This is a genomic window from Levilactobacillus brevis ATCC 14869 = DSM 20054 (assembly GCF_001433855.1).
Lineage (GTDB): Bacteria > Bacillota > Bacilli > Lactobacillales > Lactobacillaceae > Levilactobacillus > Levilactobacillus brevis.
Genome location: NZ_AZCP01000001.1, coordinates 157,722 through 215,392 on the forward strand (window position 1 = coordinate 157,722; position 57,671 = coordinate 215,392).

Sequence of the window (57,671 nt, forward strand, 5' to 3'; positions counted from 1 at the left end):
CTTGGAAACGACGGATGGACAATCCTTTAAGTTAATTGACTGGAATGATACGAGTTTCTTAACGGCAACGGCCACGCCGACCGATACAATTTAAGGTGAGAAAATGACAGAAAAAAAGAGTGATCGTACAGCAGCAAAAAAGCGTTCGGAACAGGCCGTACATGAGTTGGTAACGCGGATTGATACCCATCCGGGGGATGCTGACGCCTACTATGAATTAGCCACTGTTCTAGTTGATTTGAAATCATTTGCCCAAGCAGAAGAATTGCTGATGAAGGCACTTGGGCTATTCCAAGCGCAGCCGGCAGTTGTCGATAAACTACATTATGGCCTAGGCAACGTTTACTATGCTGCCGAAGATTATCCTAAGGCCATTCAACAGTTTGACAGTTTAGGCGCGCAGTGGAAGGGGGCCGGTTATTTGATGTTGGCTCAGAGCTATATGGCCAATGGTGACCACAAACGAGCCCTAGCGTTTGCGTTGACGGCTCTTGCCAGTCAACCCGACGATGTTGCCCCACTGCAAGTGGTTGCCGAAAATCTGTTAGCATTGGGGAATATGGCCCAGGCGGCTCAGTATTATGACCAACTCTTGGCGATTGATCCTAAAAATGGACGGGCAACCTTTGATCGTGGGCTGGTGGCGATGGTGCAAGGAACACCTTACGCCGATTACTTTGAACGCGCCCAGGCGTTAGATCCCCAATACTTCGAGCAAGGCCAACAACGATTGGCTGATATTGAAAAATTCATGCAACAAAAACCTGATTCAGATCAGCAGTAAAGGAGACGACACAGATGGCAACCGAATCGCTAGACTTATTTGCAACCGATAACGCTGGGCAACCAGACTTTGTGGTCGGCACTGTCAGTGCGGTCTTTTTTGCCAGTAATGATAGTTTTTATAAGGTGATGCTGGTTAAGGTTTCTGAAACGAGTCTGGATTGGCACGAAGATGAGATTGTGGTGACGGGCAACTTTGCCGATGTTAAGGATGACGTGACGTACCGCTTTACGGGTAAACGTGTCGAACATCCCAAGTATGGCGTACAGTTTCAAGCCGATAACTATCAAAATGAAACACCGACCTCCCGTAGTGGGGTGATTGCTTATTTAAGTGGTGATGATTTCCCGGGATTGGGTAAGAAAACGGCAGAAAAAATTGTTGATGCGTTGGGCACCAACGCAATCGAAGAAATTCTAAATGACAGTGCAGTGTTAGCGCCATTGGGTTTGTCACCTAAAGTGACGGCTACATTGGTGAGCCAATTGCAGACCAATAATGGGATGGAGCAGATTATCATTGGCTTGAATGGATATGGATTTGGTAGCTCGCTCGCTGCAGCCATTTATAATCGATATCAAGAAAAAACTTTGGACGTCATTCACGAGAATCCTTATCAGTTAGCTGAGGATATTACGGGAGTCAGCTTCAAACGAGCCGACCAGATTGCCACGCAACTGGGTTATGCCGCGGATAAACCAGAGCGACTGCAGGCGGGACTCTTACAGACCTTGACAGATTTATCAGTTGCTAATGGGGATACCTACACAACGGCCAAACCACTGTTAAACCAAGCGCTGAGCTTGTTGGAAAATTCGCGCAATGTGCGATTAGAGCCAACTAAGCTGGCCGATCAACTCTTAGAATTGGCTAAACAGCAAAAAGTGGTGGGCGATGACCAACGGATTTACTTGAAAGCCCTATACGATGCTGAGTGGCAAGTGGCTGAACATTTGCAACGGTTGTTACAAGCGGATACCCAGCAAGCGACGTTCAGTGAAGAGGCGATTGCCAAACAACTGCGGATTGTTGAAAAGCAGGCCGATATTGTCTATGATGATTCGCAAACGGCGGCTTTAACGGCAGCCTTGCAAGCAAAAATAATGCTCCTAACCGGTGGCCCTGGTACCGGAAAAACGACGATTATTCGTGGACTGGTGAACTTATATGCCCGGCTGCATGAGGTCTCTTTGGATATTAATGAGTATAAAGATAAAACCTTTCCGATTCTGTTAGCGGCCCCCACTGGTCGAGCGGCTAAACGTATGAGTGAATCAACGGGATTGCCAGCGTCAACCATTCATCGGTTATTAGGGTTAACCGGTCGGGAAACAGATCTCGATGCGGCTACGACCAAAGATTTAGAAGGGGGACTGCTGATTATTGACGAAGTCTCCATGGTCGATGTCTATCTGATGAAGACGCTGTTGCGAGCAGTTCCGGTGGGGATGCAGGTCATCTTGGTAGGTGATAAGGATCAGCTGCCATCAGTCGGGCCTGGTCAGGTATTCCATGATTTACTGGCGAGTGATCAATTGGCAAAGATTCAACTGGATACGATCTATCGGCAGGGTGATGGGTCATCCATTATTCCGTTAGCACACGCTATCAAGGCGGGAAAGTTACCAGCCGATTTTACCCAGAACCACGCCGATCGCTCCTTTATCGCGTGCCATGCCAACCAAGTAGAAAGTGTCATTGATCAGATTGTCGCTAAGGCGCACGCTAAGGGATTCTCTGCCAGTGATATCCAAGTATTGGCGCCCATGTATCGGGGGTCAGCGGGGATTGATCGACTGAACGTGGTGTTACAGAATATTTTAAATCCGAAAAAAACGGCCCGGCAAAAGGAAGTCACTTTTCGCAATCAACAGTTTCGGATTGGAGATAAAGTCTTACACCTGGTCAACAGCCCAGAGAATAATGTTTTTAATGGTGATATTGGGACGATCACGGGGATTGATTTGGCGAGCGATAAAAATAGTAAAGTTAAAAGTGATCAATTAACAATTGCCTTTGAACAAACCGAGGTAACCTATGCACGTAATGATTGGATTCGGCTGACGCTAGCCTATTGTATGTCGATCCATAAGGCCCAAGGCTCAGAATTCAAACTGGTCATTTTGCCAATGGTGAGCCAGTATAATCGGATGCTCCAACGGAATCTATTGTATACGGCCGTAACGCGAGCTGCCGATATGTTAATTCTACTGGGAGAACCGCAGGCGTTTGAAACCTGTGTGACGAATTTATCCGTTAACCGGCATACAACCCTGACAACGCGGATTCAGACGGTCTTAGATCCAGATAAAATGGCAGCAGTATCGTCAAAGTCGGCTGATGACGCACAACCACAACCGGTGGCGGTAGCTGAACCGGCAGCAGTGGCCGATGCTTCGGTCCCAACGACCGATCATGACGTGGCGACTGCCACAGCTCAGGACTATCAATTGACACCGGCGCTAGTTCAGGCGCGACAGATTGATCCAATGATTGGCATGCAAGGCATTACCCCGCAACAATTTATGCCATCGTTATAAAATAGCGGTTGCAGGCGTTGCGTTTCTGAAAAAAGATTGCGATAATATAGAGAGACTAAAATTACGATTTGTGGAGATCCCACAGGGAGGCTGTCATGGCAGAACACGTTGAAGCTGGTAAAATGAAGGTATTTGCCTTAAACTCAAACCGGCCACTTGCTGAAAAGATTGCAAAAGCAGCGGGTGTGACGCTTGGAAAGTCCACCATTAAGCATTTTAGTGATGGTGAAATTCAAATAAGTATTGACGAAAGTATTCGGGGCGATGAATTATTTTTAATTCAGTCGGTTTCTGATCCAGTCAATACGAATTTGATGGAACTGTTGATCATGGTTGATGCGGCCCGACGCGCTAGTGCCGAAAAGATCAACGTGGTGGTGCCCTACTATGGCTACTCACGAGCTGACCGAAAAGCCCGTTCTCGTGAGCCAATTACGGCCAAGTTAATTGCCTCCATGATGCAGATGGATGGGGTTGACCGGGTCATTACGCTGGACTTACATGCGGCGCAATTACAAGGGTTCTTTGATATTCCCGTCGATCATTTACAAAGTGACCGGCTACTGACGAGTTATTTTGACCAGAATCCACGATTAGCAGATGAAGATATTGTGGTTGTCGCACCAGATCACGCGGGCGTGAGTCGTGCGCGGCGCTTAGCCGAATTATTGGGCGCCCCAATTGCTATTATCGACAATCGGTCAGAAACAGAAAATGCGGCTCATCCGGATGCGGTGATTGGAAATGTGACTGGAAAGCACGCGATCTTAGTGGATGACATCATTGATACGGCAATTCGGATTACGGTGTCAGCGGAAGCGTTGAAACGGGCAGGTGCGGCTGATGTTTTTGCTTGCGCGACGCACGCGGTTCTATCCGGCGATGCGACCCAACGAATTGATGATTCAGTGTTGGAAAAGGTCGTAATTACCGATTCGATTCAGTTGCCGGAGGACAAACAGAGCGATAAGTTTGAAATCTTATCTGTTGGTGAACTATTCGGTAAGGCGATTGATTTGATTTATCATGAGCAACCGGTGGATTCTTTATTCCACGGTTCATTGAAACGTCAAAAGCAATAAGTGTTGACCGTTACCGCTACTAGCTGGTGGCGGTTTTTATTTTGATGAAGAAAGTAGGTGGCGTAAATGCGACGTTACCAACAAGCCCAATTATTTCAACTACGCGAGATTGCTATGGGATTGACCTTTATTGGTGGTTTTATCGATGCGTATACGTTTGGTCAACGGGGTGGGGTTCTAGCGGCTGGTCAAACGGGTAACTTGATTTTTCTCAGTGTTGACATTGCCCAGCATAACTTGCCGGGTGTGCTCACAAAGTTATTGACGGTAGTATTCTTTATCCTCGGGGTTGTGACCGTGGGATTACTTAATTATCGATTGCGGCCGACCTCTCACTACTGGCGCTTACCCACGTTATTGGCAGAGTTTGTAGTTTGCCTGGTCGTTGGTGGGTTGCCAGAGACGGTTCCTAATTTGATTGTGACGCCGCCACTGGCGTTTGTGATGGCAATGCAGACGACGGCCTTTGGTCACATTGAAGGGCATGGGTACAATAATGTTTTTTCAACCGGTAATTTAAAAAAAGCAACATCGGCGTTGACGGATTATTTTATCTATCGACAGCCCGGAACACTGACAACCGGGATCATTTACGGCGGTTTAGTTGTCAGCTTTGCAGGCGGAGCGATTATTTCAGCGTTATTGCAAGGGTGGCTTTTAGGTCGAACGATTTGGTGTGCAGCCGGCCTCTTGCTGATCGTTGGTGGTTATTATATGTGGTTATTGTTTAAGCGCCAAGATGATGCGTTCGATCAATGAGCAAGTTAAAAAGGGAACTGAACCTGTGGTGAACAGGCCAGTTCCCTTTTTAACTGACAGATTAGAGTAGTTTCAAATGTGCTTTAGGACGATCAAAGTCCAACCACCGTTCTAATTGATTCTGTCCGGTGGTAATGACCACGCAACATAGCCAATATAAAATGGCAATGGTGATGTAAATAGTCATATAATCTTGATTAGCGCCAGCTACAATTTTAGCTTGCATAAATATGTCTGTCACGGTAATCATGGCAGCGAGCGACGTTCCCTTAAACATATCCAGCAAAATATTACCAAGTGCGGGAATACTGATACGAAAAGCCTGCGGAATAATGATAAAACGCATAACTTTCCGATAGGGTAGCCCAATCGAATAAGCCGCCTCATATTGCCCGTGATCGATTCCTAAGAAGGCGGAACGAAAGACTTCGGAGACGAAGGCTGCAGCCCCTAAAGTGAAGGAAATAATCGCCGCTGGAACGGCCGTTAAGCCAAAGCCAAAGTAGACAATAAACAAGACAACTAACATCGGCACGCCACGCATAAAGGAAATATAGGCGCGGGCTAATCCATGGAGCACCCGTACGTGACTCAATTGAGCCAGAGTGAGTAACATGCCCCAAATTGTGGCTAGTCCGAAAGCCATGACGGTTAGAAAGATGGTCATGGGTAACCCACTCAAAATTTGTGGAATTGATGACCACGCTAACGGCGCATTAAAGAATCCTGGGATTGACAAATATTTCAGCATCGCTGGTCACCTAGTTTTCTATTGGCCCGTATATTTAGACTTAATGGTAAAGTTCTTAGAGATATGGACAGTTGGTTTTTGCGTTACATCAGCGCCGTAATATTTTTCGGAAATCTTTTTGATTGTGCCATCTTTCAATAATTTCTGAATTTCACGATCAATTTCTTTTTTCAGTTTGGTATTACTCTTCTTCATCAAAATACCAACACCTTGGCCATCATCACTGGTGGTAAAGTACATGTTCTTAGCAATGTGTAGGCCATTATTCGGTACCGCTTTGAGAGCAAGCTTTTGGAGGTAGTAGTCATTCATGATCAAATCGGTCTTGCCATTTTTGACATCTTTTAAGTAGACGTCGTTAGAGACATTATCATAGTTGACCAGTTTGGCACCTAGCTGTTGCGCCAAGCGTTGATAACCAGTCCCCGCTTCGCCGGCAGCTTTTTTTCCCTTGATATCTGCCCAAGAGTGAATCCCGGAATCGTCTTTATCCCGGACCACCAAACTATTAAATGAGTGCTTGTACACGGTCGACAAAGCATATTGCTTTTTTCGAGCTGGCGACAAGCCAAAATCATTGGCGGCCAGATCAGCTTTGCCGGAGTTGACAGCCGTCAGTTGTCCGTCAACACTTAGTTCCTTGAACTGTACCTTCTTGTGCAAGCCCTTAGCAACCGCCCGGACGACTTCCACGTCAAAGCCAGTTAACTTACTATTATTTGACGTATGGAACGATGTGGGATATAACGTTCCCGACGTTGCGACAATTAAGGTCTTCTTATTAGCCACCTTAGTATTCGTTGACGTCTTTGAGGAGGTCCCGCAACCAACGAGAGCACCACTCAAAATAACACTTAACCCTAAACCTAAAACCAACCATTTTTTCGTCTTATTCATCCTTTTTCAGTCCTTTCAATTTATGACCTAAGACTTTTTCAGTATACCGATTTGAAACCGCTTTTACAACCGAATGGTGGTAAAATAAAGCTGGTAACTTACTAAAGATTAGAACAAAATCAATGGAGGCGGTTTGGATGGTCGTAACAGATTGGATTGGGACCCCAGCGTTAACTTGGGCCCGACGGATTAGAGCGGGAGAGGTTAGTCGCCAGGAGCTCATTGAAACGGCGTTAGCGGAGATTGATCGGCAAAATCCACAGCTAAATGCGGTCATCACAACTCGCCGCGAGAAGGCTTTAGCGGAAGCGGCAGCGCAGAAAGACACGGGCCAGCCCTTTCTCGGTGTCCCATTACTTTTGAAAGGGCTGGGCCAGCAACTGCAGGGCGAACCAAGCACTAGTGGATCAACACTATTAACAACCAATGTTGCCAGCCAAACAAGTTTTTTTGTGCGGGCCTTACAACACGCCGGATTTATTATCATTGGTCAAACCAATTTTCCTGAGTTTGGGTTCAAGAATATCACGGATGCGAAGCTCTACGGGCCGGCGCACAACCCCTGGAATTTAGACTATCAGCCCGGCGGTTCGTCTGGCGGCGCGGGCGCTGCGGTTGCGGCCGGATTGGTTCCCATTGCGGCCGGTAGCGACGGCGGTGGCTCTATTCGGATTCCATCATCGTGGTCGGGAACGATTGGGTTGAAGCCTACGCGCGGGCGGGTTCCCGTTGGGCCTAGCGATTGGCGATCATGGCAAGGTGCCGCCATTGATTTTGCGTTAACCCGGTCAATTGCAGATACAGCGGCGCTATTAGACAGCTTACAAACCCTGCAACCAGCTGCGGTCTTTCAAACCCCATTAGAACGATCCGGGTTCTTCGCCCAGCTCGATCAACCCGTGCACCCGGGGGTCATTGGCTTTACGACCGAATCACCAGTGGGGACGCCTGTCAGTCCCGAAGCGGTTCAAGCGGTTCAAGATGCGGTGACTTTCTTACGTGAGCAAGGGTTTGCCGTCGAGGAAATCCATAATCCGATTGATGGCGTGGCTTTAATGGAAAGTTACTACACCATGAATGCCGGTGAGACAGCAGCCTTCATGACGGAATTAGCGGCTAGTCTGGGTCGGACGCTAACAGCAGATGATATGGAATTACTGACGTGGGCGCTTTATCAAACGGGGAAACAAACCTCTGCCGCAGATTATAGTTTAGCTCTAAGCAAGTGGGATCAAGCGGCATGGCAAATGGCCCAGTTACATGCGACTTATCCGATTATTTTGACGCCAACAACGGCTTGGCCGGCTCCCAAAGTGGGCGATCCATTGGTATCAGCCAGTGACGCGGCCAAGATGGCAGAGATTACGACGATGCGACCAGCGGCACAAAAACAATTAATTTATGACCAATGGTTACCAGCCCTGACGCGGTCGCCATTTACGCAGCAGGCTAATCTGACGGGAGAACCAGCCATTAGTTTGCCAACAGCGGTTACCGCGGCCGGATTGCCATTAGGCATTCAATTTAATGCGGCTAAGGGGCAGGAATTAATATTGCTGAGGCTTGGTGCTTTATTTGAACGCGCGGGAAAGTTAAAATGGTTACATGCGACAAAATTAGATTGAGGAGCGAACGTTTTGAAAGGAAAGCATTTAGGCATTTTAGTTGGAGCAGCAGTTGTGATTGCGGGAGGATTAGCGGCTTGTGGAACCACATCCAAGTCAACGAACCAATCGGGACAACTAGCAGCTAAACAGGTCGTTAACTTATCGACCAAGTCTGAGGTCACGACTTTAGACGTTTCCAAAGCGGCGGATTCGGTCAGTTTAACGCAGCTGTATCATACCCAAGAAGGCCTATACCGGTTGGGGAAAAAGGAAAAGTTGATTAATGCGATGGCGACCAAGACCACCGTTTCTAAAGATGGTAAGCGATACGTCTTTAAATTACGTGGCAATAATCATTGGAACGATGGTAAACCAGTAACGGCTAAGGACTTTGTCTATTCATGGCGACGGACGGTGAATCCTAAGACAGCCTCTGAATATGCTTACCTGATGGCCGGAATTAAGAACTACAGTCAAGTTCAAAGTGGTAAGCTGGCACCTAGCCAGTTAGGGGTTAAAGCCCAAGGAACGAAGACGTTAGTGGTAACGTTAAGTAAGCCAGTTGCGTATTTTAAGTTGTTATTAGCGTTTCCGACTTTCTTCCCACAGGAACAAAGTGTGGTTGAAAAATACGGGAGCAGCTATGGTCATTCCAGCGCGCAGACGGCTTATGATGGGCCATTTGTGATGAAAAACTGGCAAGGGACCAACCAAAGTTGGAAGTTGGTTAAAAATACGAAATTCTGGGATAAATCAGCCATTACGTTAAAACAGCTGAATTTTCAAGTTGTAGCGGATGCCTCAACCGGACTTAATTTGTTCCAGAAGAAAGAATTGGATGCGACAACGTTAGACGGGACCCAAGTCGCTAATCTAAAGAATAACAGTGAGCTAAAAACTTTTGTTGGCGGGACGACCTATTATATGCAGATGAACCAAAAAAAGGTCAAAGCTTTGAAAAACTTAAAGGTTCGCCGGGCGTTGTCTCTAGCAATCGACAAGCAACAGTTGGCCAAGAGTGTCTTACGAGATGGTTCTAAGGCACCGCTAGGATTTGTTTCTCAAAATCTGACACAAAATCCCAAGACAAAAAAGGATTTTGCCACGGACGCCTACGTCAAGAGTGGCGTGACCTATGACTTACCACAGGCTAAGCAATTGATGAAGGCTGGATTAAAGGAAACGGGCACTAAGAAGTTGACGGTTACCTTAATGGCAGATGACACATCGGTAACCAAGACAGTGGCTCAGTATATTCAGGCGGAGCTACAGAAGTTACCTAATGTGAAGGTAACGATTAATAGCTTACCTTACAAGACGCGATTAAGTCGGTCTAATTCAGGAAACTTTGACTTGGTCTTGTCGAGTTGGGGAGCCGACTTCGCTGATCCAATTAATTTCTTGTCATTAATGAGTACGGGTAATACGAACAACAATGGTGGTTTTTCGGATGCCCAATACGATCGTGATGTAAAGAAGTCCGAAAACCAAGATGCTAACAATCCGACAGCTCGTTATCAGGATTTAGTCAATGCGGAAAAGCGGCTGATGACAAAGCAGGGGGTTATTCCGTTGTATCAACCGGCGACAGCCGAGATGTGGAACGCAAAAGTTTCTGGCTACGTTTGGAATCCAGCCGGGATGAGTCGTGGTTATCAATGGATGAAAGTTGAAAAGTAACTCATAGTTTTCTGAAAGCGACCAGCGTTAGCGGGTCGCTTTTTTTGACCACTCAAGTGAATGATGAAAAAGCTAAGGTGAAAGATTCGGAATTGAAATTAATTATGAAACATGTTATACCTAAGTTAGCAATCATGAAAGCGAATACATAATTGCGGAACTTATGGAGCAGGAGGCTGACACGATGCAGTTTGATGAGTTATTAACAGAACAACGGAATCACCGTTCAACCCACATTGACCGGGAATCCACGCTAGAGATGGTGGCAACGATCAACCGGGAAGATCATCGAGTCGCACGGGCTGTACAAAAGGAGCTTCCCCGAATTGCTGCCGCAATTGACGCAGCTTACCCGAAATTTGATCAAGGCGGTCGCCTGATTTATGTGGGAGCAGGGACATCGGGACGGTTGGGGGTTATGGATGCGACTGAAATTCAACCAACCTATGGTTTAACTGCTGAACAAACATTTGGACTAATCGCGGGTGGCGAACCGGCGTTAACTCATACGGTTAAGGCGGCTGAGGATTCCATTGAATTGGCACAGGCAGATTTGGCTGCCGTTCAATTGACGGCCCAAGATATTGTTGTGGCGAGTGCTGCATCTGGGCAGACACCCTATACCGTGGCGGCACTGCAATATGCGCAGGAAAAAGGGGCCCTAGGCATTGGCTTTTCGTGTGTTGAAGATAGTCCGTTGGCCCGATTAGCAGATTATCCAATTACGCCAGTCGTGGGGCCGGAGGTGATTACCGGGGCAACGTTATTGAAAGCAGGAACCGCTGAAAAGATGGTTCTCAACATGCTATCAACAGGGATCATGGTGAAGTCGGGTAAGGTTTATCAGAACCTCATGATTAATGTGGTACCGACCAATGGTAAGACCTTTGAACGGGCTAAAAAAATTATTGCTGAAGCCACGTAAACGTCACTGTTGGCCGCAGAACGTGCTTTGGAACGCGCAAATAATCACGTGCCGTTAGCGATCGTATTGATCGAAACCAAGGGCACGATTGCTGAGGCAAAGGCTTTGTTAGCAGCAACTAATGGGCATGTTTCACAGGCTGTAAAATTAAATGACAAGCAGCACTAAACCGGTGAGAAACTTGACTGGTCCACACCAATTCTTTATACTTTAACTTAGGTATAAGTGGAAAGGAATGTGACAGCATGTATCTTGCAGACGAACATCGTTACGAAAAAATGCCCATCAGACGCGCCGGGAATACGGGTTTCCAATTACCAGCTATTTCTTTTGGGATGTGGCACAGTTTTGGTGAAAATGCGAATTATGGTGATACTCGAGACATTATTCTAAAAGCTTTTGACGCCGGTATTTTTAGTTTTGATTTGGCCGCCAATTATGGGCCTGGTTCTTACGAAGCCGAACGACTCTTTGGCGAAGTCTTGGAACGTGAATTGAAGCCTTACCGTGATGAATTGGTCATCAGTAGTAAGGCCGGCTTTCATATGTGGCCAGGTCCTTATGGACAAATGAGCTCGCGTAAGGCGTTGATGGCGTCGTTGGACCGTTCCTTACAAACGATGGGCTTGGACTATGTGGACATTTTCTATAGTCACCGATTCGATCCAGAAACCTCTCCTGAAGAGACTGCTGTGGCTTTGGATGACATCGTTCGCCAAGGCAAAGCGTTGTATGTGGGAATTTCCAACTATACAGCACCGCAAGCAGAAGCTATGATTAAGATCTTCAAGGACTTACGGACGCCATTTGTGATTGATCAGGTGTCATACAACATGTTGAATCAAACGGCCAATGATGATGGCCTGTTTGACCTGTTGAAGCAAAATAATGCTGGTGCAATTGCCTATGGACCACTTTCGGAAGGTTTGCTGACGGATAAATACTTGAACGGTATTCCGGCTGACGTTGATATTCATTGGTCAAACCAATTTGTTTTGGATAACGGTCGTGATAAGATGTTGCAAAAGCTACAAGCTTTAAATAAAATTGCGCAGAGTCGGGGGCAAAAGTTGTCGCATATGGCACTCGCTTGGCTTTTGCACAATCCAGTGATTACGAGTGTGATTACTGGGGCCTCCAAGCCAGAGCATTTGATTGAAAATGTGAAAGCTGTTCAAAACCTGGCATTTGATGAAGAACAACTACAAGCGATTGATAAGATTTTAAAAGCATAATGTTATAGGGAGTGGACCTAAAGCTAATTGGGTCCGCTTTTTTAGTTGGGTGACGAATCGTGTTTAGTGGATGGGGGAAACCACAAATTGACCGCAAATTTTTGGAGGTCATGCGGTATAATGTGAGTAAGGATGAATTTTGATGGCGGAGGTTGCTATGACACGGAAAGTAACGATTCGAGATCTTGCGGAAGCGGCTGGCGTTTCGGTAACAACGGTTTCACAGATTTTAAATGGTAAGGGTGAGCGATTTAGCATAGAAACACGCCAACGGGTTCATCAATTACAAGAGGATCTGGGATACGTGCCAGATTTTAATGCGCGGAACTTAATTATGAAGTCAGCACAGACAATTGGCGTACTCGTCCCTAATTTGGGGAATCCCTTTTTTAGTATGTTTATTCGGGGGGTTCAACAAACCAGTCGAGAACGGCATTTCATCCCACTGATCTTTGGTGCGAATCATGATGAGCAACTTGAAAGCTATTATTTGCAGGAATTGATTAAACGAGCAGTGGATGGGTTAATTATTGCAAGTGCTTCGATTACCGGAGAAGCCATTGATAATATTTTGAAAAAGAATGGGATTCCGTATCTGTTAATCGATCAAAATGGCGGTCCTAGTGTTGATCGTATTCGGGTTGATGATGAACAAGGCGGCCAGCTAGCGGCGCGGCACCTATTGACCCTGGGTCTTCAGCGAATTGTTGTGGTGATGCCAGAGCACCCGACCCAAAATTTGCGGATTCGCTTAACGGGTTTCAAGGCACAATTGGTCGATCAGCAAATACCCTTGGCCGATAGTGCGGTCATCACATCGCCAATGACAAAGCTGGGGGGATATCAAGCGACCGCCGCCGTGTTGGCGCAACACCCCACGGCAGTCTTTGCGATTAATGACGAGACGGCGCTAGGGTTAATGCGGGGGCTTCATGAACAGGGAGTACGGGTTCCAGATGATATTTCAGTATTGGGGTATGATGATATTGATTTAGATGAGTATGTCGTCCCTAAACTGACAACCATCCATCAGCCGGTAGTGACTATGGGACAGCAGGCAACAGAGCTATTGATCAATCGGGTTCAGAACCAACGGCAACCGGCCCAGATGGTGGATTTGCCTGTCGTCTTAAAGCAACGGGAAAGTACGGGGCCCGTGAAATAAATTTTATTTAGTTCTTGTAAGCCTTTTCGAAACATGATACGCTATGAGTAATCGAAAAAAACGAATTGCTCGGTGTGTCAGCAATACGTAAAACGTTTTACAAACGAATACCACTTAAGGAGTGACAGTTAATTATGGCAAATAAAGTAACGGTTCTGGGAAGTTTGAATGTTGATACGACGCTACGGATCGCGCGGATGCCGCAACCAGGGGAAACATTATCGACTGAAAACAAGAGTAGTGCTGCTGGCGGTAAGGGTGCCAACCAAGCGGTAGCTGCTGCACGGGCCGGGGCCGAAACAAGCTTTATTGGTAAGGTGGGGAATGATGATGCTGGTCGTTTCATGGTAGAGTCATTAGATAATGACCACATTGATACACACGCAATCATTACCGATCCAGTTGTAGGAACCGGGTCTGCCTTCATTCTCTTGGATGAAGCTGGTCAGAACAGTATCTTGGTTTATGGTGGTTCTAACCAACAGATTAAGGCCGAAGAAGTCATTGCTCGCGAAGATGAAATTGCTAATGCTGATTTCTTAATTACCCAGTTTGAAACGCCACAAGCAGCGACCTTGGCAGCATTTAAAGTGGCTAAGCAACACGGGGTAACAACTATTTTGAACCCGGCACCAGCTGCTGAAATTGATCCAAAGATTCTAAAAGTGACGGATTTGGTCATCCCTAACGAAACGGAAAGCGCGGAGTTAACTGGAATCGAGGTAACAGACGAAGCCTCAATGGATGCCAATGCGAAGAAGTTCCGAGAAATGGGTGTTAAGAACCTGATTATCACAGTTGGGAGTAAAGGCGCTTACTACGCAACTGAACAGGAATCCGGATTTGTGCCGGCCTTTAAGGTTAAAGCTGTGGATACGACCGCAGCTGGAGATACCTTCATTGGTGCTTTGAGTTCACAATTGAAGCCAGATCTTAGTAATGTTGCAACGGCGTTGGTCTTCGCGCAACGGGCAAGTTCCTTAACGGTGCAAGGTTTGGGTGCTATGCCATCTATCCCAACGGTTGAACAAATTGAGGCCGCTAGCAAGAAGTAGGTATTTTCAATAAATTGGTCTAACCGATAATTTTTCTGATTTTTTCAGAAAAATTATCGGTTTTTTTGTGTTCATAAGGCAACCGGTTGCAACATCTTAAAACCGGTATATTTAATTTAAAGGATTGTATCAGATTACAATCACCGTATTACAGCGGTTTATAAAATGGGTTGCATTTATATCGTTAGATTGGTATAGTTGTGAAAGTCGATAGACAATGTCGAATTTACCGGTAGATTCAACACTTGAAAATTTCAGTAATTTAGAAAATAGCCGTGATTGGTCCGGCTAATTTAAGTGAGGTTATTTAAACATGTTGAATGAAGAAGTTCTGAATAAACAAGCTAACTTTGATGAGGTGGATACACAGGCTGTGACGGCTGTCCGCATGCTGAGTATGGATATGATTTCACGAGCACGGTCGGGCCACCCGGGATTACCGTTGGGGGCGGCACCCATGGCTTATGTTTTGTTCTCTCGTCACTTACGAGTGGATCCATCGTTTCCCCAGTGGTTTAATCGTGACCGCTTCGTTCTCTCGGCAGGTCATGGATCGGCAATGCTATACAGTCTGTTGCACCTTAGCGGCTTTGCATTAAGTCGCGATGATTTGATGAATTTCCGGCAGTTAGGAAGTAAAACTCCCGGTCATCCCGAGTACGGGGTAACTCCAGGGGTAGATGCAACGATAGGCCCCTTGGGACAAGGGATTGGGATGGCCGTCGGTATGGCAATGGCCGAACAACATTTACGAGCTAGCTACAATCGGCCAAATTTAAGTGTGGTGGATCATTATACGTATGCACTTTGTGGTGATGGGGACCTTATGGAAGGGGTCGCGGCTGAGGCAGCTAGCTTAGCTGGACAACTACAATTAAATAAATTAATTGTGCTGTATGACTCAAATGATGTGTCACTCGACGGACCACTTAGCAACGCTTGTCATGATAACGTGGCCGAACGATTTGAAAGTTATGGCTGGAATTACTTACGAGTAGCAGATGGTGATGATTTGGCGGCCATCGATCAGGCTATTCGGACGGCTAAAAACAATCAGAGTGGGCCAACATTGATTGAAGTGAAAACACAAATTGGTGCAGGGAGTCCAAATGCCGGAACCAATAAGGTTCATGGCGCACCATTAAATTCTGAGGATTTAGCGGCAACGCGGGCGCATTATCACTGGGAGTGTGATCCATTTACTGTGCCGGCAACCGTTCATGAACGGTTTATGACGACGATTAAGGCACGCGGGTGGGCCAGCCATCAAGAGTGGTCAAGTGTGATTACCCGTTATTCTACGTATGAGCCCCAATTGGCCGCGCAGTTTGCACAGGGGATTAGTCAAACGTTACCGGCTGATTTAAAAGCAACCTTACCTACTTATTATAAGAAAGATGATTTAGCTTCACGTGCTAGTGGTCATGAAGTCTTACAACGGTTAAGTGCCGCCTATCCCAATCTATGGGGCGGTTCCGCCGATCTCTTCAGCTCAAATAAAACGAATGTTGCGGCCACTGATCGGTTTAGCAAAGATAATCCAACTGGGAAAAACTTGTGGTTTGGCGTTCGCGAATTTGCTGAAGCAGCGGCAATGAACGGCATTGCCTTACATGGCGGAACTCGAATCTACGGTTCAACATTCTTTATTTTTTCCGATTATATGAAGCCAGCAATTCGGTTGGCAGCGTTGCAACACTTACCAGTTATTTACGTCTTAACCCATGATTCCTTGGCAGTGGGGGAAGATGGACCGACGCATGAACCAGTCGAACAGTTGGCAGGATTACGGGCAATTCCGGGGTTGACCGTGTATCGACCGGCTGACGGTAACGAAACAGCAGCAGCCTGGTTGGAAGCTCTGAAAGCAACCGATCATCCGACAGCTATTGTATTGTCACGACAGGGGTTACCAACGCTACCTAAGCCAGCATCTCGGGTGCATACTGGGGTCAAGCGTGGTGGCTATGTGGTGGCTGATGCACAGCGAGTCGCTGAAGGAATTCTAATTGCCACCGGGTCAGAGGTTCAGCTGGCGCTAGCCGCACAAAAGAAATTGGCTGAATTAGGCCGGGATGTTCGGGTCGTTTCCCTGCCAAGCTTTGAGCGGTTCAACGCCCAACCAGCAGCCTATCAGGAACAAGTTCTGCCTCATCAGTTACGACGGCGCGTGGCGATTGAGATGGCTAGCAGTCTGGGGTGGGGACAATATATTGGTCTTGATGGCGCGCTGGTCACGCAAGATCAATTTGGCGCTAGTGGTCAGGGAGCCGCGGTTATGGCCATGGCCGGATTTACACCAGAGGCGGTTGTTGATGCGTACTTGAAGCTTAACTAGATGAAAAAGATAAAACGACTCGCTGCGGCGGGTCGTTTTTTGAAAAGTCTGATCCGAGAGCTAGTCAGCGAGTCGTTTTATTGGTATATTGGGGGTAAAGACACTGGAGGCGGTTTTTCATGGAAATTCGGCGAATTAAGGTGGCAACAGCGTTGGTTTGGGCAACCCCAACGACCAGTAATCGAGCAGATCAAGCGTATTTGAAAACTGGTGACCTAACAACTTGGGTGAAAGCTTTGAAGCCAGTAGATCAGATCCGATTAGCCGATCAGAATGTCATTGTGACTGAAGTATTATTTAACGATCGGGTGGTGTTGGACCGAATTGAAGGAAATTGGGCCCATGTCTTTGTCAAACGACAGGCAAATCGGCAAGAGCGCCGCGGCTATCCAGGGTGGGTACCTCTGAGCCAATTGACGACACAAGATGAGGAGTTGGCTTATCCGACGACGACAGTTCGCTTGGTTCAGCTGACGACACCGCTATTAGATGACGATCGGCAACCAGTGATGGATCTGCCTATGGGGACGATCTTAACAACGGTAGCGCAAGATGCAGACTGGATTCAGGTGGTCACCCCATTGGGGAAAGGCTGGATCACGGCTCAGGCAGCACAACTGGGTATTAGTGGAGATGACGGTCAACGGCTATTGACTTTAGCACAACATTTTTTGGATACTCTTTATTTATGGGGAGGAATAACCCCAGCTGGGGTTGATTGTTCCGGATTGGTTTATGCACTACATCGTGCCTTAGGCTATGCCATTCCACGTGATGCGCAGGATCAGTTTGCTAATGGTTATCCGATTGCCCCAGAGGAACTGGTGGCTGGGGATTTGGTTTTCTTTGCTCAGGATCATGGCACTGGGACGATTCATCATGTTGGTCTGTATGCTGGAAATGGACAGATGATTCATGCACCCAAGCCGGGAAAAACGGTTCAACTGGCGCCCTTAACGACAGCTGAGCTAGCGCCAGAGTACGCAGGTGCTCGGCGGTTTTGGCAATAATCTCAACTCTGAAGAATTCTCTAAGGTCACCAGCAAGCCGGTTTTGCTATTGGCAAACATGCTATACTGAATTTTGGGAGAGTAGATGAAAGCCAAAAAGAGAGGGATCACGATGAAATTTACGCGACTTATTTTAGGTCTATCTACCGTTTTATTGACGGTTGGCTTAGGTGGTCAAACGCTTAGCCATGCGGATACCACGGATAATACAACAACCAGTTCAAGTACCTCAGCGAATAGTGGTAGTACCGTCCAAACTAAGGCCTTATCTAAGGCTTATGTCGTTTATGGTGCGGGTTTAGCGAGTGAAGATAAAGATACAGTGGCCTCGGCCTTAGGTGTGAAGTCCAATTACACAGCCTTAACTGCAACCGGTAGCGACTATGCGACTTATTTGAACGCGGCCGGGACAACGGACGCCAGCATGATTAGTTCGGTCGCTTTAGCGCCGGCCGATCCGGGAACCGGGGTTAAGGTCAATATTGCCAAGTATAATGGTAGTAATAATATTACCGAAGTGACGTCACAACAGTATGCGATGGTGGCGACAATGGCCGGGGTTAAGGACGTGATTATCACAGTAACGGCTGATAAGTCGGTTTCTGGAGAATCAGCCTTAACTGGGGTTTATAAGGCATTAGCTGCCGATGGGTTGACGCTGAACTCGCAAAATACACAAGCAGCAAATGGCGTGTTGGATGCGACGCAACCAGCGATTGATTCAAATAGTAGCGATAAAAAGTATCCAGGAAAATTGATGTCAGCAGTTGGCTCAGTTTCTTCCGATTTGGCCAAGCAACGTCAAAATGGGAATGAGCTAGCGACTAAGGCGGATATTGAAGAAATGCTACAAAAGGCTTTAGCTAAACAAGGCATTGCTAATCAAACGTCGTCAACTCAGATTACCAATATTGCGATTGCTTTAAGTCAGGTACAAAAGGCACCAGTTTCGACTAGTAAGACGTATATCAAGAATGTGACGAACGTTGCTGATAGTTTAGCTAACAGCATTGGTGATAAGATGGCCAGTGTAAAAGATTTTGCTAACAGCGCGGACGCCAAACAAGCTGAGAACTTTATTGTGCAGATTTGGCATAATGTGGTTAACTTCTTTAAGGGCTTAATTGGTGGTTAGTACAATAAGAAAACAAAATGGACGCGATGAGCGTCTTTTTTTGTGCTGCTTTTAAAATTTCACAAGTTAAAGGACATGGGGGCTAACTTGGTAGATACAAAAAGCGTTTCCAATAGTAATTTGTATTTTACAATAACTTGCTGGAAACCGATCTATAAGCGTTAGAGATAAATTAGCGGAAACTACTTGAATAGCAAAAAAGAACGTACGTTTTCTTATTAAAACGGTGATTAACCGGTATCATAGGCTTCCTAGCGTAACACATGGTGGCTAGTGGCTAGGATGGGAACCTCAGTTCTGAGTTTGAAAACGGTTAATAATTCCTTAATAATTCACAAGAAACTGGGAAAACGTGTGGTACTATTAATTTGTGATTTGTATTTACTGTAAACGACTGGGTGACACTTACATTGTAAGCTCAGGTATCACTTTGGCTGAAAAATATTAAAAGGACGTGTTGATGAAGATGAGTACAGGACAACGGAAAACAAAAGCAGTTGTTGGGGTCGTTGGTGCCATCGGTGCTTTCGCGGCTGGTGCCACAATTACGGCTAACGCGGATAGTATTCAAGTCAAGCAAGGAGATACGGTCTGGGATCTTTCACAGAAGTATCATACAACGGTCGCCAATCTTGAACAGAAAAATGGGATTGATGCTCAAACGGATCTGATTTTTGTCGGTCAACGACTACAGGTCAAGTCAGCATCGGCTAAACAAACATATACGGTTAAATCTGGGGATACATTATGGGATTTAGCACAAACTTATCACCTGACGGTTGCCCAGTTACAACAAGCCAATCATTTAACGGGTGATGGGCTGAGTGTGGGACAACAGTTAGTCATCCCACAAGCAACAGCGAGTCAATCACAAACCACCGATGCACCAGGTACGACTTCGGCCCCAGCCGCAACGCATCAATCGACGCAAAAGGCTAATGCTGTTCAAGCTCAGATTGTGGCAGCACAACAGGCAGCAGCTAGCAAACAAAAACAACAGGTAAAGACGGGAACGGCTGCGACAACTTCATCGAGTCAATCAACAGTTTCCAAGCCAACGACGACAGATCGATCCGCGGCAACAACGACTGCCAAGTCAAAGAGTCAACAAGCATCTGCAACTTCCCGCCAGCGGCACACACCGAGTCAGAATCAGGGAACGCCAGCGGCAAGCAGTGCTAGTTCGGTGACGCCGGCAACCACGAAGCAAGTAGCAGATGAAACGAGTACATCAACGGCTGCAACGACTTCGACGGCTACCAGTAGTGCGAGTCAGACAACGCAGACGAGTCAAGCCAATTCGGCTAACAGCGCAACAACTAATAACCAATCAGTGACAAAGCAAAGCCGGGCAGCTTCGGTAGCGCCAGCTAATGAGAGTAACCAGTCAACTACTCGTTCGTCTAGTGTTTCGGCTGCTAGTCAGTCCACAGCAAGCCAGGCAGTAACCAGTTCAACTAGTCAGTCGAACACCGCTAACGTTTCGGTGGCGAAGACCACCAAGCGGCTAAAGACGATGACACGTTCAGCAGCCACAAAGTCGGCAAGCAATACGAGTCAAACGACTGATACAACCAGTCAAACTAGTTCATCGGCTAATAGTGTCAGTTCATCATCGACAGCTAGTGCTTCGGCTAGTTCATCGACAGTAACGTCGACTAGCAGCAGTGCCCAAAAGACTAGTACAAGTGGGCTAACGTCAGGTTCTGTGACGGGACTGGCTTTGAAGTTAGCCTCCGCTAACATCCCTTATGTGTGGGGTGGTTCATCATTAAGCGGGATGGATTGTTCAGGATTGGTCGCCTATGTCTATAAGAATGCCATGGGAATCAGTTTACCTCATAGTACAGTAGCCCAAGAATCCTACGTAACGACGCATTCGGTTGGTTCCGCAAAACCAGGAGATATTTTATTCTGGGGCGCTAAAGGATCGACGTATCACGATGCTATTTATTTAGGAAATAATCAGTTTGTTGCGGCACCAGCACCTGGACAAAATGTTGAAGTTCAACAAATCAGTAAGTACTTTATGCCGTCTTTTGCTGGAACACTTAAGTAATGAATGAATCCGAATGATAACCTGACTTTTGCCGGTTTTAAGATTGGCAAAGGTCGGGTTATTTTGGTGGAGCATGACCGATAAGCTAATCGGTTGCTTAACGGGAAAGCAATCGTTTTCATGAAAGTAATCAATGGAACACAAATTGAAAAGTGGTTAAAAAAGTTTTTCAAAAGGGGTTGCATCCAGGATTCTTTGGTGATAATGTAATTGCATTGATTAACGGTTTTCTTAAGAACCTTAATTTTCAGCGAAGAGAGATTAAGGCAGTCCGGTAGTGGATTAGCCGGGCAAATCAGCATGTTATGCAATTATTTAAGAGGAGTTGTTAAAGATGAGTAATCGGATGGAGATTCTGGAAGAGTATCGGCAGGCTAATTCACAGTTGGCGACCTTAAAACGGAAGGAATCTGAATGTGTTCATTCTAGTTCTGAAACGGTACAAATTGAGCCGCGCTATGGACAAGAAATGAATGATCTATCTACGAAATGTGCTCAGCTGGACATGATTCTCGAAGCCATGGAAGCTTCAGAAGATTAATAATGCTAATATTGAAAAGAGGCGTCATCACAATTGTGATGACGCCTCTTTTGCTATGATCTTAGAGTGTAATGTCGAACCAAAAAGGATACTGTGTGACACCGACATAAACATCGAAGAAGCGACCACCCATTTCTTCGCCGTCTAACTGGCCGTATTCGATGGCTGGAACTGTCAGGTGGACCTTTGATGCCTGATAGTAGTGAACGGCCTTAGACGTCAAATGACGCTTAAATACAAGCCGTAGGGCCAACCAAACCAATTTAAAGAAATTCGGTTTCTCAATAACGACCAAATGGAGCTGATGATCGTCAATCGTGGCACCAGGCGCAATGCCAACACCGCCACCAAAGTAAGGGTGGTTTGTCGTGGTTACTAGAAAAGCATGAGGAAACATGTCGCGCTGGTTACCTACATGGACCGTTAGGGTGAAACCAGTTTGGTTATAGTACACACTGAGCGCGGATGCCAAGTAGGACAGGGAACCCAAGTGATGCTTGTTTAACCAAACTTTTGCTTTAGATTGATTAGCCTGAGAAATAATAGCGGCATCAAACCCAATACCTAAATTATTAGTAAAGACGCCCCGTTCTTGTTTAATCGTTTCGTTGTAAGTACCGATATCGTAATTGGTGACGTGGGTACAATGAATGATTTGGTTAAGGGCTTGGTGCCAATCCAAAGATAGACCAGAACCGCGCGCAAAATCGTTGCCAGAGCCGATAGGTAGATAAGCTACTGGAATGGGATGGGTTCGCTTGATAGTGGTTAGACCATTGATAGCCTCATGAAGGGTGCCATCGCCGCCAACGGCTAAGACAACCCAATCCTGATGGGGGCTGTCAGGCAGTTGTTTTGCAAATTGTTCACTTAATAATAGGGTATGGCGGGGATACTCCGAAACGACTAATTGGTAGGAGACTGAAGCGGCATCAAGCCGTTCCTTGATCTGCGGCCAAAGCGTGCCGGCGTGACCACTTCCCGCATGTTCATTTAAAATGATATAGAACTGGACACTCACCGAACTGCTCCTCTCAAATTTTATTCCATCTTATTATAAACGAAAACCAGCATGGTGCCTAGTAGTTCTCCAATAACTTTGTCGGGGCATAGGAATTAAGACAATAAAAAAGCCGAGACCAGTAATCTCAGCTTTTTAGCTATTTAGTCATAATGAACATCGGCAAAATCATCGGATGACGTTCTGTTTTTTCAAACAGGAAGTTTTGTAAGTCATCAATCACCGCGTTCCGAATTGAAGCTTCCGTTGCTTTGGGGTTACGCATGGCCCGGCGAATCGTTTGAAAGACGCGACGACGTCCTTCATTAAGGAGTTCACCAGATTCACGCATGTAAACAAATCCACGAGACAACAAATCAGGACCAGCTTTGATCTCTTGATTCTTCAAATCGATGGTTGCAACGACCACGACTAAGCCTTCTTCTGAAAGTAGTTGGCGATCACGCAAAACCACGTTACCAATGTCACCAATGCCAGAGCCGTCGATGTAAACATCCCCAGCGGTAAAGTGACCCGCTACCCGTGCAGAATCCTTAGTTAGGGCTAAAACATCCCCATTTTGAAGGATAAAGCTGTGGTCTAAGGGAACGCCACATTGTTCGGCTAACTCTGTGTGGATTTTTAACATTCGGTACTCACCGTGAATTGGCATGAAGAATTTAGGCTGCATCAAGCGTAGCATGAGCTTTTGTTCTTCTTGACCACCATGGCCAGACGTATGAATGTTATTGACCTTACCGTGGATAACGTTAGCACCAGCTTCTTCCAGTTCGTTAATCACCCGATTGACCGAAATGGTGTTACCAGGGATTGGGTTACTGGAGAAGACCACCGTATCACCAGGTTGAATAGCAATCTGGCGGTGGGTTCCATTGGCGATTCGTGACAATGCAGCCATCGGTTCACCCTGAGAGCCGGTACAAAGAATCATTACCTTGTTAGCAGGTAGGGAACGAATAGCATTTGCGTCAACTAGGGCGTCATCGGGAATATTTAGATAGCCTAATTCGCGACCGTTAACAATGGCTGCTTCCATCGAACGACCAAAGACCGCAATTTTACGGCCATGAGCCAATGCTGTTTCACAGGCAGTTTCAATCCGAGAGATATTAGATGCGAAAGTGGCGAAAATAACGCGACCTTCGACTTGGTCAAAAATCTTGCGAATCGATTTACCAACCCATTTTTCCGACTTGGTCCAGATCGGGCGTTCAGCATTGGTACTGTCAGACATGAGACAGAGAATGCCTTCAGCTCCGAGCTTGGCCATCTTTTGCAGATCAGGCGGCTGATTGGTAACGGGTGTTAAGTCGAACTTATAGTCACCCGTTTCCACAATAACCCCGACCGGTGTATGCACAGCGACCCCTAATGTGTCTGGAATCGAGTGGGTTGTCCGGAAGAAAGAAACGCTCATCTTGCGGAACTTAAGCACTGTATCATCATCAATTGCGTGTAGTTCAGTTGATTTAAGTAATCCGTGTTCTTCAAGTTTGTTCTTGATTAACGCAAGGGCTAATGGTCCCGCATATACGGGGACATTGAGTGCCTTGAGTAAATAAGGAATACCGCCAATATGGTCTTCATGACCGTGGGTGATCACAAGCGCTTTGATTTTAGCCTGGTTCTCAACGAGATACTGGTAATCGGGAATGACATAATCGATCCCCAATAGTTCGTCTTCTGGAAATTTAATCCCGGCATCAATTAAGATGATTTCATCTTGGAATTGAATACCATAGGTGTTTTTTCCAATTTCACCAAGTCCACCCACGCCAAAGATAGCAGTTTCGTTATTTTTGACGTTTAACTTGTTCATTCACTGAACTCCGTTAATTTGTAATTCGGATTCTGTTGTTCGTAAGCCAAGGTTTCTCCTTCGATGGCTTCAATGAATTCGATATTGTGTTCCGTGTGTGCTTCAACTAGAGCCCGCGCTTCAACTTCCGTTGGGGCTTCTAGATAAAGCGAGTGCGTATCCTCGCGCTTAGGATTGCGCTTTTGGTCATTTTGATAATATACTTTATAAATCACAGACAAAACTCCTTTAATTAAACGATTTAATCCGTCACGACCTAGGGCCTAACAACGAATCATGGATGTTCTTTCCGAACTGCGGGTTGCTTACACAACAATTAGCACAATTTTAGCATAGTTTCCGCTGATTGTATAGAATTACCCCTAGACCGTAAAACATGCTATCATAAAAGAAAGACGAAACGAATGGAGGAAATGCCATGACTTCATTAATAGTAGAAGTAATTATTGGCATTGTCATTGCCGGAGTCATTTACGAAGTTATTCACCGAATGGTAGTGCAACGAGCAACAAGGATGGTGCGACGATCCGCACAAGATGAAACGGATGTCGCTGTCAAAGCGGCCTTGCAACGTTTAGTTAATGAACAGGTGTTGAGTGAAGCAGAATGTCAAATTCAATCAGCCGTGACGGTCGCAGATGTTTGGGGCCGGGGGGTTATGGCGTTTGAATACACATTATCCGTAGGCATGGCGGCTGAACACCGGTTGTCCGAGCTTGAGCGGGCATTTAACGCAGCTCTAGCCAGTTTTAGTGCGGATCATCAGGTTAAAACAGTTAGCACTGGTTCAGCGTTTGTTGTCAGTGATATTTGGGTATATGAAAATCAACTGCATTTAGATGTCGCTTACCTGGTCAATGAATCAACCGTAGAATATTTAAAAGATCTGAAAAAGTTAGACGATGTCGTTGAATAAATAAAAAGGATACCAAAATTTGGTATCCTTTTTATTTATCTTCTTATTGTAACTACTCAATCATAATCATGTCATCATCACGACTGAATGGTTGGTCTTTATTAATGTGATCGTAAAATAGTGTGCCGTGTAGGTGATCAATCTCGTGTTGACAAACAATGGCTGGATAGTTTTTTAAACGAACTTGGTGTTTTTCACCATTTACATCGTAATAACGTAAGGTAATCCGATCGTGTCGAGGGACAAATCCGGGTACATCTTTATCGACTGACAGGCAACCTTCACCCTCAGTCAAGGCACCAGCTTGGACTGATTCGGAAATGATTACTGGGTTAATAATGACATCCGTAAAGGGCGACTTACCATCTTCTTCAACAGGAGGAACTAAGACGGAAGCCATCTTTTTGGAAACGCCAACCTGAGGCGCGGCTAAGCCTACACCAGCACGTAGACCATATTTTTTACATTGTTCAGGGTCTTGTGAAACGACCAAATATTCCATTAAATCCTTAGCCAGTTGTTGATCCTCTTCTGAGAGTGGAAACGTTACATCCGCTGCCTCTTGGCGTAAAACTGGATCGCCATCACGGACAATATCTTTCATAAGAAACAAAGCGATTACCTCCGAAATTAAATCATAATTACCACCTATTGTAACATAGGTATTGTGAAAAATGAAATGAAAAGAAAACGGTTGCGGTTTTCAAAAAAAGACGAAAACGGGCGAACACAATAGCCACAATGATTCCCAACAAATCCGTTTATTCACAAGCATGAAAGGGCTTGCAAGGTCTGTGAAAAAATGGTACTTTATAAGCGTAGTCAGGAAACGCAACGTTAACTCACTTTTAGTTAACAATTTCATATCAAGTGAAAGGAAAGTGTTACTTATGGCTAATGGAAGCAAACAGATTGTAGACTTTGCCAAAATCAAAGCTACGATGGCTGACCCATACAAGCACCCGGTTCAAGTCATCGATCGCGAAGGCAAGGTTGTTGATCCAGACACGTTGGCAAAATATTCAGATGACCAACTTGTTGACTTCATGAAGAAAATGGTTTGGGAGCGTACGTTACACGAACAAACAATGAACTTCTCCCGTCAGGGTCGCCTCGGTTTCTATGCTCCAACTGCCGGTGAGGAAGCTAGTAAAATGGGTAGTGTTACTGCCTTTAAGGAACAAGACTACCTATTACCAGCTTACCGTGATTTACCACAAATGATTCAACACGGGACTACCGTTGCAAAAGGTTTCTTATGGTCAAAAGGGCATGTTGAAGGTAATCAACATGAAAACCCTAATATGATGTTCCCACAAATCATTATCGGTGCGCAATATGTTGAAACTGCCGGTGTTGCTTTGGGAATTAAGAAGAACGGCGATGAAGATCGCGTCGCCTTTGCTTACACTGGTGATGGCGGGACATCACAAGGTGACTGGTATGAAGGGGTTAACTTCACCAGTGCTTATCAAGCACCCGCTGTCTTCTTTGTTCAAAACAATGGCTGGGCAATTTCCGTCCCACGGAAGAAGCAAACGGCTGCGGAAACGTTAGCTCAAAAGGCGGTTGCCATGGGTGTTCCTTCTGTCCAAGTTGATGGGATGGATATTGTGGCGGTTCATGAAGTTTCTAAAGCCGCTCGTGAATTTGCCGCAGCTGGTAATGGTCCAGTAGTCATCGAAACATTAACTTACCGGTATGGCGCTCACTCCTCTGCTGGGGATGATCCTTCGCGTTACCGGACTAAGGAAGAAGAAAAGCCTTGGTTCGATGCCGATCCATTGGTTCGTTTGCGGAAGGTCTTAACTGACAAGGGTGTTTGGTCACAAGATCAAGAAGACAAATTAGTCGACGGATACAAAGACGAATTCAAGCAAGCAATGAAGGAAGCTGAAGCAGCCCCTGCACAAAAGGTTTCTGATTTCTTGAAGTGGACTTACAATGTGCCTACTCCAGCTGTTAAGAAACAGATTGCAGAATTTGAAGCAAAGGAGTCGAAGTAATCATGGCTAAAATGACGTATATCAAAGCGATCACTTCCGGTCTGGATCAAGTGTTGACTGATGATCCTAAGACGTTAATCTTCGGTGAAGACGTTGGTAAAAACGGTGGTGTGTTCCGGACAACGGTTGATTTACAAGACAAGCATGGTGAAGATCGGGTCTTCGATACACCTTTAGCTGAATCAGGTATTTTAGGCTTAGCTATTGGTTTATCATTAACCGGTTGGCGACCAATTCCTGAAATCCAATTCATGGGCTTTACGTTTGAAGCCATGGATGGGATCGTAGGCCAATTAGCTCGTGATCACTATCGTTTCGGCGGCCAAAAGAACTTCCCTGTTACGATCCGGACACCATTTGGTGGTGGGACTCATACCGCTGAAATGCACGCTGATAACTTGGAAAACTACTTTGTTAGCACCCCAGGGTTACGAGTGGTAACACCTTCCAATCCTTATGATGCTAAAGGTCTCGTGATTTCTGCGGTTGAAAGCGATGATCCAGTCTTATTCATGGAAAACTTGAAGTTGTACCGTTCCATGAAGGATGAAGTGCCTGATGACAAGTATACGGTTCCGTTAGACTCTGCTAAGGTTGTTCGTGAAGGTTCCGACATTACGCTGGTTGCCTACAGTGCTGAAGTCAACGAAGCTTTGACGGCTGCCGATGCCTTGGCTAAGGACAATATCTCTGCTGAAGTCATTGACTTACGTTCCTTGTCACCAATTGATACGGATACGATCTTTGCTTCTATTGATAAGACCCACAAGGTGGTTGTTATTCAAGAAGCACAACGAATGGCTGGTGTTGGTGCGGTTGTTGCCTCCGATATTGCCGAAGAAAAGATCATGTCATTGGATGCACCAATTGGTCGGGTTGCAGCACCAGATAGCGTTTACCCATTTGCCCAAGCTGAAAATGATTGGATTCCAAATGCCGATGATATTGAAGCCAAGGCACGTGAAATTTATAACTATTAAAAATCTTAAACTAATTGATAAAAATTAACGATGTGGGAGACATCCTACATTAGATTAAAGAAAGGAAGTTTTCCCATGGCTTATACGTTCAAACTCCCAGAGCTTGGTGAAGGAATGGCCGAAGGTGAAATTTCTTCATGGCTTGTAAAAGAAGGAGACGCGGTTAAGGAAGACGACACATTAGTCGAAATCCAAAACGATAAGTCGGTCTCGGAATTACCATCACCCGTTTCAGGTACGATTTCAAAAATTGTTGCCCAAGAGGGGGACACTGTTGAAATTGGTGATCCACTGATTGTGATTGATGATGGATCAGATACCCCAGCTGATTTAAGCAAGGGTGGCGAAGAAGATGATGCAGCACCTGCTGAAGAAGCAGCACCGGCACCTGCCGAAGCGCCAGCAGCACCTGCTGAACCAGCAGCGGCTCCAACTGGAGTTCCTGCTGCTTCTGATCCCAATAAATTGGTTATGGCGATGCCATCGGTTCGTCAGTATGCACGTGACAAAGGCGTTGATATTACTCAAGTTGCGCCAACTGGGAATCATGGGCAAGTATTGAAAGCTGACATTGACAACTTTAATGGTGCGGCTGCACCAGCGGCCACGGCTTCAGCAACTACTGACGCTGCACCGGCTGGTAAGGCAGCTGCAGGTCAAGCAATCAAACCTTGGAACGCCGATAACCCTGATTTGGAAACTCGTGAACCAATGTCACCAATGCGGAAGATCATTGCCAAGAGCATGCGGACTTCTAAAGACATTGCGCCACACGTAACGTCCTTTGACGAAGTCGAAGTTTCAGCTTTAATGGCTAACCGTAAGAAGTACAAGCAAGCCGCTGCAGATCGCGACATTCACCTGACTTTCTTACCTTACATTGTTAAGGCTTTGGTTGCTGTTATGAAGAAGTTCCCTGAACTAAATGCTTCTATTGATGACACTACCCAAGAGATTGTCTACAAGCACTACTACAACATTGGAATTGCTACCAATACTGATGATGGCTTGTATGTGCCAAACATCAAAGCAGCAGATTCTAAGGGTATGTTTGAAATTGCCAAGGAAATCACTGAAAATACGCAAGCCGCTTACGATAACAAGTTAAGCCCTGCTTCCATGGCCGGTGGTTCCATCACGATTTCTAACGTTGGTTCTATTGGTGGTGGCTGGTTCACACCAGTTATCAACCAACCTGAAGTTGCTATTTTAGGGGTTGGCCGGATTGAAAAGGCTCCTTATGTTAATGAAGATGGCGACATTGCTGTTGGCCGGATGTTGAAGCTTTCCTTGAGTTACGACCACCGTTTGATTGATGGTGCCTTAGCTCAGAATGCTTTGAATGAATTAAAGGCCTTGCTGCATGATCCAGAAATGTTGTTAATGGAAGGGTAGGAATAATATGGCAGATGTTGAAAAAAAGGACACCGTCATCATCGGTGCCGGACCCGGCGGTTACGTTGCCGCCATTCGGGCTTCTGAATTGGGGCAAAAAGTAACCTTAATTGAAAAGTCCGATACCCTTGGTGGTGTCTGCTTGAACGTTGGTTGTGTACCGTCTAAAGCCTTGATTCAGGCCGGTCACCGGTTGGAACAGGCTAAGGATGGGTCCACTTATGGAATTTCTACAGACTCAGCCACAATTGATTTTAAGAAGACCCAAGAATGGAAGCAAAAGAAGGTCGTTGATCGTATGACCAGCGGCGTTAAGATGCTGATGAAGAAGCACCATGTTGACGTGGTCAGTGGTGAAGCTGTTTTCCTCAGTGACACACAGTTACGGGTAATGCCGACAGGCGAAAAGCAATTCATGTCAACTGACACGGGTCAGACTTTCGAGTTCAATAATATTATTATTGCATCTGGGTCACACCCAATTCAAATTCCTGGCTTTAAGTTTGATGGTCGGGTTGTGGATTCAACTGGTGGCCTGAATCTACCAGAGATTCCTAAGGAATTTGTTGTCATTGGTGGTGGCTACGTCGGTACGGAATTAGCCGGAGCCTATGCAAGTTTAGGTGCTCATGTTACCATTCTTGAAGGAAGTCCATCGATTCTGCCTAACTTTGAAAAGGACATGGTTTCTGTTGTTCTAAAGAAGTTGAAGAAAAAAGGTGTGGACGTTATTACTAACGCAATGGCCAAGAGTTCTAGCCAAGATGATCAAAGCGTTAGTGTTACCTATGCGGTTGATGGCAAGGAATCGACAATTAAAGCCGATTACTGCATGGTTACTGTTGGTCGGCGGCCAAATACCGATGACTTAGGGCTTGAATACACCAAGGTTGAGTTAAACGATCATGGTCAAATCAAGGTCGATAACCAAGGCCGGACAGCTTCCGAACACATCTGGGCTGTTGGTGATGTGGTTCCTGGTGCTGCATTGGCTCATAAAGCCTTTGCTGAAGCCAAGACGGCAGCTGGTGCGATTGCTGGTAAGAAGACGGCTAACGACTGGTTAAGTGTTCCAGCAGTTTGCTTCTCTGATCCAGAAATTGCGACCGTTGGTTACAGTGAATCAGCTGCAAAGGATAAAGGAATCAAAGTGAAGACGGCTAAGTTCCCATTTGCTGGGAATGCCCGGGCTGTATCTTTGGATTCTCCAGATGGTTTTGTTCGTTTCATCTATACAGATGATGACAACCAAAACATCGTAGGTGCTGAAGCGGTTGGTCCTGAAGCCAGCACGATGGCTGGTGAATTATCAGTGATCGTTAATGATGGCTTGAATGTTGAGGATGTGGCGTTGACTATTCACCCACACCCAACGTTAAATGAACCAATTCAAGAAACGGCTGATATTGCTTTGGGCTTCCCAACGCATATCTAAAGTTTTGTGAAATAAGCAGTCTATGTATTGAGAGATTAGGGCGAAAGCTCTGATCTCTTTTTTGTATAATACTGGAATCGATCAGCCAATAGTGTGAAATACCTCGCATTTGTGAAAAAAGCCGACTAACAAACTTGCTATCCAGTGGGGCTCATTTATAATGTAGCTATGTGGTTATTTACGGAATACACCGAGGAGGGGTGTTATGAAACCAACGTTAATTATTCAGGGGACCATTACCCAGGCCAGTCAATTATTACAACAATTATTAATTGCGGATCTACCTTTAGACTGTGTGGTGATGCCTGATAGAACAGAGGATACACCGCGTTACCAGTCGTTAGTGGTCGCCAGTGCATTATGTTCACACTTTGACTTGCGTGTTGGAACAACCGCTGATTATGGGCAAGCCACCTGGTTGGTCATTTTAGATCGAACGACGGATAATTCGGCTGTGGCGACTGAAATAGCGGAACTGCGGGTCTTTATGAATCGGATTGTTCAAAATGGGTTCAAAGGACAGCTTATTTTTGGTGGCGCGCATGACGAACAACTAAGCTACTTTGCTTGGAAGTTTTCTGGACTTCAAGCAAATCAAATTTGGGGATTAGGAACCTACCCGTTGGCTCAATTATTAACGGCTAGGTTGGCAGATCGTTTAGGCGTTGGTTCAGCTGCCGTACAGGCGACGGTGATTGGAACGGCAGACTTGCCCATTGTCGTTTGGAGTCGAACATATATTGGTCCAGTCCCCATCCTAATGTACTTGGCCAATGCCGATACGAAAATTAGTGCTGATGATTTGGATAAGATGGCAAATTGGCTGCAACGGGAGGCCAAGGGAGATCAAATTAGTTTGCGCTTAATGGCACTTATTGAGCTGTTAGAGGCCGCTTTAAATGATCAACCATTAATTGCTCCAGCAACGACAATTCACACGGAAACTCCGGATTTTGCGGCCGCAACACCGGTGCTAGTGACGGCTATTGGCGTTAAGCATTTGACGAATCTAATTTTGTCGGAAGATGAACAACAAGACTATAGCGAACAAGTCACAACTTTGCGAGCTAATATTGATGCGATTGAAAATCAGCAAACGGAGGGACGGGGTTAGATTGGCAGATAGTTATGAGTACCCATTGATGGCAGAGTGGTCAACAACGGATATTATTGCCGTTACAACACTATATCAGTGTGTAGAAGCAGCATATGAACAACCACAAGGAGTTGACCGGCACGCCTTATTACAGGCTTATCAGGATTTTCAACAAGTGGTTCCACAAAAGTTTGAAGAAAAGCAACTTGATCAGGCGTTTCAGACGGTCTCCGGATATAGTATTTATCGGACCGTTAAACAAGCCCGGGCAACGGACGGTATGGTTAAAATGAAGGGATGAGCATCAGCATGGAACAGGAGTGGCAACAACTAAATGAACAGGTTGTGTCGTTGCTAAAAACTGCACGCCAGCAAGTCTTAAAAAAAATGCAAGAACCGCTGACGGTGGCAGCAAAGTCGAATCGTAAGGATTTAGTTACGAATATTGATAAGAGCAATGAACAATTTTTAATTGCCGGTATTCGCCGAATTGATCCTACCGCGCGTGTTTTAGGTGAAGAAGGCTTTGGTGACGCTTTGACGGACTTAAAGGGCCGCGTGTGGATTGTTGATCCAATCGATGGCACGATGAACTTCGTCAAACAACACGATCATTTCGCAATGATGATTGGCATATATCAAGACGGTGTCGGCCAGTTGGGATACATTTATGATGTGATGAATGATATCTTATACGCCGGTGGACCACAGTTAGGTGGCGTGTGGGCTAACGAACGTCAATTGACGGCGCCGACTGATTTGGCATTGTCTGAAGGCCTGATTGGTGCCAGTGGACCGCTGGTTATTCACGACATCGCACATATGCAAGCGATTGTTCATGCTAGTGCTGGAATGCGGGTGTACGGTAGCGCTGGTATTGAAATGATCCATATTCTAGAGGGAAAGTCATTGGGTTATATTTCACATTTGAAGCCATGGGATATTGCGGCTGGAAAAATCTTGTTGGAAACGTTGGGCGTTCAGGTCTCAACTATTGACGGGCGACCACTCGATATGCTATCATCTAACCTTGTACTAGTAGCGACGAAAAAAGCGCAACGTGATATTCTCCAAATTGAAGAAGATGACGTCTCACTGTGACCCCTGTCACAGTTTTTTTATGCGGCTGGCCGGTACGGATGGACTTTACCAGCTATTGACGCTACAATAAGCGTACTTACCGAGGTAAGCGCGCCGTGATCCATCTAATTTACCAAGCATGAAAGGAAGAAATACACTTGAAAATCAGAGATGATATCCGCAACATTGCCATCATTGCCCACGTTGACCACGGGAAAACAACCTTGGTTAACGAAATGCTTAAACAATCCGACACGTTAGATGAACACGCGTCAATCGAAGACCGTGCCATGGATACGAACGCCATCGAAAAGGAACGGGGCATTACGATCCTGTCCAAGAACACGGCCGTTCGTTATGGTGATAAGCAAATCAACATTCTGGATACCCCAGGACACGCCGACTTTGGTGGTGAAGTTGAACGGATCATGCGCATGGTTGACGGCGTTTTGTTGGTTGTCGATGCCTATGAAGGGACGATGCCACAAACTCGGTTTGTTCTGAAGAAGGCGCTGGATCAACACTTAACCCCTATCGTGGTTATTAACAAAGTTGACCGTGAAGGTGCCCGTCCTAGTGAAGTGGTTGATGAAGTTTTGGACCTATTCATCGAATTAGGTGCTGACGAAGATCAATTGGACTTCCCAGTGGTTTATGCTTCTGCCATGAACGGAACCTCCAGCTATGAACCAGAATTGGATACACAAGAACACACCATGAAGCCAGTGTTTGACACCATTGTTAAGCACATTCCAGCACCAATTGACAACACGGATGAACCTTTACAATTCCAAGTTGCTATGCTGGATTACAATGACTTTGTGGGCCGGATTGGGATTGGCCGGATTTTCCGGGGCAAGATCAAAGTCGGTGATAGCGTTACAGTTATGAAACTTGACGGTAGCAAGCAAAACTTCCGGGTTACCAAGCTCTTTGGTTTCTTCGGGTTAAAGCGTTTGGAAATCAACGAAGCCCAAGCGGGTGATTTGATTGCCGTTTCTGGGATGGACGAAATCAACGTTGGGGAAACGGTTGTTGCCCCAGATACGTTGGAGCCACTTCCTGTTTTACGGATTGATGAACCAACGTTGCAAATGACTTTCCGGACCAACGACTCACCATTTGCTGGTCGCGAAGGTAAGTTCGTGACGTCTCGTCAAATCGAAGAACGCTTGAAGCGTGAACTGCACACCGATGTTTCCTTACGAGTGGATGATACCGATAACCCAGGTGCTTGGATTGTTTCCGGCCGTGGGGAATTGCATTTATCTATCTTAATTGAAACAATGCGTCGTGAAGGTTACGAACTACAAGCTTCTCGTCCAGAAGTTATCTACAGAACGATTGATAACGTTCGTTGCGAACCATTTGAATCCGTTCAAATTGATACGCCTGATGAATACACGGGTTCTATCATTGATACCTTGTCACAACGTAAGGGTGAAATGAAGAACATGGAAGCTGTTGGTAACGGTCAAACTCGTTTGACGTTCTTGGCACCTTCTCGTGGGTTGATCGGTTATTCAACTGAATTCCTATCATTGACACGTGGTTACGGAATCATGAACCATACCTTCTCTAAGTACCTACCAGTTATTAAGAACTGGAACCCAGGTCGTCACAATGGGACCTTGGTTTCAATTAACTCTGGTAAGGTGACGACTTATGCCATCATGGCTGTTCAAGATCGGGGAATTATTTTCACCGATGCCGGGACAGAAGTGTATGAAGGGATGATCATTGGGCAAAACAGCCGGGATAATGATATTTCCGTGAACATTACGCGTGGCCGGAACCAAACTAACGTCCGGGCCGCTGGTTCTGAAGATATTGCCAAGGTTAAGAGCCCACTGAAGATGTCTCTGGAAGAATCATTGGAATTCATCAACGAAGACGAATACTGTGAAATTACACCAGAACATGTTCGTCTGCGGAAGCAAATCTTAAATACGGGTGAACGGGAAAAGGCTGCTAAGAAGCGCCGGACTGCCGCTCGTAAGTAATTTAAAATTTAATTGAATCTTTACCGGTGAGAGTCGTGGGTCTACCACGGCTGTTGCCGGTTTTTTTGTGGTAAAAACCGGCAACAGCTATGCTATAATGAAAACATTCGATTGCCGCGTGGCGGTAGAGTAGACTTGGAGCGAATGAATCGTATGCGAAAGTTAAAATATTTAGATTATTGGCTATTAGTGCCTTACATGATTTTAAGCATTTTTGGGATTGTCATGGTTTATTCGGCGAGTGCCGATATTGGAACTCAAAATGGTGGTAGTCCGGGCAGTTATCTGGTAAAGCAGGCTATTTATGTGGTATTGGGCTTAATGATCCTGACGGTAATGGTTTTGATGAATTTACAGAAACTGCGGGATAAAACGGTCTTAAAATACGCCGGGTATGTGGCGCTAGGATCTTTGTTCTTATTATTAGTAATGGGACAGACGATTAATGGGGCAGCAGGATGGTTTCATGTTGGCCCGGTTAGTATTCAACCAGCCGAGTTCGTTAAATTTTATTTGATCATTTGGTTGGCTAATGTGATTGCCCAACGACAGGACCGAATCCAGCTAGAGGGTTGGTGGGTAACGATGCGTCAACCCCTCATCATTTGTTGTGGCATTGTTGGATTGATCTTGTTGCAGCCCGACTTGGGTGGTGCAACGATTAACGGCGCCATTATTTTTGTCATGATTTTGGCGAGTGGCTTTAATTCACGGTTAGCTAAAACGATATTTGTTGGTGCCTTTTTCATCATCGTTGGTGTTTTCTTTCCCATTCTGATCAAAATATCTGAACTGGGTTTTGCTAAGAACGTTTATCAACTACAACGGATTGTGGCTTTTGTGAACCCATTTGAGCATTCGCAATCGGTAGGGCAACAGCTGGTTAATTCATATTATGCGTTGAGCAATGGTGGAATTTTTGGTGTTGGTTGGGGAAATAGTATCCAAAAAACGGGCTATTTACCGGAACCCAATACTGATTTTATTATGGCTATCTTAGCGGAAGAACTGGGGCTGATTACAGCTCTGGCAGTGATTATGCTGTTGTTTGTCATTATCCTGCGAACCACGTTGGTTGGGGTTCGAAGTAATTCAACGTATCAAGCGCTAATTTGTTATGGCGCCGCGACTTACCTAACAGTGCAGACCTTGTTTAATCTCGGTGGTGTGTTAGGAATGTTGCCCATTACGGGAGTAACTTTTCCCTTTATCAGTTATGGGGGCTCCAGTACGTGGACATTGGCATTGGTACTAGGTTTGGTGATGAACATTAGTGCACGGCAGAAGCGGTATCGAGCAACTCATTAATTTTCGAGGAGGGTTTTAGCGATGGCTTTTACGATTCAACCACGACAAAGTTTGATCGTGTATACGTATAGCTTAAAACAAACGCGACAGTTAAAGCGTTATGGTACAGTGATGTATGTCTCTAAAAAGATGCGTTATGTAGTTTTATATGTGAACCGAGAGGATGTAACGAAACTCACGAATCAATTGACCCATTTACGGTTTGTGAAGCGGGTGGTTGCTTCTTCACGGCCAACGATTAACGAGACGTTCAATGGCGTCGCCGCCGAAATGGTCACAACAACGGAAACCGAGGATGATGATGAATGAGAATTGTAGCTGGAGATTTTGGTGGGCGCCGGTTAAAGGCGGTCCCTGGAATGGCCACACGTCCAACAACTGATAAGGTTAAGGAAGCACTCTTTAATATAATTGGTCCTTATTTTGATGGTGGGCGTAGTTTGGATCTTTTTGCGGGATCCGGTGGACTCAGTATTGAAGCCGTTTCACGGGGAATTTCCCAGGCGGTCTTAATTGACCGACAGTATGCGGCAATTCAAACGATTAAAGATAACGTGGCAGTCACTAAGGCACCCGAGAAGTTTGAAATTTTGAAACGAGACGCCAATAAAGCGTTAATTGAATTGGGTCGTCGTGGAGATCAGTTTGACTTGGTGTTCTTTGACCCCCCTTACGCACAACAAAAAATTCTAGCGCAAATGGCACAGTTACGTGAGTTGAAAGTGCTAGCGCCAGCAGCTCGGATTGTTTGTGAGACTGATCAACAAGCTGCATTGCCAGATGATGTACCAGGCTTTGAATTTGTTGAGCGGCGAGATTACGGTATTACGGAGTTGACAATCTATCGGTTGGGAAGTGATGATCAGTGACAATTGCGGTATTTCCCGGAAGCTTCGATCCCTTAACCAATGGCCATGTCGACCTGATTACGCGGGCTAGCCGAATGTTTGACCAGTTAATTGTGACGGTTGGGAAAAACACCTCAAAGCAGGGCCTGTTTACCACGTCTGAACGGGTGGCCTTTATTGAGGCCGCGATTGCTGATCTTCCAAATGTGACAGTTCAAGTCGAGCAAGGACTAACGGTTGATTTCATGAAGTCAGTACAGGCTACCGTTTTAGTACGGGGTATCCGGAATAGTACTGATTTTGAATATGAACAGGGTATCGCTAATCTGAACCGTCACTTGGCACCACAGGTGGATACGGCTTGCTTAATGGCTGATCCCCAGTATCAATATGTTTCTTCTAGCTTGTTAAAAGAAGTTGCTCGATTCGGTGGCGACCTTAAGCAATTGGTTCCATCAATGGTTGCCAAAGCGATGGTTGCCCGGTTAGAAGGTGACCATTAGGTGTGGAATTTAACGCGACGGCAGTGGCGGCAGATTCTAGTAACGGTGATATTAGCACTTGCAGTGTTGCTATTTTTTCTGTGGCCATTGCCCAAGTATATTGAGGGTCCCGGTGAGGCAGACAATTTGAAATCATTTGTCACAGTTGCCCAACATCCCGATAAGCATAAGGGAAAATATATGATTACCTCAGTTGCGTTGGCGCAAGCTCGTCCAGTTTCCTACCTCTATGCCAAATTTAATCCTTATTACAGCATTGAGAGTGTAGCGTCAGTGACGGGTGGCGAGAGTAATGCGACCTATGATAAAGTTCAGAACTTTTATATGAAAAGCGCCATCAATGAGTCGATTTATACCGCATATCGGGCGGCCCATAAAACGGTGAAGCGTCATTATTTGGGAATTTACGTTTTGAGTGTTGATCGTCAGTCACCCTTTGCCCAAGCGTTAAAGGTGGGCGATACGGTGACGGAGGTAAATGGTCATCATTTCAACTCTATGACGGGGTATCAACGATATATTCAGCGACAAAAAGTGGGACAACGGACGACCATTACGTATCAGCACAATGGTAAAACACACCACGTAACTGCCAAATTGATGCGGTTGCCAACGAAAAAAGCGGGTATTGGGATTACTTTAACGGATAACGTCAAAGTTAGTGCTCGGCCTAAAGTGCAGGTGAATCCCGGCAACATCGGTGGTCCGTCAGGTGGTTTAATGTTTAGCTTACAGATTTATACGCAAGTGACGGGGCAGGACTTACGTCACGGGCGAAAGATTGCAGGAACCGGAACGGTTGATGGTGACGGCAACGTTGGCGAGATTGGTGGTATAGATAAGAAAATTATCGCTGCTAAGCGCGCAGGGGCGACGGTCTTCTTTGCTCCCTACGTGAAACCGACAAAATTGTTACTGAAGTATGAAGAACAACACCAAACGAATTATCAATTGGCTAAGGCAACAGCGAAAAAGTATGCGCCGAATATGAAAGTTGTGCCAGTAAAATCGTTTGACGATGCAGTTCATTACTTAAGGACACACCGTTAAATAACTTAGAAGCTTGGTTGGGATTGCCGACCAGGCTTTTTTTAATGTCTTTGAATATTTGGGAAAGTTATTTCGGAGTTAACCCAAAGGAGGCGTGAATGTGGAAAAAATCAAAATGTGGTGGTCACTACTTAGTGAGCGACAGCGATGGTACGGGCTGCTGGTAATCGTTGGGATATTAGGAATGGGTGGATGGTGGCTAACCCGACCAGTAGCTAACCCAGCGTTTCCAGCAAGTGTCCCTAGTGCAACGCAAGCGTCGGCAACAAGTCAGGCTGGTCAAGTGGCAGCCAGCCCGACAGCCAGTAGTAGTCAGGTAGCCAGTAGTCACGATGAGCGAGTATTTGTGGACGTTCAAGGCGCAGTTAAACATCCGGGGTTATACCAGTTTTCATCAACCATGCGGATAGCTGATGCCTTAAAGGCGGCGGGTGGACTAGTGGCGCGAGCTGATCGACAACGGATTAATTTAGCAATGCGCCTGACGGATCAACAACAGGTTTACATCCCACTGAAAGGGGAAAAGATGCCCGAAACAGCCGGAAGCGCACCAAGCGGGTCAACCGCTACTACAGCAAGCAGTCAGGCGACAGGGACACCAGTTGCGGTAGTCAATTTGAATACCGCAACCGTAACCGAACTCCAACAGTTGACCGGAATCGGTGAAAAAAAGGCGCAGAAGATTGTAGATTATCGCACGGATCATGGCCATTTCCAATCGGTTAAGGATCTCGCGCAAGTACCAGGTTTTGGCGAAAAAACGGTGGCTAATTTACAAGATCAGCTCACCACTTAGCCGGTGGTGGTATACTGATAAAATAACTTAATTAAAGGAGCAATCAACGTGAAACGAGAACGAATTCCCTGGGATCAATACTTTATGTTACAGGCGTTGGTGATGTCGACACGAAGCACGTGTAACCGTCTGTCAGTTGGTGCAACAATTGTTCGTGATAAGCGAATCATTGCTGCCGGCTATAATGGCTCAGTATCGGGCGATGATCACTGCTTAGATGAAGGATGTTACCTAGTCGATGGGCACTGTGTTCGAACCATTCACGCTGAAATGAATGCCGTTTTGCAGTGTGCCAAGTTTGGTGAAGCAACTGATGGTGCGGAAATTTATGTCACGGATTTTCCATGTTTGCAATGCACAAAGATGTTATTACAAGCGGGGATTACTAAAATTACGTATATGCGTAATTATCATAATGATCCTTACGCTCAGAAGTTAATCGCTCTAAAGAACATCACTTTGAATCAAGTGACTGTCGATCCGGCGTTGTTAACGCACCTCTCGTTTGACCAACCTGAAACCCATTAGTGGGTCAAAAATACGCGTTCTTTATGGTATTACCGTTGGTAGCGGTAAGCGTGATAGTTGGTGGCCACTTTTGGGGTGGCCTAGGTCTTTTAGGCCTAACACTGGGGCGTATTCTTGCCTTACGGAATTGGAAAGTAGCCCTGATGACGGTGGTTGTCGTGGGGAGCTTTAGTGGTTATCTGTTAGGTCGCGAGCAGCAAATTAATCGGCGACAATTACCAATCGATGCTAATCAATCGGTTAATTTGGCACTTCGGTTCCAGCCCGACGCAGTCGTTTTACGGGGCGCCGCCTACTATATGGTCGCCCAAAACGTTCAAACCGGTGAGTGGGTGAGTGTTCGGGGCTATGCCAAATCGGCAGTTGAGCTGCATGCGTTGCAGCGACTGCAGCAACCGCAGATCTGGCAGGTGGCCGGACAACAGCAAGGAATCCTACCGGCGACAAATGTTAATCAGTTTGATGCGGCAGCTTATTGGCGGCATCGCGGAATTGTTAAGTCACTTAAAATAACGACAGTCACCCAAAAAACACCGGCAGTGAGTCACTGGTATCAGTGGTTTAACGATTGGTGGCATGCTCGGCGAGCACAGCTTATTCAGTATTGCGATCAGTTGCCCGGTGCACTACGGATTTATGCATTGGGATTATTTCCGGGGAGTCGGGCGGTAGAGACGGCTAACGAACTTCAAGGGATGCAGCAGTTGGGGTTATTGCACTTGTTTGCAATTTCCGGATTACACGTTGCCCTATTATTAACAGCATTGGAATGGGTATGTGTGCATCTGAAAATACCTCGAGAACATTGGGAGTGGTTCATGTTACTCAGCTTACCCGGTTATTTTATATTGGCTGGGAGCAATAGTGGCGTTTTACGGGCTTGTTTGATGCGTGGTAGCCAACTGGCTAGTAAAAAACTGGGAAGCCAGGTAGACACGTTAACGGCCTGGTCATGGGCATTATTTGTGGGTTTACTGATCAATCCGGGATTAGTATTTGAATTGGGAAGTCAGCTGAGTTATGGCTTGTCGCTGGGACTGATTTTTTTAACACAAGAGACACATTGGTGGCGGCAGATCGGGTTAACCTTACTCGGGCTACCTAGTCTGCTTAATGGTGTCTATCAATGGCATGGTTTAACGTTACTGGCCAACTGGTTGATTGTCCCGCTGTTTCCGGTTGTTATTTTGCCGATAACCATCGTTGGAACGCTTAGCCTTCTTTGGTTACCAGGGCTTAGTTACGCGTGTGCCTTTTTATTAGGACAGTTGGACCATGGTTTACGGCTTGTTGGTAGTTGGCCAGGGAATATTTTGTTTGGTAAGCCGTGGTGGGGATTTTGCTGGTTATGGTGGGGCAGTGCGTGGTGGCTGTTCTCAAAGCCAGTTGCTCAGCGTCGGCGCTGGTTACTTGGCTTATTGGCTAGCTATGGTCTAGCGTTTGGTGTCATTCATTTACCACTCCACGGAGAGGTCACTTACTTTGATGTGGGACAAGGCGACAGTATTTTAATTCGCGAGCCGTTTAATCGTCGGGTGACCTTAATTGATACGGGTGGGCATTTGTCCTTTGCGCAGCCTAAATGGGTGCCCAAAACAGTTCCCACGTATGCCGCCACCCAGACCAATATTAACTATCTGAAGAGTCGCGGAATCAGTCATATTGATGACCTTTATTTATCCCACCATGATGCCGATCATATTGGCGATTTACCAGCAATTTTACAAGCCTTTCGAGTGGAGCGGATCTTAGTCCCAGCTGGGATGGAAACCGAGGCGGGCTGGCAACATCTATTACGGGGCGTGCGTCAATCACCGCCTGTGGTGCCCATCACGGTTGGGCTGCAACCACGCCTACAGGTTCGGCATCCATTTACGGCAGCCCCCGCAGAAAACGGGCAATCAACAGTCCTTCAGGGATCCTTTGGTGGCTTGAATTTCTTGTTTATGGGGGATCTGGATCAGGCTGGAGAACGGGCGATGCTGTCGGCGGATGCGCACTTACGGACGGACGTGTTAAAATTAGGACATCACGGCAGTAAGACGGCAACCGCACCGGATTTTGTGGCCCAGATTCAGCCACGGTTAGCGATTATTTCGGCTGGTCGTCAAAGTCGGTATGGTCATCCCCATGAAGAGACCTTGACGACCCTACGGCAGGCACAAATTCCAGCTATCAGCACCCAAACAAGCGGTATGATTCGCTATGTTTACGCCGGTGACCATGGATACTGGCAAACTAAACTAAAAGGAGTGGTCAAACAGTGACCATTAATGAACTTTTAAAGACTTTGGCAACGGGACAGACCTTATCTAATGTTTATGTCATTTTAGGACAAGCGGATTATTTTCAACGACGACTCAAGCGGGGCTTTAAACAACAAGTCCCAGCGGAAGAACAAACGATGAATTTTGCCAGCTATGATATGGATACGGTACCCCTGGCGGTGGCTTTGGATGATGCCATGGCAGCGCCATTTTTCGGTGAACGTCGGGTAGTGTGTATTGATAATCCCCAGTTTTTGACTGGGGAAACGAAAAAACAAAAGGTGGAGCATGATATAGATAGTCTCCAAAAATACTTAGAATCACCGATGCCGAGTACCGTGCTGGTGTTCTTTGCGCCGTATGACAAGTTGGATGCCCGCAAGAAAGTTACCAAACAATTAAAAAAAGTGGCAACTATGGTTGAAATTAACCAATTTAGCGAACGTGATGTGCGACAGTTTGTGACGGATCAATTAAAGCAGGATGGGTATACGATGGAACCAGCGGCTTTAAATGACTTGATTCAACGAACAGATGCTGATTTGACACTAATTATGAGTGAATTGCCCAAGTTGGAGTTGTATACATTACCTGAAAAGACTATTACCCAAGCGGCAATCTCTGGGTTAGTTACTCAAACATTGACCCAAAATGTTTTTGATTTGGTTAATCGTGTGTTGGCAAAGAATACGGCAGGGGCGGTAACCTTGTACCGGGAGTTATTGCAGGCAAAAGAAGAACCGTTAAAGATTAATGCTATTTTGCAAGGACAATTTCGATTGTTGATTCAAACCAAAGTCTTGGCCAAGCAGGGATATAGCCAAGGCAAACTAGCCAGTATCCTTAAAGTACATCCGTACCGAATTAAATTAGCGCTGCAAACGCATCGCCGATTCCAATTGACAGACTTGAATCGAGCTTATTTGGGCTTGTTTCGGGTGGAGAAGCAAATGAAATCGACCACTATGGATCCTGAATTGTTGTTTTCATTATTTATGACCCAGTTTGCCGGGACGGCAGCATAAATCAATTTGGCATGTGAGCTTTTTGACGGATTGCGCGAAAAGGCGGCCTAATTACCTTAGATAGGGTTAAGTGTTTTTATACCGTTAAGGGATATTTTTGATGTGTAATCAAGAGTATCCCTTTCGTTTTGCGTAAAATCAGTTAAATTTTTTTGAAAGTATAGTTAGTTATGGAAAAGGATGGCCCCACGATTAAACTTTTTGTCTAATCATGGGGCCATCCAGATTGATACGAGATCCCAGCGAGATAGCAAGGCTTGCAGTTAGCTAGTGCAGACTTAAAGTAAAGCCAAGTGTGATTGTAAAACTTCGTGGTTGATTTGATTGAGTTGCTCATAAGTCAGCAGGTCTGGGTTTTTAAACCAATAGACATAGGTGTCCATCAAGCCAGCACAGATGTGGCGAATGATAATGACTTGTCGCGGGGTAGGTGGAGGCGTTAGAGCGGCACACATGGTGTTAAAGAGCATGGTTTTTAGTTTATCAATCAATACGAGGTGAGTGGTGTTTAAGCATAGCAAACGCAGACCGACATAGTTGGCCATTAAGATGTGGTCAAAGGTGTGAAGCAGAATTGTAGGGTTATGAAAACTGCCAGTAAGTGCTTGTCGAACTTGCTGTGAGAGTTCCAACTCATAGTCTTCAAAGATTTGGGTGATGTTGTCATAGTGAATATAGAAGGTTCGTCGATCGATATGGGCGGCACGACAGAGTTCAGTAACGGTGATAGTCGTCATGGTCTTAGTATCCAATAACTGAAAAAGGGCGACTCTCAAAGCTTGTTTGGTTTTAAGTACACGACGGTCCAAATTTTAAGCCTCATTTCCAATAATAATGCACACATTTTCCGTAAACGTTGCTAAATTAATCCTAAACTATCCTATAATGATGCACAAGCTGAATCCTCTCAACCATAAGTAATGGTAGTTGCAACAGGTTTAAAGGTATTTTTCAAAAGACTGAATTCGGCGGTATTTTGTGAGATTCATTGGAGGAAGTATTATGTTAACACATTTATCTAGCAGTTATCCGGGTGACTACACTGCCGCTCAATTTATGCACGCTTTTAGTTTTGCCAACCCGCATATCGGTTTTAATTTGACGATTGCAGGGTTAACGTTCTTGTTCGGCTATTTAGAATATATGTATAGTTTTGCACTCGTGATTAAAGAACACTCCGCACCATATCCATTATGGATGCACACATACTATTTCGCTCACGATTCTATGGGAGCGCTGGTCTTTGCTATTGCCGCGATGCAACATCAGAATTTTTGGTTATTCTGGGGCGCCTCTGGTGCATTAATAGTTTGGAATTTCTTTGAACTATTCAATTTGTATAAAGCCATTACAGTGGAACGGCAAGCGATTTGGGGACCGGTATCCGTGTGGCAAGCCCTTGGTCAGGTAATAATTCAGATCTTATTGATGGTGACGGTTGTTAACTTGTTCAGAATATTTATGCATGACCCATTGATGTTTAAGTGGTTTATCTTCACTAATGTCGTCATGGCGGTGGCACCCGGTTACTACTGGAAACAGCGTGGTACTCGTGTGGGTGCCTCGCGGGGGTTAGCAATTGTTATTCTATTAGGGACAATTAATAGCTTCATTCCGAATAACATGTGGGCATTGGCAAGCCCAGTGTTTAGTTTCAAAAATAATCCTTGGTTTTATTTAGTGGGTATTATGGCAATTGCTTTTGCTGTTCGGGGATTACTAATTTATAACCGATTAGCATCAAAGCCTAAACAACTTGGCAAGCACCACAGTGTTTGGTAAGCCAAAGGTTGTTAATGTAAAGCAGTACGCTATCATATGAAATTTAGAGCCAAAGTGAGCGGTGAGAATCTTCGGATTTTTACCGCTCATTTTTGGTTGTAGCGGCCGCAAACATTGGAGGGCGCACGATAGCTGGTTGGGTCATCTAGCCTGATCCTAGCACCTGTATCAGAAGTGTTAATATAAACAAATAGGGTTCCCAGGGATGTTTAAATCCTTGGAAACCCTATTTGTACAAAGACTAGCACGCGGCTAATCTTCTGATTTTTCATCATCTAATCGTTTTGATTAATTGATTACTTAGCCAAACGTGCAGCCATCCGTGACTTGTCACGGGAAGCCTTGTTACGCTTGATTAAGCCCTTTGAAGCAGCCTTGTCAACTGCGGCACTAGCCTTACGGTATAATTCTTCCGCATTGTCGGCGCCAGCGGTCTTAGCTTGTTCGAAACGCTTAACGGCAGTCCGCATCGTACTCAATTGAGCAGAGTTACGTTCGTTAGCCTTCACGTTCGTCTTCGCACGTTCGATTGCTGATTTGATAATTGGCATGAAAATTTCACCTCCGAATGAGATATCCTGGTACCGGAAATCTTAATTTCAACGTAAGTTATTATACAGAAGCCGCCGACCGAATGCAATAGCTGAGAACGATTAAATGTAAAGTAATTTTACTTGATAGGTTGTAATGGGAAAAAGCTTGCTATTTAATGCGAATTCTCGTATGATAAGTAACTGTGCTAAGCACAAACCTCTTACTTAGTTCGTCAGGCGGCCACCGCCGGCTTACTCAGTTCGGGGCACTTATTTGAAAGGTGGTACTTTTACCATGGCTATTAGTCAAGCAAAGAAGAACGAAATCATCAAGCAATACGCTCGTCACGAAGGTGACACGGGCTCAACTGAGGTCCAAGTGGCTGTTTTGACCGCTGATATCAACGAAATCAACGTTCATATGCAAGAACACCGTAAAGACTTCCACTCACAACGTGGGTTGATGAAGAAGATCGGTCACCGTCGTAACTTATTAGCTTACTTACGGAAGACTGACGTTCAACGTTACCGTGAATTGATCAAGAGCTTAGGCTTGCGTCGTTAATTCGTCGCGCCGAGTCCCTTTCCATTTTGGAGAGGGGCTTTTTTCTTTGCCCTCGCAACCAGATAGTTCTCTAAAATTGTAAAGTATGGTAGACTGAAAGAAGTTTAATCATGGACGAATGTGGGCAAGTCTGCCCAGCAGAAAACACTGGCAATCAGCTAGGATTGAATTGAAACGATAAAAGATACTTGAGGTGAACTTATGAGTGCAAAGATTAAAATTATCCCGTTTGGCGGTGTTCGCGAAAATGGGAAAAACATGTATGCCGTCGATGTTAACGGCGGAATTTACATTCTTGATTGTGGGTTGAAGTACCCGGAAAATGAATTGTTGGGAATTGATGTTGTCATTCCAGACTGGACGTATTTACGGGAGAATAAGGACCGCATTGTGGCGGTTTTCCTAACGCATGGTCATGCGGATGCGATTGGGGCACTACCTTATTTTCTGAGTGAATTTAATGTGCCTGTCTTTGGATCAGAAATGACCATTGCCTTGGCTAAGATTAACGTTGCCGATGAACCGAAAATTAAAAAGTTTGATGATTTCCATGTCATTGATGAAAAAACAGAAATTGATTTTGGCGATGTAGTGGTCTCATTCTTCTCAACCACGCATTCAATTCCTGAATCTTTGGGAATTGATTTGAAGACAGATGAAGGACAAATCATCTATACGGGTGATTTCAAGTTCGATCAAACGGCCAAGCCGGGATACCAAACTGACTATGCACGCTTAGGCGCAATTGGTCAGGCAGGAGTCTTAGCGCTATTGAGCGATTCGGCTAACGCTGAGAATCCGGCGATGAATGCCTCTGAACAGAGCTTAGCAGAGTCGATTGAAGAAACATTTCACTACCGAGATGGCCGTGTGATTGTGGCTTGTGTGGCGTCAAACATTCTGCGAATCCAACAGGTCTTTGACGCGGCCGCTAAGACGGGGCGCAAGGTTTGTTTAACCGGTAAAGATTTAGAAAAAATTGTGAATACGGCTATGGAACTTGGCAAGTTAACGTTTGATGCCGACTTATTGGTGACTACGGATCAATTGGATGCTTTGGCACCCAACGAGATTGTTGTCCTACAAACCGGGAAGATGGGCGAGCCAATCAAAGCCATTCAACGGATGGCTAATAAGCAGGAAAAGGACCTTAACATTCAAGCGGGCGATTTGGTGTATATCACGACAACGCCATCACACGCGATGGATACGACGGTTGCCCAGACGCGAGATATGGTCTATCGAGCGGGTGGCGAAGTAAAAGCCATTTCTGATGAATTGAATTCGTCAGGTCATGCTTATAAACGAGATTTACAGTTGATGTTAAACTTGATGAAGCCCAAGTTCTTAATTCCAATTCAAGGTGAATATCGGCTACTCAATGCCCATGCTGAAGCGGCAATGGAGTTAGGCATTCCAGCCGATCACATCTTTATCTTATCTAAGGGTGATGTTTTAACTTATGCTCAGGGTGACATGGGCTTAGGCGAGGGTATTGATGTGAGTGATACCATGATTGACGGAATTGGCGTTGGTGACATTGGGAATATTGTATTACGTGATCGTAAGGTTTTAGCAGACGATGGGATCTTTATTGCGGTGGTGACAATCGATCGTAAGAAGAAACAAATTGTGGCTGATCCTAAGATTACATCACGTGGGTTTGTCTATGTTAAGGCCAATAAGGACTTGATGCAGGAAAGCTCACAAATTATTCGTAAGGCAGTTCAGAATAATTTGGATAACAAAGAGTTTGACTGGGGACACTTGAAGCAAGATGTTCGGGAACACCTTAGTCATTACCTGTTTGAACAAACTCACCGCCGGCCCGTTATTTTACCGGTCATTATGGAAGTCAACCAACATCACCGACGGACGACTAAGGAAAAACCAAGTGCTGGTGCAACAAATGAAAAACCGGTTACTAAGTCAGCGCCTAAAGCTAAAGCTGAACAAGCAGCTAAGCCGGCACATAAGCCACGTCGTAACCGTAAGCGGCGGCCAACGAAAAGAACGACAACAGATAACGCATAAAATTAAAACGGGTCGCCAGTCCAGTTAGGCTAGCGACCCGTTTTGCCATCACTTTAAGGAGGCCTATTGGCTATGACAGAGTTTTCCAGTCCGGCTGCACGCGAGGAGGCATTAAATGCCGCTCGCCAGGCTTTTGACAAGCAACAGTGGTCATGGGCCAGCAGCTTGTTTGAACGGTTATATATGGACGAGCAGACCCCACAGCTTAATCATGAAGTGGTTGCCAGTCTGTATCACGATCAGCAGTATTTAAAGGCAGAACAACTTGCCGCTGAACAGGATGGTAGTTATTTAGACAACGAGGCTGATTTTCAACTGCGGTTAGATGTGGCCCTAGAAAACCAGCAGTTTATTTTTGCCCGTGAATTTTGTATGTTACCAGCTGCCAAGCCTTGGCGTCAAAGTGGACTGGCTCAAATTACGCAGGCCGAGACACGGTCGCAATCACGCTTAGGAGAAAAGCAGCGGATTGTGGCCAAGCAGTTCTATCATTTGGGAGATGTGAGCTTCCTGGAACAACGCCAACGTTTAGAACAGGCACGTCAATTACCATTAGATTTGTTTATGCAGGGAGTTCAGTACTTGCTAGTTGATCCATTCCTACATCCACTAATGCGAGCAACTTTACTGGAGGAGTTGTTGCGACTACGAGTAACGGCTACCGTGAAGCTTCATTGGTTGGATGACCAAGTTCACACATTGAAGACCCAGGATTTAAGACCAGTTAATGCCAGTCATGCGGCTGCAGCCATTCAGACTTATCTCCAAGGACAATTGGGACAACAGGACCCGATCTTGGCTGCTAATTTGCAGCAAACAGTTACGTTACAGTTAATGATGCTCTATCCGTTCATCGATCGCGTAATCACCTACCCGCAAGCGTGGGTCCAATTGGCGGGAGACTTACCGGTACCTGGAACAGTTTCTGATGAGCAACTGGCACAGATACGTGACTGGCAAGCGCGTTTGAACAAGTATCTGAGTGCCCTTTTAAGTGAATAATCGGGTAAAATACCGAAAAACCTGAAAATGAGTGATTTTTTAGTTTACAAATAATTCTGCAGCATATATACTGGTCAAGGATTCTTTTTTGGGAGGGTTCCAGCTTTCCCTTTCCGAAAAGAAGTAGTATAATTTTACGCAAAGGGTGATTAATTTTCGTTTTCGAGAGTTAGTCATGCTTGCGATAAAATACAGGAGGGTTTCATTAATGGCTGAAAAAGAACATTATGAAAGAACTAAACCCCATGTAAATATTGGTACTATTGGCCATATTGACCATGGGAAAACGACGTTAACCGCTGCTATCACTAAGGTACTTGCTGACAAAGGTTTAGCAAAGGCCGAAGATTATGCAGATATCGATGCTGCTCCAGAAGAACGTGAACGTGGTATCACGATCAACACTGCCCACGTTGAATACGAAACGGAAAAGCGTCACTATGCGCATATCGATGCCCCAGGACATGCTGACTACATCAAGAACATGATCACTGGTGCCGCTCAAATGGACGGTGCTATCTTGGTTGTTGCCGCAACTGATGGTCCTATGCCACAAACGCGTGAACACATCTTGCTTGCGCGCCAAGTGGGTGTTGACTACATCGTTGTCTTCTTGAACAAGACTGATCTTGTTGATGATGACGAATTGGTTGACTTGGTTGAAATGGAAGTCCGTGAGCTCTTGTCTGAATACGATTACCCTGGTGATGACATTCCTGTTATCCGCGGTTCAGCTTTGAAGGCTCTTGAAGGCGACGAAGAACAAGAAAAGGTTATCCTTCACTTGATGGATGTTGTTGATGATTATATCCCAACTCCAGAACGTGAAAACGACAAGCCATTCTTGATGCCAGTTGAAGATGTCTTCACGATCACTGGTCGTGGGACTGTTGCTTCTGGTCGTATCGACCGTGGGACTGTTAAAGTCGGTGACGAAGTTGAAGTCGTTGGTTTACATGAAGACGTACTGAAGACGACGGTTACTGGTCTTGAAATGTTCCGTAAGACGTTGGACCTTGGTGAAGCCGGGGATAACGTTGGTGCTTTGCTTCGTGGTGTTAACCGTGAGCAAGTTGTTCGTGGTCAAGTGCTTGCACAACCAGGTTCAATCCAAACTCATGAAGACTTCAAGGGTGAAGTCTACATCTTGAGCAAAGAAGAAGGTGGCCGTCATACGCCATTCTTCTCAAACTACCGTCCACAATTCTACTTCCACACCACTGATATCACTGGTGTTATTGAATTGCCAGAAGGCGTAGAAATGGTTATGCCTGGTGACAACGTAACATTTACTGTTAAGTTGATCCAACCAGCTGCCATTGAAAAGGGTACGAAGTTCACTGTTCGTGAAGGTGGCCACACCGTTGGTGCCGGTACCGTTACGGAAATTGACGACTAATTTCGATTAGTTAGTACCGAGAGGGTTCGAAAAGTCTAACTTTTCGGCCCTTTTATTTTACGTAAAATTAAGTGGCGAAAGGTTATTGATGATAGCGGTTTTCTGTGGAAATGAATTTTAGGATAAATCCGCGTCATTCATGGACTTTCAGCAAAAATCATTTTACAATTGTCGATGGGTAAGGTACACTAAGAAAGTATGCAATTGATAGAATTGTAAATAGATTATTATCTTTCATTTCGGAGGGAAAATCATGGCTGCAAAGTGGGAAAAAAAGGACAATAACCAAGGCGAATTAACCTTTGAAATTGCCCCAGATAAAATTAAGGAAGGCTTAGACAAAGCTTTCCAACGGACAAAGAAGAACTTAGCGGTACCTGGCTTCCGTAAGGGCCGTGTTCCTCGTCAAATCTTTAACCAAATGTACGGTGAAGAAGCACTCTACCAAGATGCTTTAAACATCGTGTTACCAGAAGCTTATGATGCTGCGATTAAAGAAGCTGGCATCGAACCCGTTGATCAGCCACAAGTTGATGTTGAATCAATGGACAAGGATCAACCATGGGTATTGAAGGCCGTTGTAACGGTTAAGCCAGACGTTAAGTTGGGCGAATACAAGGGCTTGAGTGTTACTAAGCAAAACACGCGGGTTTACCAAAAAGACATCGATGCTGAAATCGAAAAGCAACGTCAACAACAGGCAGAATTAGTGCTTAAAGAAGACGAAGCTGCTGCTAAGGGCGATACAGTTGTGATCGACTTTGACGGTTACGTTGATGGCAAGCAATTTGATGGCGGTAAGGCTGATAACTACTCATTGGAATTGGGCTCTAACTCCTTCATCCCTGGCTTTGAAGATCAATTAGTTGGTCACAAGGCGGGCGAAGATGTTGACGTTAAGGTTACATTCCCAGCTGATTACCAAGCTGAAGATTTGCGTGATAAAGAAGCAACCTTCAAGGTAACGATCCACGAAGTTAAGGAAAAGCAATTGCCTGAATTGGATGATGAATTCGCTAAGGATGTTGACGAAGATGTTGACAGCTTAGAAGAATTAGAAGCCAAGACCAAAGATCGTTTGAAGGAACAAAAAGTCACGGCTGCCCATGATGCAATCGAAGACGAAGCCATCAGCGAAGCTGTTGACAATGCTGAAATTGCTGCAGTACCTGAAGCTATGCTCAAGGATGACATCGATCGGCAAATGGACCAATACCTGGCCAACATGCAACAACAAGGTATCGAACCTAAGATGTACTTCCAATTAACTGGAACGACCGAAGACGATTTGCGTAAGCAATTCACTGATGGTGCTGAAAAGCGGGTTAAGACCAACTTGGTACTAGAAGCCGTTGTCGAAGCTGAAAAGATCGAACCTAGCGAAGACGAAGTTGCTGCTGAAGTTAAGGACTTAGCTAGCCAATATGGTATGGAAGAAAGTGCTGTACGCAGTGCCTTGTCCGATGACATGTTGAAGCACGATATTGCTATTAAGAGCGCGGTTGACTTGATTGCTGACTCTGCTAAGCAAGACAAGAAGAAAGATGCCGAAGACGACGAATAATCGCTGTTGTTAGACATGACCGGGACGACAGGCACTGTTGTTCCGGTTTTTCTGTTATTTTGCGGGTTCTTGCGACCTTAAATGGAATTGGCGAGGCGAATTAATTTTCTCCGGTCAATAACTGTGGTATAGTACACGATTGATAGGGGATCGGGTTTATTTGTCCGGTTTACTGACCTAAGCAATTTGTAATTATAGCAAGCGCTTGAAGAGAAAGGGTGAAGTTTATTGTTTGAAAACACCGAAACAGAAGGACCAGTGACCTGCTCGTTTTGTGGCAAGACACAGGATCAGGTGCAAAAGATCGTTGCTGGGCCAGGTGTTTACATCTGTAATGAATGTATTGACCTTTGCAAAGAGATTATTGATGAAGAATTCAATCAAACTGCTGCACAAGAAACGTTGGAAGTTCCAACGCCAGCCGATATTGTCAAGACGTTAAACCAATACGTGATTGGTCAAACAGAGGCTAAGCGGACCTTGTCAGTAGCCGTCTATAATCACTACAAACGGGTTAACGAAATGGCTCAGGAAACTGATGACGATGGTCCAGAATTGCAAAAGAGTAATATTGCCGTGATTGGACCCACTGGTTCAGGGAAGACGTATTTGGCGCAAAGTTTGGCCAAGATTCTTAACGTTCCTTTTGCTATCGCTGATGCGACGACCTTAACGGAAGCCGGTTACGTTGGTGAAGACGTTGAAAATATTTTGCTGAAGTTGTTGCAAAATGCCGATTACGATGTTGATCGGGCCGAAAAGGGCATCATCTACATCGATGAAATTGATAAGATTGCCAAGAAGGCTGAAAATGTCTCCATTACGCGAGATGTTTCTGGTGAAGGGGTCCAACAGGCCTTATTGAAGATCTTAGAAGGGACAATTGCTAATGTGCCACCACAGGGTGGACGAAAGCATCCTCAACAAGAATTCATCCAAATTGACACGACCAACATCCTCTTTATCGTGGGTGGTGCGTTTGATGGGATCGAAGGCATTGTTAAGCGTCGTTTAGGGGATCAGACCATTGGCTTTGGTGCTGATAGTCAGGAACAGCATGTCCTGTCTTCCGGTGATAGTCTGATGCAACATGTTATTCCTGAAGACCTATTAGAATTTGGGTTAATTCCTGAATTCATTGGCCGGTTGCCGATTTTGACGGCACTTGAAAAATTGGACGAAAATGATTTGGTCCGGATTTTGACGGAGCCTAAGAATGCACTGGTTAAGCAGTATGAAAAGCTTTTGGCCTTGGATAATGTCGACTTACAATTCCAACCAGCGGCTCTGCGTGAGATGGCAAAGCTAGCAATTGCTCGTAATACTGGGGCCCGGGGATTGCGGTCTATCATTGAAGATGTGATGCGTGACATCATGTTTGACTTGCCAAGCCGTACTGATGTGGCTAAAGTCGTGATTACGCCAGAAACAGTGACGGAACACGCTGAACCAGAATTAGTTTTAAAGGATCAAAAGGCATCATAGAAATGCATTTACACGGAGAGTGACTAGCTGATAGGTTAGTCACTTTTTTGATGCACGCAAAGTAGGGCCAGACGGGCTTTATTCGATGATCCCACATAAAAAGCCAAGAGATTCATGCCAGTCAGCTCACGTTCTGTGTTAAAATGATGAAAGAGATTTTGGAGAGGATGGCATGAACTAATGGAAGTCAATCATGTAGAATTAGTGATGAGCGCGGTTGATCCCGCTCAATACCCAACAACGGGGTATCCAGAAATTGCGTTGGTGGGGCGTTCGAATGTGGGAAAGTCCTCATTAACTAATGTGTTAATTAACCGTAATTCGTATGCCCGGACGTCCAGTCAACCAGGGAAAACCCAGACGCTGAACTTTTATAACGTTGAGGACCAGCTTTACTTTGTGGATGTTCCCGGTTATGGTTATGCAAAGGTCTCCAAAACAGAACGAGAAAAGTGGGGGCAAATGATCGAAACCTACCTGACTCAACGCGATCAATTACGCGGTGTGATTTCGTTAGTTGACGCCCGGCATGCGCCAACGGAGGATGACATTCAGATGTATCGCTGGTTGGCTTATTATGAGTTACCAACGCTGATTGTGGCGACGAAGAGTGACAAGATTGCTCGCGGAAAGTGGAATCAGGCAGTTAGCCAAATTAAGAAGTCACTGGAGTTGCCTAATACAGATAATATTGTAATGTTTTCGGCGCCAAAGAAAATGGGTAAGGATGCCGTGTGGAACTGGATCGAAGCCCAAGCATTTGGAGGCGAATAAACATGGAATTTAATGAGTATCAACAAGCCGCTAATCGAACCTTGTATGGCAACGAACAGGTCTTAACAAACTGTGCACTCGGCTTAGCCGGAGAAACCGGACAAGTGGTAGACTTGGTTAAGAAGTATACGTTTCACGGCAAAGATCTCGACCACGATGCCATCGTGAAAGAAATGGGCGATGTGTTGTGGTACCTGAGTCAAATTGCCCAGTGGGCTGATATTGATTTTGACGAAGTGGCACAGGCTAATATTAAACGTCTGAATGCCCGTTATCCACATGGTTACCAACCAAATCGGTAACAAAAAAGGACGACCATTGTGGTCGTCCTTTTCGATTGATTTAATCGTTGGCGTGTTTCTGGTCATGTTTGAGTTGATCGTCTTTGATCAACGCTTTACCCTTCTTGTCACCCTTGTGATCGTCTTGACGCTTTAAGAACTTATCCCGCTTAACGTCAGTAGGGTCCATTTGGGCGAATTTGCCAAACATGGAATCAAGGTCATCTTGTCGTTTAACTTTTAATGCCAAATTGAGGCACCTCCTTGCTTTTCCGTTATCATAGCAGAATTTGACGCGTTTGTCATTTTTGACTCATGTTGGTCAAAAGGGATTTCACTTGCACCAAACAAACATTCGGCATATACTTTATTAGCTTATTAACACGCTTGAACGGGAGGGATTATCCTTGGCATCAGAATACTTGGAGCATAAGCTTGCGTTACTGCCGGGCCTTCCCGGCTGTTACCTTATGAAGAATATTAATAGTCAAATCATTTATGTTGGCAAGGCTAAGAACCTAAAAAATCGGGTGCGGTCGTACTTTAAGAGTAGTCACACTGGGAAAACGGCACAGCTAGTCAGCGAGATTGTTGACTTTGAAACAATTATTACGTCTACAGATAAAGAAGCTTTCTTACTAGAAATTACGTTGATTCAAAAACATCAACCTTACTTTAACATTAAGTTGAAGCGGGGAACGGGATATCCTTACATTAAAATTACTAATGAACGGGATCCCCAACTGCTTTTAGTGAGTGATATTCGGAAAGATGGCGCTTATTATTTTGGACCATATCCGAATGTTTACGCGGCAGAAGAAACAATGCACTTCTTGCAAAAGGTTTATCCGTTACGTCGGTGTCCTGGACATCAAGGCCGACCGTGTCTCTATTATCATATGGGGCAGTGTTTGGGTGCCTGTTTTAAAGAGGTGCCAGAAGCGGAGTATGACCAGCAGATTCGCAAAATTAAGTCGTTTTTAAATGGCAACGTGGGACATGCGAAAAAGGATCTAACGCAACGCATGGAAAAAGCAGCGGTGGATATGGCCTATGAACGTGCTGGTGATCTGCGTGACCAGATTCGCTACATTGAAGCGACAGTTGAAAAGCAAAAGATCATTTCTAATGACAGTACGCCACGAGATATTTTTAATTTTTATCTGGACAAGGGCTGGTTATCCATTCAAGTATTCTTTATTCGCCAAGCCCGCCTAATGAAACGTGAAAAGCGACTCTTTCCTGTGGTCAATTCAGCGGAAGAAGAACTGGCCAGCTTTATTGTCCAATTTTATCAGCGCAAAAATACAGTCTTACCGCGTGAAATTTTAGTTCCGGCCAGTATCGACCATGACGTTATCGAAGAGCTGCTAAAGGTGCCCGTTAGAACGCCTCAGCGGGGGACTAAACGCGACTTGCTAGAGATGGCTGGGAAGAACGCCAAGCTGGTCTTAGAAGAGAAATTTCGGTTACTGGAGTTGGATGAAGGTAAGACAACCGGCGCGATGAAAGAAATTACAGATGCGTTGGGGATTGCGCCGGGGCACAAGATCGAGGCGTTTGACCACTCACATATCCAAGGAGCTGATTTGGTCTCGGCAATGGTGGTCTTTGTCGATGGTCAACCGAATAAAAAACTTTACCGCAAGTATAAATTACAAACGGTCGATCATGCTGACGAAACGGCTAGCACTTTAGAGGTTATCCGACGGCGGTACGGGCGACTGCTTAAAGAACATGCGCCAATGCCTGATCTAATCTTGATGGATGGTGGTGACATCCAGATGAATGCCGTTAAAGAAGTCCTTGAAGACGAGTTTGATTTGCATATTCCAGTCGCTGGGATGGTGAAAAATGATCATCATAAGACGGCCGATCTCTTATTTGGGCCGGATGACCACCATGTCCATTTGGACCCTAAAAGTCAGGGCTTCTATCTGGTTCAGCGGATTCAAGACGAAGTCCATCGGTTTGCCATTAGCTTCCATCGGCAAGTGCACACCAAGCATTCCCTGAGTTCACGCTTAGATCGGATTCCGGGAGTTGGACCTAAAACTCGGAATAAATTATTGCGAAAATTTGGCTCGACTAAGAAGATTAGTGAGGCTAGTATGGCCGAAATCCGGGAGTTGGGTATCAGCGAAGCGGTGGCACGAACGATTCACGTTACCTTAGCCGCGGAAACGGCCGAGATTAAGAATCCTCGAACCCCAACGAATCTTTGACGTGACGGCCGTTTGCCGGTATACTGACTAGCAGGAGATTAACAGAGCAGACAGCACGGGCTGACTGAGAAAACGAGGAAATTAATTATGTTTGTAGATCAAGTTAAAATTAATGTGAAAGCCGGTAACGGTGGTAACGGAATGGTTGCCTTTCGCCGGGAAAAATTTGTGCCCAATGGCGGGCCAGCCGGTGGTGATGGTGGCCGTGGTGGAAATGTCGTTTTCGTGGTCGACGAAGGCTTACGGACACTGATGGATTTTCGCTACCAGCGTAAATTCAAGGCGAAGAGCGGTGGCAACGGTGCGATCAAGTCAATGACCGGTCGGGGGGCAGAGGACACAATTATCAAGGTGCCCCAAGGAACCACGATTATGGATGCGGAAACTG

Annotated in this window: 52 protein-coding genes and 1 pseudogene (1 of these 53 only partly in view); 44 read left to right on the forward strand and 9 right to left on the reverse strand. The window is 45.5% G+C overall.

Annotated features, from left to right (window positions below):
* The first annotated feature begins 103 nt into the window (after window positions 1-103).
* The 4 genes from FC61_RS00955 to FC61_RS00970 all read left to right on the forward strand — a co-directional run bounded on the left by FC61_RS00955 (window position 104) and on the right by FC61_RS00970 (window position 5,165).
* Window positions 104-784 (forward strand): tetratricopeptide repeat protein, encoded by a 681-nt coding sequence (locus FC61_RS00955; protein ID WP_021741783.1) that lies wholly within the window; start codon window positions 104-106, stop codon window positions 782-784.
* A 14-nt stretch (window positions 785-798) separates the two neighbouring features.
* A complete protein-coding gene (gene recD2 / locus FC61_RS00960; protein ID WP_042516743.1) occupies window positions 799-3,324 on the forward strand; it encodes an SF1B family DNA helicase RecD2 in 2,526 nt (841 codons plus the stop codon).
* A gap of 95 nt (window positions 3,325-3,419) precedes the next feature.
* Window positions 3,420-4,406, forward strand: coding sequence for a ribose-phosphate diphosphokinase (locus FC61_RS00965; protein ID WP_011668101.1), 987 nt, complete (start codon window positions 3,420-3,422; stop codon window positions 4,404-4,406).
* A 66-nt stretch (window positions 4,407-4,472) separates the two neighbouring features.
* Window positions 4,473-5,165 carry a YoaK family protein gene (locus FC61_RS00970; RefSeq protein ID WP_021740869.1) on the forward strand — a complete coding sequence of 231 codons (693 nt, stop codon included), beginning with the start codon at window positions 4,473-4,475 and terminating at the stop codon, window positions 5,163-5,165.
* A 61-nt stretch (window positions 5,166-5,226) separates the two neighbouring features.
* On the opposite strand, the gene FC61_RS00975 is transcribed toward FC61_RS00970, so the two are convergent.
* Both FC61_RS00975 and FC61_RS00980 read right to left on the reverse strand, forming a co-directional pair.
* The gene (locus FC61_RS00975) at window positions 5,227-5,916 is read right to left on the reverse strand and encodes an amino acid ABC transporter permease (protein WP_021740870.1); all 690 of its coding nucleotides are present in this window, start codon (window positions 5,914-5,916) and stop codon (window positions 5,227-5,229) included.
* Between the two features lie 18 nt (window positions 5,917-5,934).
* Complete coding sequence (locus tag FC61_RS00980) at window positions 5,935-6,813, reverse strand: transporter substrate-binding domain-containing protein (RefSeq protein ID WP_021740871.1); 879 nt, start codon at window positions 6,811-6,813, stop codon at window positions 5,935-5,937.
* A 137-nt stretch (window positions 6,814-6,950) separates the two neighbouring features.
* On the opposite strand from FC61_RS00980, the gene FC61_RS00985 reads away from it, so the two are divergent.
* The 11 genes and pseudogenes from FC61_RS00985 (at window position 6,951) to FC61_RS01035 (ending at window position 21,563) form a co-directional block, all read left to right on the forward strand.
* Window positions 6,951-8,438: an amidase gene (locus tag FC61_RS00985; protein WP_024526757.1), complete on the forward strand. Its 1,488-nt coding sequence runs from the start codon at window positions 6,951-6,953 to the stop codon at window positions 8,436-8,438.
* A gap of 12 nt (window positions 8,439-8,450) precedes the next feature.
* Window positions 8,451-10,100, forward strand: coding sequence for a peptide ABC transporter substrate-binding protein (locus FC61_RS00990; RefSeq protein WP_021742778.1), 1,650 nt, complete (start codon window positions 8,451-8,453; stop codon window positions 10,098-10,100).
* Between the two features lie 163 nt (window positions 10,101-10,263).
* Window positions 10,264-11,193 (forward strand): annotated as a pseudogene (murQ, locus tag FC61_RS00995) (N-acetylmuramic acid 6-phosphate etherase).
* A 77-nt stretch (window positions 11,194-11,270) separates the two neighbouring features.
* A complete protein-coding gene (locus FC61_RS01000; protein WP_021742781.1) occupies window positions 11,271-12,260 on the forward strand; it encodes an aldo/keto reductase in 990 nt (329 codons plus the stop codon).
* Window positions 12,261-12,417: 157 nt separating this feature from the next.
* Window positions 12,418-13,425: a ribose utilization transcriptional repressor RbsR gene (rbsR, locus tag FC61_RS01005; RefSeq protein ID WP_035465051.1), complete on the forward strand. Its 1,008-nt coding sequence runs from the start codon at window positions 12,418-12,420 to the stop codon at window positions 13,423-13,425.
* Between the two features lie 134 nt (window positions 13,426-13,559).
* A complete protein-coding gene (rbsK, locus tag FC61_RS01010) occupies window positions 13,560-14,480 on the forward strand; it encodes a ribokinase (protein WP_021742783.1) in 921 nt (306 codons plus the stop codon).
* A gap of 313 nt (window positions 14,481-14,793) precedes the next feature.
* Window positions 14,794-16,818 (forward strand): transketolase, encoded by a 2,025-nt coding sequence (tkt, locus tag FC61_RS01015; protein ID WP_021742784.1) that lies wholly within the window; start codon window positions 14,794-14,796, stop codon window positions 16,816-16,818.
* A gap of 119 nt (window positions 16,819-16,937) precedes the next feature.
* Window positions 16,938-17,828 (forward strand): C40 family peptidase, encoded by an 891-nt coding sequence (locus tag FC61_RS01020; protein WP_035465049.1) that lies wholly within the window; start codon window positions 16,938-16,940, stop codon window positions 17,826-17,828.
* Window positions 17,829-17,940: 112 nt separating this feature from the next.
* Window positions 17,941-18,963 (forward strand): DUF1002 domain-containing protein, encoded by a 1,023-nt coding sequence (locus FC61_RS01025; protein WP_024526763.1) that lies wholly within the window; start codon window positions 17,941-17,943, stop codon window positions 18,961-18,963.
* Window positions 18,964-19,423: 460 nt separating this feature from the next.
* Window positions 19,424-21,022: a LysM peptidoglycan-binding domain-containing protein gene (locus FC61_RS01030; protein ID WP_052471884.1), complete on the forward strand. Its 1,599-nt coding sequence runs from the start codon at window positions 19,424-19,426 to the stop codon at window positions 21,020-21,022.
* 334 nt (window positions 21,023-21,356) lie between these two features.
* Window positions 21,357-21,563, forward strand: coding sequence for a hypothetical protein (locus FC61_RS01035; protein ID WP_011668087.1), 207 nt, complete (start codon window positions 21,357-21,359; stop codon window positions 21,561-21,563).
* 61 nt (window positions 21,564-21,624) lie between these two features.
* Here FC61_RS01035 and FC61_RS01040 read toward each other — a convergent pair whose 3' ends face one another.
* From FC61_RS01040 to FC61_RS01050, 3 genes are all read right to left on the reverse strand, one after another.
* Window positions 21,625-22,584, reverse strand: a complete 960-nt coding sequence (locus tag FC61_RS01040; RefSeq protein WP_021741111.1) for a diacylglycerol/lipid kinase family protein — start codon at window positions 22,582-22,584, stop codon at window positions 21,625-21,627.
* A gap of 139 nt (window positions 22,585-22,723) precedes the next feature.
* Window positions 22,724-24,403, reverse strand: a complete 1,680-nt coding sequence (gene rnjA / locus FC61_RS01045; RefSeq protein ID WP_011668085.1) for a ribonuclease J1 — start codon at window positions 24,401-24,403, stop codon at window positions 22,724-22,726.
* A complete protein-coding gene (locus tag FC61_RS01050) occupies window positions 24,400-24,618 on the reverse strand; it encodes a DNA-directed RNA polymerase subunit epsilon (RefSeq protein WP_011668084.1) in 219 nt (72 codons plus the stop codon). Before FC61_RS01050 ends, rnjA begins: the two co-directional genes overlap by 4 nt.
* A gap of 203 nt (window positions 24,619-24,821) precedes the next feature.
* On the opposite strand from FC61_RS01050, the gene FC61_RS01055 reads away from it, so the two are divergent.
* The gene (locus tag FC61_RS01055) at window positions 24,822-25,319 is read left to right on the forward strand and encodes a hypothetical protein (RefSeq protein WP_021741112.1); all 498 of its coding nucleotides are present in this window, start codon (window positions 24,822-24,824) and stop codon (window positions 25,317-25,319) included.
* A gap of 52 nt (window positions 25,320-25,371) precedes the next feature.
* On the opposite strand, the gene def is transcribed toward FC61_RS01055, so the two are convergent.
* Window positions 25,372-25,932 carry a peptide deformylase gene (gene def, locus FC61_RS01060; RefSeq protein ID WP_011668082.1) on the reverse strand — a complete coding sequence of 187 codons (561 nt, stop codon included), beginning with the start codon at window positions 25,930-25,932 and terminating at the stop codon, window positions 25,372-25,374.
* 277 nt (window positions 25,933-26,209) lie between these two features.
* Between def and pdhA the strand changes: the two genes are divergently transcribed.
* The 17 genes from pdhA (at window position 26,210) to holA (ending at window position 43,639) form a co-directional block, all read left to right on the forward strand.
* Window positions 26,210-27,325, forward strand: a complete 1,116-nt coding sequence (pdhA, locus tag FC61_RS01065) for a pyruvate dehydrogenase (acetyl-transferring) E1 component subunit alpha (protein WP_035464198.1) — start codon at window positions 26,210-26,212, stop codon at window positions 27,323-27,325.
* 2 nt (window positions 27,326-27,327) lie between these two features.
* Window positions 27,328-28,305 (forward strand): alpha-ketoacid dehydrogenase subunit beta, encoded by a 978-nt coding sequence (locus tag FC61_RS01070; protein ID WP_011668080.1) that lies wholly within the window; start codon window positions 27,328-27,330, stop codon window positions 28,303-28,305.
* Between the two features lie 75 nt (window positions 28,306-28,380).
* Window positions 28,381-29,700, forward strand: coding sequence for a dihydrolipoamide acetyltransferase family protein (locus FC61_RS01075; RefSeq protein ID WP_015473867.1), 1,320 nt, complete (start codon window positions 28,381-28,383; stop codon window positions 29,698-29,700).
* A 7-nt stretch (window positions 29,701-29,707) separates the two neighbouring features.
* Window positions 29,708-31,135, forward strand: coding sequence for a dihydrolipoyl dehydrogenase (lpdA, locus tag FC61_RS01080; protein WP_011668078.1), 1,428 nt, complete (start codon window positions 29,708-29,710; stop codon window positions 31,133-31,135).
* 205 nt (window positions 31,136-31,340) lie between these two features.
* A complete protein-coding gene (locus tag FC61_RS01085) occupies window positions 31,341-32,249 on the forward strand; it encodes a Rossmann-fold NAD(P)-binding domain-containing protein (protein ID WP_021741116.1) in 909 nt (302 codons plus the stop codon).
* 1 nt (window position 32,250) lies between these two features.
* Window positions 32,251-32,532, forward strand: a complete 282-nt coding sequence (locus FC61_RS01090) for a UPF0223 family protein (protein WP_011668076.1) — start codon at window positions 32,251-32,253, stop codon at window positions 32,530-32,532.
* Window positions 32,533-32,540: 8 nt separating this feature from the next.
* Window positions 32,541-33,332: an inositol monophosphatase family protein gene (locus FC61_RS01095; protein ID WP_035464202.1), complete on the forward strand. Its 792-nt coding sequence runs from the start codon at window positions 32,541-32,543 to the stop codon at window positions 33,330-33,332.
* Window positions 33,333-33,469: 137 nt separating this feature from the next.
* Window positions 33,470-35,314 (forward strand): translational GTPase TypA, encoded by a 1,845-nt coding sequence (gene typA, locus FC61_RS01100; RefSeq protein ID WP_015473863.1) that lies wholly within the window; start codon window positions 33,470-33,472, stop codon window positions 35,312-35,314.
* 153 nt (window positions 35,315-35,467) lie between these two features.
* Window positions 35,468-36,622 (forward strand): FtsW/RodA/SpoVE family cell cycle protein, encoded by a 1,155-nt coding sequence (locus tag FC61_RS01105; RefSeq protein WP_011668073.1) that lies wholly within the window; start codon window positions 35,468-35,470, stop codon window positions 36,620-36,622.
* Between the two features lie 21 nt (window positions 36,623-36,643).
* Complete coding sequence (locus FC61_RS01110; RefSeq protein ID WP_021741120.1) at window positions 36,644-36,931, forward strand: YlbG family protein; 288 nt, start codon at window positions 36,644-36,646, stop codon at window positions 36,929-36,931.
* Window positions 36,928-37,491, forward strand: coding sequence for a 16S rRNA (guanine(966)-N(2))-methyltransferase RsmD (gene rsmD / locus FC61_RS01115; protein ID WP_021741121.1), 564 nt, complete (start codon window positions 36,928-36,930; stop codon window positions 37,489-37,491). The genes FC61_RS01110 and rsmD overlap by 4 nt, the downstream gene beginning before the upstream one ends.
* Entirely contained in the window at window positions 37,488-37,973 is a 486-nt protein-coding gene (gene coaD, locus FC61_RS01120) for a pantetheine-phosphate adenylyltransferase (protein WP_021741122.1), read from the forward strand. The genes rsmD and coaD overlap by 4 nt, the downstream gene beginning before the upstream one ends.
* Complete coding sequence (locus tag FC61_RS01125) at window positions 37,974-39,023, forward strand: SepM family pheromone-processing serine protease (RefSeq protein WP_021741123.1); 1,050 nt, start codon at window positions 37,974-37,976, stop codon at window positions 39,021-39,023.
* A 100-nt stretch (window positions 39,024-39,123) separates the two neighbouring features.
* Window positions 39,124-39,819 (forward strand): helix-hairpin-helix domain-containing protein, encoded by a 696-nt coding sequence (locus FC61_RS01130; protein ID WP_024526772.1) that lies wholly within the window; start codon window positions 39,124-39,126, stop codon window positions 39,817-39,819.
* A 48-nt stretch (window positions 39,820-39,867) separates the two neighbouring features.
* Window positions 39,868-40,347 (forward strand): ComE operon protein 2, encoded by a 480-nt coding sequence (locus tag FC61_RS01135; RefSeq protein WP_024526773.1) that lies wholly within the window; start codon window positions 39,868-39,870, stop codon window positions 40,345-40,347.
* Window positions 40,348-40,397: 50 nt separating this feature from the next.
* The gene (locus tag FC61_RS01140; RefSeq protein WP_235803829.1) at window positions 40,398-42,614 is read left to right on the forward strand and encodes a DNA internalization-related competence protein ComEC/Rec2; all 2,217 of its coding nucleotides are present in this window, start codon (window positions 40,398-40,400) and stop codon (window positions 42,612-42,614) included.
* Complete coding sequence (holA, locus tag FC61_RS01145) at window positions 42,611-43,639, forward strand: DNA polymerase III subunit delta (RefSeq protein ID WP_021741128.1); 1,029 nt, start codon at window positions 42,611-42,613, stop codon at window positions 43,637-43,639. The genes FC61_RS01140 and holA overlap by 4 nt, the downstream gene beginning before the upstream one ends.
* 278 nt (window positions 43,640-43,917) lie before the next feature.
* Here holA and FC61_RS01150 read toward each other — a convergent pair whose 3' ends face one another.
* Window positions 43,918-44,448 carry a hypothetical protein gene (locus FC61_RS01150; protein WP_021741129.1) on the reverse strand — a complete coding sequence of 177 codons (531 nt, stop codon included), beginning with the start codon at window positions 44,446-44,448 and terminating at the stop codon, window positions 43,918-43,920.
* Between the two features lie 193 nt (window positions 44,449-44,641).
* Here FC61_RS01150 and FC61_RS01155 point away from each other — a divergent pair, with 193 nt between their 5' ends.
* Window positions 44,642-45,421, forward strand: a complete 780-nt coding sequence (locus tag FC61_RS01155) for a hypothetical protein (RefSeq protein WP_052471883.1) — start codon at window positions 44,642-44,644, stop codon at window positions 45,419-45,421.
* A gap of 296 nt (window positions 45,422-45,717) precedes the next feature.
* Here FC61_RS01155 and rpsT read toward each other — a convergent pair whose 3' ends face one another.
* A complete protein-coding gene (gene rpsT, locus FC61_RS01160) occupies window positions 45,718-45,972 on the reverse strand; it encodes a 30S ribosomal protein S20 (RefSeq protein WP_011668064.1) in 255 nt (84 codons plus the stop codon).
* Between the two features lie 277 nt (window positions 45,973-46,249).
* Between rpsT and rpsO the strand changes: the two genes are divergently transcribed.
* The 8 genes from rpsO to FC61_RS01200 all read left to right on the forward strand — a co-directional run bounded on the left by rpsO (window position 46,250) and on the right by FC61_RS01200 (window position 55,079).
* Entirely contained in the window at window positions 46,250-46,519 is a 270-nt protein-coding gene (gene rpsO, locus FC61_RS01165; protein WP_011668063.1) for a 30S ribosomal protein S15, read from the forward strand.
* A 201-nt stretch (window positions 46,520-46,720) separates the two neighbouring features.
* Entirely contained in the window at window positions 46,721-48,553 is a 1,833-nt protein-coding gene (locus tag FC61_RS01170) for a ribonuclease J (RefSeq protein WP_021741131.1), read from the forward strand.
* A gap of 72 nt (window positions 48,554-48,625) precedes the next feature.
* Complete coding sequence (locus FC61_RS01175; protein ID WP_021741132.1) at window positions 48,626-49,555, forward strand: hypothetical protein; 930 nt, start codon at window positions 48,626-48,628, stop codon at window positions 49,553-49,555.
* A gap of 208 nt (window positions 49,556-49,763) precedes the next feature.
* A complete protein-coding gene (tuf, locus tag FC61_RS01180; protein WP_024526778.1) occupies window positions 49,764-50,954 on the forward strand; it encodes an elongation factor Tu in 1,191 nt (396 codons plus the stop codon).
* Window positions 50,955-51,207: 253 nt separating this feature from the next.
* Window positions 51,208-52,518, forward strand: coding sequence for a trigger factor (tig, locus tag FC61_RS01185; RefSeq protein WP_021741134.1), 1,311 nt, complete (start codon window positions 51,208-51,210; stop codon window positions 52,516-52,518).
* A 228-nt stretch (window positions 52,519-52,746) separates the two neighbouring features.
* Entirely contained in the window at window positions 52,747-54,003 is a 1,257-nt protein-coding gene (gene clpX, locus FC61_RS01190) for an ATP-dependent Clp protease ATP-binding subunit ClpX (RefSeq protein ID WP_011668058.1), read from the forward strand.
* 180 nt (window positions 54,004-54,183) lie between these two features.
* Window positions 54,184-54,777 (forward strand): ribosome biogenesis GTP-binding protein YihA/YsxC, encoded by a 594-nt coding sequence (yihA, locus tag FC61_RS01195; protein ID WP_011668057.1) that lies wholly within the window; start codon window positions 54,184-54,186, stop codon window positions 54,775-54,777.
* Window positions 54,778-54,779: 2 nt separating this feature from the next.
* Entirely contained in the window at window positions 54,780-55,079 is a 300-nt protein-coding gene (locus FC61_RS01200; protein WP_011668056.1) for a nucleoside triphosphate pyrophosphohydrolase family protein, read from the forward strand.
* 40 nt (window positions 55,080-55,119) lie between these two features.
* Here the strand turns inward: FC61_RS01200 and FC61_RS01205 are convergent, their stop codons facing one another.
* Window positions 55,120-55,308, reverse strand: coding sequence for an SPJ_0845 family protein (locus FC61_RS01205; RefSeq protein WP_011668055.1), 189 nt, complete (start codon window positions 55,306-55,308; stop codon window positions 55,120-55,122).
* Between the two features lie 157 nt (window positions 55,309-55,465).
* Here FC61_RS01205 and uvrC point away from each other — a divergent pair, with 157 nt between their 5' ends.
* Window positions 55,466-57,283: an excinuclease ABC subunit UvrC gene (gene uvrC / locus FC61_RS01210; RefSeq protein WP_035464213.1), complete on the forward strand. Its 1,818-nt coding sequence runs from the start codon at window positions 55,466-55,468 to the stop codon at window positions 57,281-57,283.
* Window positions 57,284-57,370: 87 nt separating this feature from the next.
* Window positions 57,371-57,671: the beginning of a GTPase ObgE gene (gene obgE, locus FC61_RS01215; protein ID WP_011668053.1), read on the forward strand. It continues 995 nt past the right edge of the window; the window shows 301 of its 1,296 coding nt (coding positions 1-301); it begins with the start codon at window positions 57,371-57,373; its stop codon lies off the right edge, out of view.

Excerpts from the sequence above, each read along its gene's own strand:
- FC61_RS01055 (WP_021741112.1), top strand. The coding sequence starts at position 24,822 with ATGACTTCATTAATAGTAGAAGTAATTATTGGCATTGTCATTGCCGGA.
- lpdA (WP_011668078.1), top strand. The coding sequence starts at position 29,708 with ATGGCAGATGTTGAAAAAAAGGACACCGTCATCATCGGTGCCGGACCC.
- FC61_RS01170 (WP_021741131.1), top strand. The coding sequence starts at position 46,721 with ATGAGTGCAAAGATTAAAATTATCCCGTTTGGCGGTGTTCGCGAAAAT.
- FC61_RS01070 (WP_011668080.1), top strand. The coding sequence starts at position 27,328 with ATGGCTAAAATGACGTATATCAAAGCGATCACTTCCGGTCTGGATCAA.
- recD2 (WP_042516743.1), top strand. The coding sequence starts at position 799 with ATGGCAACCGAATCGCTAGACTTATTTGCAACCGATAACGCTGGGCAA.
- FC61_RS01075 (WP_015473867.1), top strand. The coding sequence starts at position 28,381 with ATGGCTTATACGTTCAAACTCCCAGAGCTTGGTGAAGGAATGGCCGAA.
- FC61_RS00955 (WP_021741783.1), top strand. The coding sequence starts at position 104 with ATGACAGAAAAAAAGAGTGATCGTACAGCAGCAAAAAAGCGTTCGGAA.
- FC61_RS01020 (WP_035465049.1), top strand. The coding sequence starts at position 16,938 with ATGGAAATTCGGCGAATTAAGGTGGCAACAGCGTTGGTTTGGGCAACC.
- FC61_RS01085 (WP_021741116.1), top strand. The coding sequence starts at position 31,341 with ATGAAACCAACGTTAATTATTCAGGGGACCATTACCCAGGCCAGTCAA.
- tuf (WP_024526778.1), top strand. The coding sequence starts at position 49,764 with ATGGCTGAAAAAGAACATTATGAAAGAACTAAACCCCATGTAAATATT.
- rpsT (WP_011668064.1), bottom strand. The coding sequence starts at position 45,972 with ATGCCAATTATCAAATCAGCAATCGAACGTGCGAAGACGAACGTGAAG.
- FC61_RS01025 (WP_024526763.1), top strand. The coding sequence starts at position 17,941 with ATGAAATTTACGCGACTTATTTTAGGTCTATCTACCGTTTTATTGACG.
- FC61_RS01035 (WP_011668087.1), top strand. The coding sequence starts at position 21,357 with ATGAGTAATCGGATGGAGATTCTGGAAGAGTATCGGCAGGCTAATTCA.
- FC61_RS00980 (WP_021740871.1), bottom strand. The coding sequence starts at position 6,813 with ATGAATAAGACGAAAAAATGGTTGGTTTTAGGTTTAGGGTTAAGTGTT.
- tkt (WP_021742784.1), top strand. The coding sequence starts at position 14,794 with ATGTTGAATGAAGAAGTTCTGAATAAACAAGCTAACTTTGATGAGGTG.
- rbsK (WP_021742783.1), top strand. The coding sequence starts at position 13,560 with ATGGCAAATAAAGTAACGGTTCTGGGAAGTTTGAATGTTGATACGACG.
- FC61_RS01200 (WP_011668056.1), top strand. The coding sequence starts at position 54,780 with ATGGAATTTAATGAGTATCAACAAGCCGCTAATCGAACCTTGTATGGC.
- FC61_RS01105 (WP_011668073.1), top strand. The coding sequence starts at position 35,468 with ATGCGAAAGTTAAAATATTTAGATTATTGGCTATTAGTGCCTTACATG.
- FC61_RS01095 (WP_035464202.1), top strand. The coding sequence starts at position 32,541 with ATGGAACAGGAGTGGCAACAACTAAATGAACAGGTTGTGTCGTTGCTA.
- FC61_RS00970 (WP_021740869.1), top strand. The coding sequence starts at position 4,473 with ATGCGACGTTACCAACAAGCCCAATTATTTCAACTACGCGAGATTGCT.
- FC61_RS00975 (WP_021740870.1), bottom strand. The coding sequence starts at position 5,916 with ATGCTGAAATATTTGTCAATCCCAGGATTCTTTAATGCGCCGTTAGCG.
- rpsO (WP_011668063.1), top strand. The coding sequence starts at position 46,250 with ATGGCTATTAGTCAAGCAAAGAAGAACGAAATCATCAAGCAATACGCT.
- FC61_RS01110 (WP_021741120.1), top strand. The coding sequence starts at position 36,644 with ATGGCTTTTACGATTCAACCACGACAAAGTTTGATCGTGTATACGTAT.
- yihA (WP_011668057.1), top strand. The coding sequence starts at position 54,184 with ATGGAAGTCAATCATGTAGAATTAGTGATGAGCGCGGTTGATCCCGCT.
- rbsR (WP_035465051.1), top strand. The coding sequence starts at position 12,418 with ATGACACGGAAAGTAACGATTCGAGATCTTGCGGAAGCGGCTGGCGTT.
- pdhA (WP_035464198.1), top strand. The coding sequence starts at position 26,210 with ATGGCTAATGGAAGCAAACAGATTGTAGACTTTGCCAAAATCAAAGCT.
- rnjA (WP_011668085.1), bottom strand. The coding sequence starts at position 24,403 with ATGAACAAGTTAAACGTCAAAAATAACGAAACTGCTATCTTTGGCGTG.
- FC61_RS00965 (WP_011668101.1), top strand. The coding sequence starts at position 3,420 with ATGGCAGAACACGTTGAAGCTGGTAAAATGAAGGTATTTGCCTTAAAC.
- rsmD (WP_021741121.1), top strand. The coding sequence starts at position 36,928 with ATGAGAATTGTAGCTGGAGATTTTGGTGGGCGCCGGTTAAAGGCGGTC.
- FC61_RS01175 (WP_021741132.1), top strand. The coding sequence starts at position 48,626 with ATGACAGAGTTTTCCAGTCCGGCTGCACGCGAGGAGGCATTAAATGCC.
- FC61_RS01030 (WP_052471884.1), top strand. The coding sequence starts at position 19,424 with ATGAAGATGAGTACAGGACAACGGAAAACAAAAGCAGTTGTTGGGGTC.
- FC61_RS01000 (WP_021742781.1), top strand. The coding sequence starts at position 11,271 with ATGTATCTTGCAGACGAACATCGTTACGAAAAAATGCCCATCAGACGC.
- FC61_RS00985 (WP_024526757.1), top strand. The coding sequence starts at position 6,951 with ATGGTCGTAACAGATTGGATTGGGACCCCAGCGTTAACTTGGGCCCGA.
- FC61_RS01155 (WP_052471883.1), top strand. The coding sequence starts at position 44,642 with ATGTTAACACATTTATCTAGCAGTTATCCGGGTGACTACACTGCCGCT.
- tig (WP_021741134.1), top strand. The coding sequence starts at position 51,208 with ATGGCTGCAAAGTGGGAAAAAAAGGACAATAACCAAGGCGAATTAACC.